The organism is Pinirhizobacter soli (assembly GCF_015905305.1).
Classification (GTDB): Bacteria; Pseudomonadota; Gammaproteobacteria; order Xanthomonadales; family Rhodanobacteraceae; genus Pinirhizobacter; species Pinirhizobacter soli.
This window is the reverse complement of record NZ_JADZLQ010000004.1, coordinates 57672-115342: the sequence shown is the minus strand read 5'-3', so window position 1 is coordinate 115342 and position 57671 is coordinate 57672. Positions and strand designations below refer to the sequence as shown.

The window sequence follows — 57671 nt, the reverse complement described above, 5'->3', positions numbered from 1 at the left end:
CAACGGCGATATCGAAACCGCCTTCGACGGCATCACCTACCAGAAGGGCGCCGCGGTACTGGGCATGTTCGAAGGCTACGTGGGCGAGCCGATCTTCCAGAAGGGCATGCGCGCATATATCCAGGACCACAAGTTTGGCAATGCCAGCGCCGACGACCTGGTGGAATCGATCCGCAAGGCCGCCGACAAGGGCGAGGACTTCCGCAAGGCGTTCAAGAGCTTCCTTGACCAGTCCGGCGTGCCATACGTGCAGACCAAGGTGTCCACCGAAGGCGGCAAGACGGTGCTGCACCTGACGCAAAGCCGCTACCTGCCCACCGGCAGCACCGGCGATCGCAACCGCGTGTGGGGCGTGCCGGTGTGCGTGCGCTATGGCACCGCATCGGGCAGCAAGGTGAGTTGCGAGCTGCTGGATAAGGCATCGGGCACGATTACGCTCGATGGCGCATCCTCGCCCACCTGGGTGCTGGCCAACGCCAACGCCAGCGGCTACTACCGCTTCAGCATCGACAAGGCGGACCTCCCGCCGCTGGCGAAGGTGGCTTCTTCCTTGAGCGATGGCGAGCAGTTGGTGTACGCCGATGCACTGGATGCCGGCTTCAACCAGGGTGACCTCGACGCCCATGACGTGCTGGTGGGCCTGAAGCCGCTGACGACGAGCAAGACGCGTGAAGTGGCCGCCGTGCCGACGATGATGCTCGATCAGTTCTACTACCGCCTGGCCAAGACCGACGCACAGCGCGCGGCGGTGGTGAAGTATGCGAAGGACGCCTACCTCCCGCGCATGGAAGAGCTCGGTTACAAGCGCAAGACGGGTGAACCGGACAGCGACTCATTGCAGCGTGCAGCGCTGGCCGAGTTCCTCGGCGGCGACATGCGCATTGCCGAAGTCCGCAAGGCACTGCTGGCGCAGGGTGATGCGGCGCTGAAGCCGAAGGCCGATGGCCGCCTGGACCTGGGCGCGGCCGATCCGGATCTGCTTGGCGTGGCGCTGGGTGTGGCCACGCAGGAGCACGGCAAGCCCGCGGTGGACGCCCTGATTGCCGAGCTGCCCAAGAACAGCGACCCGCAGCAGCGCAATGCGATCCTGGCGGGCCTTGCCGAGACCAGCGACACCGCGCAGCTCAACCGCGTGCGTGATTACGCCCTCACCAAGGACGTCAAGGTCGGCGAGATGGCGGCGCTTCTGCGTGGCAATCGCGAAACCCGTCCGCAGCGCGACGCCCTGTGGAACTGGGCCACCACCAACTACGACAAGATCGTGGCCCGTACCGGCAGCTTCGGCGGCGGTGCATTGCCGCGCCTGATGGGCGGTGGCGGTTGCTCGGACGAAGAGGCCGCGCGCCTGCAGGATTTCTTCGCCACCCGTGCGAAGAACGTCTCCGGCGCCGAGCGCGGCCTGGCACAGACCACCGAAGGCGCCAAGCTGTGCGCGGCGGGCATCGCCAAGCAGGACCCGACTGCGCTCACGCGTTAACGGCGAAGGCGGAGCCGGAATAAGACTCCGGCCCCGACAACGAATCAAAGGGCGCTTCGGCGCCCTTTTTTTCTTCCCATGGGACGCCTCGGTACAATGCATCCATGAATCGACCTGCTCCCACCGTCCGCGACACCCTGTTGGCGGCTACCGAGCAACTGGGCGACCGGGTCGACGCCGAGTTGCTGCTGCTCCATGCGTTGGGCAAACCGCGCAGCTGGCTGTTCGCCCATGGCGATGATCCGATGCCCGCCGATGCCGGCGTGGTGTTCGATCATGCGGTAGCCAGGCGACTGGGGGGCGAGCCGGTCGCCTACATCACCGGTCGCCAGGGTTTCTGGTCACTGGACCTGGAAGTCACTCCCGATACCCTCATCCCCCGGCCCGAAACCGAGCTGCTGGTGGAAGCGGCGCTTGCTTGCGTGCCTGGCGATGCGCCCTGGCGGATCGTAGATCTCGGTACCGGAAGCGGGGCGATAGCCCTCGCGCTGGCCCGCGAACGGCCCCATGCGGATGTCGTGGCGGTGGATGCCAGTGCGGCAGCGCTCGACGTCGCCCGGCGCAATGCCCGAATCCATGACCTGGGCATGAGCTTCGTCCACGGTCACTGGCTTGATGCGGTGGCAGGGGAGCGCTTCGACCTTATCGTCTCCAATCCTCCGTATATCCAGGCGGGCGATCCGCACCTGGCGGCGTTGTCCCATGAGCCGTCCACGGCGCTGGTGGCCGGCGTCGACGGTCTGGACGACATCCGGCTCATTGTCAGCGGCAGTCCCGACGCACTGCTTCCCGGCGGCTGGTTGCTTCTCGAGCACGGCTGGGACCAGGGGCAAGCCGTGCGCGCCCTGTTTGGCGAGGAATGGCAACAGGTCGAGACGCTTTACGATCTGGAAGGCCGCGAGCGGGTTACCCGCGCGCGCTACGGCGATCGATAGTCCCAGTACAGGGAAACGCTGTCAGAGGAAGCCGTGACGTTCGTCGGTCACGTGATCCCTGTCACGAATGGCAAGCTTCCCCGCTTGATCGGCGCACGGCCGTCGCGTGATGGTCAACGTGTCCAGGCATCCGGCACAGGGTCGGGTGCGGACACGACCTCGATAAAAGGAATTTATCCATGCGTATCGTCCTGCCCATGGTCGCCTCGTGCGCCATGCTGTTCAGTGGACTTGCCTGCGCCGCGGGCTCCGTCGACAAAGAATCCTCCACTGTAGCCGCCGGTCTGCGGAATATCGCCTACTTCACCCAATGGGGAATCTATGGCCGCAACTATCACGTGCGGGATATCGATCGCAGCGGTTCGGCGGCGAAGCTCACGCACATCAACTACGCCTTCGCCAACGTGCGCAATGGTGTCTGTGAGGTCGGGCGCACCCAGCCCACCAACCCGACCACCGGTGAAGGCGGCGACGCCTGGGCCGACTACCAGAAAGGTTACAGCGTCGCCGATAGCGTCGCCGGGGTTGCGGACAGCTGGGACCAGCCACTGAAGGGCAACTGGAACCAGCTGCTGCAGCTGAAGAATAAATATCCCCAGCTGAAAGTGCTGGTATCGCTGGGCGGATGGACTTGGTCGCGTGGCTTCTCGGATGCGGCGCGGCCTGAGAACCGGCAGCGCTTCGTCGCCTCGTGCATCGATGCCTACATCCGCGGCAACCTGCCCCGCATGGGCGACGCGGGAGGGCCGGGCGCCGCGGCCGGGGTTTTCGACGGCATCGATGTCGACTGGGAATACCCTGCTGCGCCAGGCATCGACAACACCTCGCATTCGCCCGCCGACACCGAGAACTTCACCGCGCTGATGGCGGAGTTCCGGCGTCAACTCGATGCCGTGCGGCCCGGGTTGCTGCTCACCGCCGCCGTGGGCGCGGGTGTCGACAAAATCCGCGTCACCCGTCCTGGCGATTACAGCCGGTACCTGGACTTCATCAACGTCATGACTTACGACTTCCATGGCGGCTGGGAGAGCAACACCAACTTCCACTCAGCGCTGTACGCTACGCCCGCCGATCCCTCCACGGGAGATGTCCGCCGCTACAACACGCACGATGCCATCCAGGCCATGAAAGCCGCCGGCGTTCCGGCCGCCAAACTCAATCTGGGCATCGGCTTCTATGGCCGCGGCTGGACGGGCGTATCGCCGGTAGCCAATGGTCTTTACCAGGCGGGGCGCTCGGCACAAGGCACGTACGAAGCAGGTATCGAAGACTACAAGAAGCTGGCGGTACTCGGTTATCCGAGCTATCGCGACAGCACGGCCGGCGCGCACTGGATCTACGCCAATGGCCAATTCTGGAGCTACGACGACCCAGATAACATCGCACTGAAGATGCGCTACGTACGCGACCAGGGACTGGGCGGCGCGTTCTCGTGGGAACTCAGCGGCGACGACACCCGCGGCAGCCTGGTGCACGCGATGAGCCAGGGCTTGGGCTCGCGATAAAGTTCGATCAGGCTGGGGTCAGAGTGAATACTCTGACCCCGTTCCCCTCTGCGACTTAGCCGGTGCTGGCGACATCCGCGGGCATCAGATGGCCAAAACGCGTGCGGATGGCATGGCGGATGCCGGGCAGGTCCAGGCCCGCCATGCTCAGCACTTCCTCACGCGAGCCATGTTCCAGATAGGCATCGGGCAGGCCAAGGTGCAGGATCGGCAGCGTGATGCCATGCGCGGCCAACAGTTCCGCCACACCGGTACCCGCGCCACCGGCAATCGCGTTGTCTTCGAGGGTCACGAACGCCTCATGCGTGCGCGCCAGTTCCAGCACCAACGCTTCGTCCAGCGGCTTGACGAAGCGCATGTTGGCAAGCGTCGCGTCCACTTCGGCGGCGATCACCGCCGCCGGTGCCAGCATGGTGCCGAAGGACAGCATGGCCAGCCCATGGTGCCCGCGGCGGCGGATCTCGCCCTTGCCGATGGGAAGCACGTCCAACTGCGGTTCGATCTTCGCGCCCGGGCCGGTACCGCGCGGGTAGCGCACGGCGGCGGGGCCTTGGTAGTGGAAGCCGGTGGACAGCATCTGCCGGCATTCGTTTTCATCCGAAGGCGCCATGATCACCATGTTCGGCAGGCAGCGCAGGAACGAAAGATCGAAGCTGCCGGCATGCGTGGCGCCGTCCGGGCCGACCACGCCGGCGCGGTCGATGGCAAAAGTCACGTCCAGGTTCTGCAGCGCCACATCGTGGATGGCCTGGTCGTAGGCGCGCTGCAGGAAGGTGGAATAGATCGCCACCACGGGCTTGGCGCCCTCGCAGGCCATGCCGGCGGCCAGGGTGACCGCGTGCTGCTCGGCAATCGCCACGTCGAAGTAACGCTGCGGATACTCACGCGAGAAGCGCACCAGTCCCGAACCTTCGCGCATCGCAGGCGTAATGCCGAACAGGCGGTCGTCGGTGGCCGCCATGTCGCACAGCCAGTCGCTGAAGATGTCGGTGTAGGTGGGCTTGGCAGGGCCGGCCTTCTTGGCCAGGCCCGCGGTGGGATCGAACGGGCCCACCGCGTGATACTCGATCTGGGCCTCTTCGGCGGGGGCGTAGCCCTTGCCCTTGGTGGTGATTACATGCAGCAGCTGCGGGCCGGGCAGTTCCTTCACCGTGCGTAGCGCCGTGAGCAGCTGCGGGATGTTATGGCCGTCGATCGGGCCTGTGTAGTGAAAGCCCAATTCCTCGAACAGGGTCGAGGGCACGAACATGCCCTTGGCATGTTCCTCCCATCGGGAGAAGAACCGGCCGAAGAACGACTTTTTCGGGATCGCCCGCTTGGCGCGCTCGCGCCATACGTTGAGGGTGTGGCTAGCCATGGCGCGGGCCATCATCTTGGTCAGCGCGCCGACGTTCTCGCTGATCGACATGCCGTTGTCGTTGAACACCACCAGCATGTTCGGTTCCACGTCGCCGCCGTGGTTCAAGGCCTCGAAGGCCATGCCCGCGGTCATCGCGCCGTCGCCGATCACCGCCACCACCTTGCGATGATCGCCCCGGCGCTGCGTGGCGATGGCCATGCCCAGCGCAGCCGAGATCGACGTGGAGGAATGGCCGACACCGAACGTGTCGTATTCGCTTTCTTCGCGGCGGGGAAACGGCGCCAGTCCGTCTTTCTTCTTGATCGAGGTGATGCGCTCGCGCCGGCCGGTGAGGATCTTGTGCGGGTAGCACTGGTGGCCCACGTCCCACACCAGGCGGTCGCGCGGCGTATCGAACACATGGTGCAGGGCCACGGTGAGTTCCACCACGCCCAACCCGGCGCCGAAATGGCCGCCAGAAGAGGCCACGGCCTCGATCAAGTAGCCGCGCAATTCATCGGCTATCGCCGGGAGATCGTCGTCGGCGAAGGTCCGCAAGTCGGCAGGCACCTGGATCTTGGCCAGATGCGGGTAACGGGAAAGGTCGGTCATCGGCATATTGTTGGCCCAAGCCCGGGGCTGGGCAAGGGCAACCGTGTGAAATTACCGTGGCTTAAGCGGCCGGGCGGCGATCCCGTGGCAGGTGGCTGACCAGGAATTCCATCTGGTCGGCCAGGATATTGCGGTTGGACAGGATCAGGTGCTCGACCCAACTGGGCCGGTAGGGCACGGCCAACAGCGGCATGTCGGCCTGCTGCGGGGTGCGGCTGCCCTTGCGCAGGTTGCAGGCAAGACAGGCGGAAACCACGTTTTCCCAAATGTCCTGGCCCTTCTTGGAGACCGGGAGCACGTGGTCGCGGGTGAGTTCGTGGCGGCTGAAATGATCGCCGCAGTACAGGCAGATGTGGCGGTCGCGAGCGAACAGTGCCGTGTTGGTAAGCGCTGGCGCCGGATCGATGGCGTGGTCGCGGCAGTGGCCTGTACTGGCAACGATCGGATGGAGCTTCAGGATGCTCTGGTCGCCGCGGAGGCGGTTGATGCCGCCATGGACCGTGATGCAGGGGTCGCCCAGGGTCCAGGCTACCGCCTCGCGAACGTACAGGCAGGCAGCGTCCTGCCAGCTGATCCAGTCCAGGATCCGGCCAGCGGCGTCCAGCGCCAGCACCCGGGTGGTGTTGAGCGCGGTGACGCGGGCGGCTTCCAGGGCCATATTTTCCGCGGGGTATAACGGGGCCAAACCAAGCATGCGATGCGTTCCTTCACGAAAAGCGAAAGATCGTCCAGCTACGCGGCCCCCGGTGGCCGAAAGGCCGCTGGGCCTGAGCATAGCCCAGTTCCGTGACAGATCGCACGCGCGGCGGTATGGATCGTGCTTGCCGTTCGCCACCTGCACCGACCCCCAAGCCGCTGATATAGTGGGCGTTCGATTGCTGACCCGACGCCGGGTCTGATTGGGGAGGCCGGGGTGGCTGCCCCGGCACGGCGGGGGCATTGAGGGTAGAAAACGTGGCTGAAGTGCTTTTTTATGAACGTCCGGTTCCGCTGAACCGCACCGCGCACAAAGATCTGCGGATGCGTCCGCTGCCGAACGTGAGTTTCGCCGCCAAGGTGCATTCCGTTCCGCTCACCGGCGTCGAGTTCGCTCCCGCCGCGCGCGATTTCCCCATCCTGTTCGCAGGTTCCTCTCTGGAAGAAGCAGGCCCCATGGCCCTGCTCGGCTTGCGCCAGGAAGAAAACCTCTTCATCGGCGAAGAAGGCTTCTGGGAGAACGGCGTTTACATCCCGGCGTTCGTGCGCCGCTATCCGTTCGTCCTGGCCGAGAAGCCGGCCGGCGCCGAGGGTGACGATTTCACCGTGTTCCTCGACGAATCCTTCGACGGCTTCAACAACGAGGAAGGCGAGCGCCTGTTCAACGAGGACGGCACCGATGCACCGGCCCTCACCAATGCGGTGAACTTCCTCGGCGAGTTCCAGGATCACGTGCGCCGCACCCAGTGGTTCATGGGCAAGCTGCGCGAGCACAACCTGCTGGAGCCGCGCACCATCAACCTGTCGAACCCGGCGGGCAAGCAGATCAACCTCAACGGCCTGTTCGTGGTGAACGAAGAAAAACTTCGCGCGCTCGACGACAAGGTCGCCGGTGAACTGCTGCGCGAAGGCGCCTTCGGCTGGATCTACGCCCACCTGGTGTCGCTGTCCAATATCGACCGCATGGCCGAACGTTTGGGCAAGCGCGAGCAGACGGCAGTCGCCGCGGCCTGATCCTGGTTGCACGCATGAAGTGAAAAAAAACCGGCCTCGCGCCGGTTTTTTTCTGCCTACTTCACCGCCTTGGCCATCCGGCAAAGGTCCAGGTCGTAACCGGCCGCTTCGTACGTCTTGCGTGCCCGCTCATTGCCGGGGAATACCGCAATGGTGACGTACTGGCATTTGTGCTCGCGTGCCCAGGTATAGGCATGGTCCAGCAGCGCCTTGCCCACGCCCGTGCCTTCGGCTTCTTCGGAGACGGCAAGATCCGACACATGGCAATTGGTACGGTGGTTGAAGAAGTCCTGCGTCTTTTGCAGGTGGATGAAACCCACCGCTTCGCCGTCTTCGTCTTCGGCAACGAAGATGAAGCTGTTGGGGGGTTGTTCGTCCAGGTGGCGGACCAGGTCCGCGCGGATGCCTTCGATGCATTCGTTTCGCCGTCGCCCGTTGGGCAGCGGGAAATCCACGAAGCGGGGGATCAGGCCGAGGATGAAATCGTCATCGTCTTCGGCGAGGCGAATCAGGTACGTCGTTTCGCTCATGGCGTAGGGAGGGCGCTATGGAGACTAGGACCGAGCCTGTGTTTCTACACCCTAGGCGGTACCCGTGCAAAGTGCCCGGCGCCAGGCCGGGCACTTTGGATCGATCAGGCTATCGCCGGGAGCGTGGCCACGCCCGCCTCGATGGCCTGGCGGTGCAACTGCGCACGGGGCAGGATACGCGCGAAATAAAATGTTGCGACATCGCGCTTGGCCTGCTTGAAGGCCGCCGGCCGGGACGAGCCTTCCGCCGCAGCGACGCTGCGGGCCCAGGCCCACGCCAGGGCCACATAGCCTGAAAAATAGAGGTAGTCCACCGCGGCCGCGCCGATTTCCTCGGGATTTTCCGAAGCCCGGGCCACGAGCGACTGGGTCAGTTCGCCCCAGGCCTTGGCCGCCTGCGACAGTGGACCGACGAAGGTGGCAAGGCCCGCATCTTGAGCGTGCTGCTTGCAGAACGCGCCGACTTCCGCCAGGAAATGCTTCAGGCCCGCGCCCTTCAGCTGCAGGATCTTCCGGCCGATCAGGTCCAGCGCCTGGATCTGCGTGGTGCCTTCGTACAAGGTGGTGATGCGCGCGTCGCGGACGAACTGCTCCACGCCGTTCTCCACGATGTAACCGTGGCCGCCATAAATCTGCAACGCTTCCTTGGTCGATTCCACCGACCATTCGGTCAGCATGCCCTTGACGATGGGGATCAGGAACGAGAGCAATTCCCCGGCCTGGGTACGCGATGATTCATCCGCGGCGCGGGCCTCGATGTCGCTCTGCAATGCCCCGTACACGGCCAGCACGCGGCCGCCTTCGACGAAGGCCTGCTGGGTCAGCAACATGCGGCGGACGTCTGGATGGACCACCAATGGATCGGCGGGCTTGTCTGGATAGGCGGGGCCCGTGAGCGCGCGCATCTGCACGCGTTCGCGGGCGTAATTCAGGCTGTTCTGCAGGGCACGCTCGCTGATCGCCAGGCCCTGGATGCCTACGGCCAGGCGCGCGGCATTCATCATGGTGAACATGGCCTGCAGGCCCTTGTGCGCGGGGCCTATCAACCAGCCTTCGGCACCGTCGAAATTCATCACGCAGGTGGCCGAACCGCGGATGCCCATCTTGTGCTCGATGGCGCCGGCAGCGAGCGTGTTGCGCTCGCCCATGGCGCCGTCCTTGCCCACGCGGAATTTCGGCACGGCCAGCATCGAGATGCCGCGGCTGCCGGCGGGCGCGTCGGGCAGGCGCGCCAGCACCAGGTGCACGATGTTCTCGGCGAAGTCGTGCTCGCCGGCGCTGATGAAGATCTTGGTGCCGCTCACCCGATAGCTGCCGTCGCCGTTGGGTTCGGCGCGGGTTTTCAGCAGGCCCAGGTCCGAGCCTGCCTGCGGTTCGGTCAGGCACATGCTGCCCGTCCAGCGGCCCTCGACCAGGGGTTTGAGGAACACCTCCTGCTGCCATGCATCGCCGTGGTGTTCCAGTGCGTCCACCGCGCCCTGCGAAAGCAGCGGATAGATGCCCCAGGCCAGGTTCGCCGAGTCGATCATTTCCTTGGTGAGGGCGCCCACCGCATGCGGCAGGGCCTGGCCACCGTGGACCTCCGGGGCGGTGAGGCCAGCCCAGCCGCCGTCGACGTACTGGCGGTAGGCCTCCTTGAAGCCCTTGGGCGTGGTGACCGTCGCCGTGGCCTTGTCGTAATGGCAGCCTTCTTCATCGCCGCTGGCGTTGAGCGGCGCCAGCACCTGCTCGTTGAAGCGTGCAGCTTCGTCCAGCACGGCGTCGATCAGGTCGCGGGTATGCGACTGGCCGCCGCCCAGGCTGCCAAGGATGGCCTCGGCACCGAGCACGTCGTAAAGCGCGAAGCGCATGTCGTCGAGCGGGGCTTTGTAGATCGTCATGGGAGTCTCAGCGGTAGGTATTGGGAATGCCAGGGACCGGCGAAAGCCAGCCGCGGGCCTGGAAATCGAAGGGGCGTTGTTTCTTTTCCTGCTCGGGCTTGGCCATCATCAGCCCGTCCACCCGGTAGGCCACCGAGCCGCTGCTGCCCTTGTCGGCGATCGCCGCGATGGCGGCCGCCATGGGCGCTGTGGGCGTGATCTCAAGCTCCACGACATCGGCGGCGAAGGCGGGGACATCCAGCTCGATGGCCTTGCCCATCGGCATCGGCGGGAGGTCCGCCACGTGCAGGCTGGCATCGAGCGCGCTGAAGTCCATTTCGCCGTAGCTGTTGTTCTGCACGCGCACGGTGAGCTTCCACGGCTTGCCGGGCACGGCCTGCAGTTGCTGGATGGTCACGGTGGGCGGGAACACGCTTTTGCGCGGCGGTCCGCAGGCAACCAGTGCGGCGCTGAGGCAGGCGAGGGCAAGCAGGCGGACCAGGTGTGTCATCGAAGTCGACCCAGAAGTCAAACGATTGTTCGATAATAGCCCAGCGCGGATCGTTTGGTCAGTACGCCGCGATGCGCGAATACGGCCCGGTTCCCAAGCCAGGGCTGACAAGGCATCATTCGCGGTCTCCCATTGATCAGGCATCCCATGAGCCGTCGCTACGCCGCCAGGCGCTCACCCATCCACGGCAATGGCGTCTTCGCCGTCAAGCCGATCAAGGCGGGTGAGCATGTCATCGAATACAAGGGCGACCGCATGACGCACGCCCAGGCCGACAAGAAATACGGCGACGGCGGCGAAACGGGGCATACCTTCCTCTTCACGCTCAACGACAAATACATCGTCGACGGCGGCACCAACGGCAACGACGCGCGCTGGATCAACTACAGCTGCGATCCGAACTGCCAGGCGATGATCGAGGAAGCCGACGGCCGCGACCGCAAGCTGGACCGCGTGCTGATCGAAGCCATCCGCGATATTGCCCCGGGCGAGGAATTGACCTACGACTACGGCATCACCCTGGACGTGCCGCACACCGCCCGGCTGAAGAAGGTGTGGGTGTGCTACTGCGGCTCGCCCAAGTGCATCGGCACGATGCTCAAGCCGAAGAGCCGTTCGGCCAAGTAGACATCCCCGCGACATCGCCCGCACACCCGCTGCATGGCAGGTGGGCGAGGCAACCCATAGCAAGCCATGGAGCGGCGAAGTGATCGAAATAAAGGAAGGTTCGGGGAACGTGCACGCTGATATGGGATGCGCCGATGCAGAGGACATACTCGCCAAAGCGCGCATGACCACGACGCTTGATGCGGCCATCAAAAGACGAGGCTGGAGCAGCCAGAGAGCCGCCGCCGCTCTCGGAGTGCGCAAGGCCAAACTCAGGAAAGTACTCGATGGACGCTTCCACAAAGTCAGCGCGCGCGAGTTGGCTTCCTGGGTGACGGCCATGACAACTGATCAGCCGTCATGGCTGGGTATTGGCGTCGACAACCGTCGGCGGTGATCAGGATGCCTCCGCCTGCGGCGTCCACGCTTCCATCAATCGTTTCTGCACCGTCGGCGGCACCACGTCGTAATGGCTGAACTCCAGCACGTAGTGACCCTGGCCGCCGGTGACGGATTTCAGTTGCACCGCGTAGTCGTCCAGTTCCGCCAATGGTACGTGGGCATGAATGGCCATCTCGCCACGGGGCAGGGTGTCGGTGCCCAGGATGTGGGCGCGGCGGGAAGCAAGGCCGCCGGTGACATCGCCGACGTTCTGTTCCGGCAGCGATACATCCAGGGCGACCACGGGCTCCAGTACCTGTGGATGGGCCTTGCTCACGGCATCGAGGAAGGCTTTGCGGCCCGCGCTGACGAACGCCACTTCCTTTGAATCCACCGGATGGTGCTTCCCGTCGGTCACCACCACGCGCACGTCCTGGATCGGGTAGCCGGCGATGGCGCCATGCTTCAGTGCCTGCCGCACGCCTTTCTCGATGGCAGGAATAAACTGGCCGGGTATCACGCCACCCTTGGTGGCGTCTTCGAAGCGGAAGCCTTCGCCGCGGGCCAGCGGTTCCACATGCAGGGTGACCTCGCCGAATTGCCCCGCGCCGCCGGTCTGTTTCTTGTGCCGGTGGTGGCCGTCGGCCGCGCCGTTGATGGTTTCGCGATAAGCCACGCGCGGCGTATGCGACACCACCTCCACGCCGTAACGTGAATGCATGCGCTCGAGCATCAGGCGTAGGTGCAAGTCGGACAGGCCATGGATCACCGTTTCGTTGAGCTCGTTGTGGTTCTCGACCTGGAAGCAGGGATCTTCCTCGGCCAGCCGGGCCAACGCCTGGGCCATTTTCTGCTCCTGCCCCTTGTGCGCCGGTTCAATCGCCAGGCCGAACATCGGGTTGGGGAAGGGCGCCGGCGCCAGGTGCAGCTGATCGTCCTCGTGGGCGTCGTGCAGCACCGCGTCGAAATGGAGTTCCTCGACACGGGAAATCGCGGCGATGTCGCCAGGGAGCGCTTCATCGATCTCGATGTGTTCCTTGCCCTGCAGGCGGAACAGGTGCGCCACGCGGAACGGTTTGCGGGCGTCGTCGACGTAAAGCTGCATGTCACGGCGGATCGTGCCCTGGTATACGCGGAACACGCCCAGCTTGCCCACGAAGGGATCGTTGACCACCTTGAACACATCGGCGATCACGTGCCGGGAGGGATCGGGCACGGCCTCCACCGGCTCGCCACCAAGATGCTGGAACGGCGGCGGATTGCGTTCTGCGGGGCTGGGCATCAGCCGCACGATGAGGTCGAGCAGGGGCTCGATGCCTACATTGTCCCGCGCGGAGGTGAAGCAGATGGGCACCAGGTGGCCTTCGCGCAACGCGCGTTCGAAGGCGTCGTGCAATTCCCGTGGGGTAAGCGATTCCTCGCCTTCTTCCAGGTAGTGCTCCATGGTGGCCTCGTCGGTCTCCATGATCTGGTCCAGCATCTGCTGGTGTGCGTGCACGGGCGCTGAAAAATCGCTTTCGCCGCCCGTCTGGAAGAAACAGTCGGCGACCGTGCGGCCCTTGGCGCAGGGAAGGTTCACCGGCAGGCATTGGCTGCCGAATTCATTGCGCAGGGATTGCACCAGGGCGGGAAGGTCAACGTGCTCGGCGTCGATGCGGTTCACCACCAGGATGCAGGCCAGGCCACGCTCGCGCGCCCGCTCCATCACCCATCGGGTGCCGTGCTCGATGCCGTGGGCGGCATTGACCACGACCGCGATGGTTTCCACCGCGTCCATCGCCGCCAGGGCTGGTCCACGGAACTCTGCGTAGCCTGGAGTGTCAATCAGGGTGATGCGGTGGCCGTCGCGCTCGATCGAAGCGATGGCCGTGTCGATCGAGTGCCCTCGCGCTCGCTCGGCAGGGTCGAAATCGGAAACGGTATTGCCGCGTTCGATTTCGCCCCGGGTGGCCAGGGCGCCACCGGCATGCAGCAGGGCTTCGAGCAGGGTGGTCTTGCCCGCGCCGGCATGGCCGGCGAGGGCTAGGTTGCGGATGTGTTCCGTGGTGTACGACACGATGCGACCCTCCGAGGTTAACGGTACGGGCGGGCGGCATGGGGGCGGCGTCGATTCAGGCGTCGCGACCGTACGCCGCGAGCGGCATGACGATGGCGTGGTGTCCCCATAGCCTTCTCCCATCCGCAAGGCGCGTCAAGCGGCTTAGGCCGCATTTAGGGCCCGGCCGCTAAGCTTGGCGACTCATTCATCGAAAGTCGGCGCGGGAACGGAGATCATCGGCCAGTGCAGCAACAGGGACTCCCCGTACCCGATCAGGTAGAACACCACCGCCTCGTGCTCGAGCAGCGCCACGGCGCGGGCCTGGCCGTGATCGATGCACCCACCCGGGCCCTTCTGCACCAGATGCGCTGGCGCCAGGCACCCCGTGAGCGCCTTCCCGTGGTGCTGGGCGTCGCGCTGGTGGTGTTCCTGCACCTGGTGATCTTCATCGCCGCCCGCCTCGGCATGCAGCCGCATGCGCCCGAGGCGCTGCAAAATCCGCGTGATTCCGCCCTGCAGGTGCGCCTGATCGACCGGCCACCACCCCTGACGGCCGAGGTCGAGCCGCCGCCGCCGCCGGAAATTCCCGTGCCGAGGAACACGCCGCCGAGGACGGCCGCCGAACACCGCGCCCCGCCGCCGCCGCAGCCTGCCCCGCCGCGCGAAGCGCCTGCGCCAGGGGCCATGCAGGCCACGCTTGGACCACCCGCGCCCCGGCTTTTCGATAACGGCCAGGTGAAGCTGGCCCCGGCGCCGGCAAGTACCGCCCGCACGCCCGACTTCGTCGCCCAGCGCCCGCAAGGTGACGACAAGGTGATGAAGCACGACCAGCCGCTGAAATACACCGAAACACGTTTCGACGCCGACTGGACTCCGGTTCGCGAGAACATTCTGCAAGAGGGTCTTCGCAAGACGCTCGAAGCGGTGACCGTGAAGAAGACCTTCGACCTGGGTAACGGCGCACGCGTCAACTGCGGTTTCGCCATCATCTTCCTGAGCTGCGGCGGCGACCCACCCCCGCCCCCACCGAAGAAGGACGGCGACAAGCGCCTGAACATGCCGCCGGCCAACCCCCTGGTGCCGGGGATGAACCCGCCGCCGCCGATGGACATCAAGGAGTGCATCGAGGTCTATCGCAAGGGCCAGCCGTTGCCGCAGGCCTGTCCCACCGATACGCCGCTGCGTTCGATGGATGCGGAGAAAAAGCGTCTCCAAGGAAACGACACGCCAAGCTAGACTACCGGTCATGTCCACGCCCGCAGGACCCGGCAGCGCCGATCGACCACCGACCCCGCTGCTCGCTCCCCGCGACGCGACGCGAGTCGCCATGGTCTACCGTCGGCGACTGCGCGAGCCTGAGCGTCCCAGCGCCCGGCGCATCGCCGCCCTGGTCGGCACGCTGCTGGTGCACCTGCTGGTGATCGTCTTCATCATCCTGGGGCCCGCCTACGAACCGCTGGAGTTCCCGCCTCCACCCGAACCCACGGGCGATGCCATCCAGCTTCGCCTGATCGAACGCAATCCTCCGCCCAAGCCGCCGGCCAGGCCTACGCCCCGTGGTGAAGCAGCGCGCGCGGCCCCGCGCAAGGCGAAATCCGCGGCGGCAGGACAGGTTGCCGCCGCACGCAGCCGCCGCAGCGCGCCGATGCCGCCCATTGCCACGCCCGATGCGCCGAGTGTGGCGGTGACGCCCGATACCCATGTGCGTTCGCCGGTGCCGAACCACCAAACCACGCCGCAGGCCCCTCGCAAGCCGCCCACCGCGCCGCCGAAGCAGGAAGAGCTGCCGCCGGTGCCCCAGCCTGAGTTGCCGCCACCGGAATTTGCCGCCACACCGCCGACGCCGGTGGTGGTGCCACCGAAGTTCCAGCCGGAGCCTGTGAGGCCGCCGCGCGAAGAAGGCAATCAGCCACCGCCACCACCGCCGTCGATCGAGATGCCTCCGGTACCGGTGGCGCAGTCGCAGGTGCGCCCGGAACCGCCGACATTGGCGGCCTCCACGCAAGTGGACAAGCCCACGACCACGGTGGAACCGGCCAGCGTGCCGCGACCGGAAGTAACGCTGAGCGCGGCACCGCCCAGCGAGGCCCTGGCGCCGGTGCCCGATGTCGCCGAACGTCCGGCAGCGCCGACGATAACCGTTACCACGCCGCGGCCCACGGCAACCATCCAGGTGGCGCCCGCATCCATTCCGCAGCCTGCACCCGCCGAGGAACCAGACCTTGCCCCGGTGGATGTCTCGGCGGATACGCGCCCGTCAGTGCAGGCCCCGTCGACCCGCGTGAACGCGCAGGTTGCGTCCGTTACAGGCGTCGCCCGTCCGGAGATCGGGCGTATCGCCGCCGTGTCGGCAGCGGCTATCGAAGCCGGCGCCAGCGAAGCGAAGGGCGAAACAACCACGCCTGAGCCACCGGCCGGCACGGGCGATCGGTCAGCGGCGCGTGACACCACGCCCACGCCAGGCTCGCCCACCGGACAGGCCAACACGCCCATCCCGGAAGCCACCGCCGGCACCGGCAAGGCCGAATCGCCTTCCAACGCCAATGCCAACGGCAGCGCCGAAGGCAAGACGGGCCTGGGTGGTCAGGAGGCTGGCGCCCCCACCGGAAGCGTCCTGGGCAAGCCCGGCCCAGGTGGCGCCGAGGGCGCGCTTAATGGCAACCCCGCCGGCAACCCGGGCCAGTTCATCCAGCTCAAGCCACGCGGTGACACGCAGATCATGTCGCACGACACCAATCCGGTGAAGTACAGGGCCACGCGCTTCGCCAAGGATTGGACACCGGAGGGCGAAAGCTCGATCGACACCGCCTTGCGCCACGCGGTGGAGAAAACCACCTTGTCGCATACCTTCCATCTGCCGCGCGGCGTGCGCGTGGAGTGCAAGGTAATGCCGCTGCTGCCGATGGCGCTGTTCGGTTGTGGCAACCCGGATCCGCCGGCTGCCGCCCTGAGCGAGAAAGTCTACGAACGGATGAAGCTGGCGCCGTCCAATCCGCTGGTGGCGGACCTGGGTGCGCCTGTCTGGGCTAGCAGCGCGCCAGAGCCGCCCAAGCCGCTGGACAACAGCACGCTGTGCGCGACCGCGCGCGTGGCGGGTGGCCCGCCGCCGCCAGGTTGCACCTTCGATACGCCGAACAGGCCGACGTCACCCCCGCCGGGATCGTGGGTACCGGCCAGCGACCAGTTCCACTGACCCGAGCGGCACGCCTTCGTTACGACAGGCGTGCAACCTCACGCAGCAGCGGAAGACGGCGCACGCGCACCGCAGTGGCACGGAACACTGCGTTGGCCAACGCCGGCGCGGCAGTGGGCATGGCCAGCACGCTGGCACCCGCGGGCGCAGCGTTCGACGGCACGATGATCACTTCCACGTCGTTGGGCATCTGCGCGGCATTGGCGATGGGATAGTCGTGGAAATTCTTCTGCTGCACCTGGCCGTCACGGAAAGTGATCGACAGGTTCATCGCCGTGGACAGGGCGTCGAACGTCCCGCCCATCACCTGGGCTTCGAGCCCTAGTGGATTGACTGGCTGGCCCACGTCCACAGCGCAGACCGCACGTATGACGTCGATCTGGCCGTTGCCCTTGTTTACCACCTCGATGGCGTGGGCCACATAACCGCCGTTGACGTAATAACAGGCCAGGCCAAGCCCGGTTTCGCTGTGCAGCCAGCGTTGCCAGCCGATGCGGTCGGCCACCTGGCGCAAGACATTCACCAACCGTCCGGTGTCGACGGTGGGACCACCCGGTCCACGATAAGGTAGTTGCCGCGGCTCGCCCAACAGGCGCAGGCGTACGTCCAGCGGGTTGGCCTTCAACGCGTTGGCGATTTCGTCGATGAAGCTTTCGCTGGCAAACGCATGCGACAAATGCGGCGTGCCGCGCCACTCGCCGCGCGGTACCGGCGTATCGAGCGCATACCAGTTGCTGCGGAAGTTGCTGACCAGGCCCGCGGGCAGGGCGTCCTGCACGAGCTCGGACATCCACGGCCGCGCCGGCGCCGGAAGGTCGCGGTTGGGGCTGGCCATGTTCTGCACCCAGCCGGTGATGCCCTTGCGCTGGTCGATGGTGGCGCTCATACGGTGGATCGTCGGCGCACGCCATGCATCGTGGGCGAGGTCTTCGTCGCGGGTCCACATCACCTTGATCGTGCGGTTGCGCAGCGGCTCGGGTTTCTCGGCCATGGCGATGATCATCGCTTCGGCCAGGTGGTCGTGCAGCAGCCGGCGGCCGAAGGCGCCACCACCGCGCGGTACGTCGATGCGGATCTGCGAGGCGCGCAGGCCCGTCATGCGCTGCACGATGGTGTAGGCATCGCGCGGTGCCTGCGAGGCGGTGGTGACCACGGCACTGGTATCGGGATCCACGCGCACCGTGCAGGACAACGGTTCGGCTACGGCGTGGGCGATCCACGGCTGCACGTAGGTAGCATCGATACGGCGCGCGCCCTTCTTCTTCAGAAGGCCCACGGCGTCGCCATCGTCACGCAGCACGGTGACCAGCGCATCAGGGCTGTCGAACGACACCTGCGCCTGTTTTTCCAGGTCAGACAGGGTCGGGATGGGATGGGAGCCAGGCTTCCAGGAGAGCTTGAGTTTCTTCCGGCCCTCCAGCGCCGACCAGGTGTCCTCGGCCAGCACCGCCACGGCTGGTGCCAGCGCGGTCATGCCCAAACCCTGGCCGGCTTCCGGCTGGAGCTGGATCACTTGCAGCACGCCCTTGACCTTCAGCGTATCGCCGGTATCCACCGTATCGAGCGTGCCGCCCGGGTAGGGGCAGCGCGAAAGCACCGCGACCATGGTGTCGCCGTCTGCCGCGTCGATGGCGTAGATGAGTTTGCCGGTGACCACGGCGTGGGCGTCGACGTCGCCCACGGGCTGGCCAATCAGGTGGAAGCGGTCGGGCGTCTTCACCCTTGGCACGGTATCGGGTACGGGCAGTTGCGACGCGGCTTCGGCAAGCTGGCCATAGGTCACCCGGCGGCCATCGGGCGCGATCACGGTGCCGTTCTCGACGCGCAGTTGCCCTGCGGCCACGCCCAGGCGCTGCGCAGCAGCCTGCAGCAACATCGAACGGGCCAGTGCGCCGGCCTGGCGCATGTCGGTCCACGCGGTGGGGATGCTGTCGCCCTGGCCGCTGCGCTGGCGGCCATAGAGCCAGCGCGGCTCGCCATTGCCGTCTTCCACGCCCAGGCCCAGGGGCATCACCACCACGCGCGTCCAGTCGGCGTCGAGTTCCTCGGCAATCAACCGCGGCAACGACGTGGCGGTGCCTTCGCCGTTGTCTGGATCACGCGCGCCGATGAAGATGCGACCATCGGCGTCGACCCGAAGATACGGCCCCACCTGGCTCCAGGTATCGCCCAGCAGCACCAGCGGCACGGGAGGCGCATCGGCGCGGGCGCTACCTATACCCACCACCAATGCGCCGGCGGTACCGGCCATCACTTTCAAAAAACGTCGGCGCGAAAGCCACAGCGTGTCCGTCATCAGCCGGCGTCCCGCATGGCTTTGGCGGCGCGCTTGATCGCCTTGCGCACCCGCGGGTAGCTGCCGCACCGGCACAGCGTGCCGATGCGGTCGATGTCGGCGTCGGAAGGATCGGGTTTGCGGGCAAGCAGATCCGCCGCCGCCATCAGCTGGCCGGGCTGGCAGTAGCCGCACAGCACGGCGTCTTCATCGATCCATGCCTGTTGCAGGGGATGCAGGCTGCCATCGGGCTTGCTCAAGCCCTCGACGGTGGTCACGTGCTTGTTGGCAAGCTTGCCAACGGTGAGCCGGCAGGCCTGAGCGGCCTTGCCATCCACCAGTACGGTGCAGAAACCGCACTCGCCTTCGTCGCAGCCGTATTTCGCGCCGGTCAGCCGCAGTACGTCACGCAGGTACCACAGCAACGGCAAGGCCTCGTCGCCGGTATGGCGGAAGCGTTTGCCGTTGACCACCAGTTCCATGCCCTCGCGGACGGGCTCGGGCTTGATTTCACTGGTGGGTGGCGTTTGCAGGACTTGCGACTGCTGCATGAGTTCTCCCGGTTATTTCCCTATTCTCACATTGTCTGCCGTGTTTTAGACGTGGCTTTTACTGAACAGCCGTCGCCAGACCAGGTAAACCGGGATACCGGCAAGCACGATCAGTACGCCGATGCCGGCATTCGTCGGGTTGTCCAGCATAGTCACCACCACCACGGCGGCCACCGCGCCGATGAAGAGCAGCGGCAGCCAGGGATGCCATGGCGCGCGGAACGAGGGGTTGGCTGCATCCCGCTTGCGGTACCAGAACAAGGTGGTGACGGTGACCGCGCAGGCGAGCCAGTCGGCAAAGGTGGCGTAGTCGAGCAACTGGCCGTAGCTGCCGCTGGCAGCCAGCACGATCGACCATGCGGCCAGCAGCATCAGGGCCACATTGGGCGTGCGCCAGCGCGGATGCAGGCGCGCCACGCTGCGGAAGAAAAGGCCGTCCTCGCCCATGGCCTGCAGCACGCGCGCGCCGGAAACCAGCGTGATGTTGCAAAAGCCCAGCGTGGATACCGCGATGCCCAATGCGATGGCCTTGGCACCGGCGTCGCCGAAGACGCGGCGCATGACGTCCGCCGCCGGTGCCTCGCTGCTGGCCAGACCCCCATGGCCCAACACGGAAAGATAGGCGTAGTTGGCCAGGGCATAGGCCCCGATCACCACCAGCATGCCCAGCCCCAGGGCCCGCGGCAGGGTACGTTGCGGGTCGCGCACTTCGCCACCGAGGTTGTTGAGGTAGGTGAAGCCGCTGTAGGCGAAGAGCACCGGCAGGAAGGCGCCGGCAAAACCCACACCGTGCATGCTGGCGTCGGCCGACAGCGCCTGCGTGCTGCCGGCGCCGGCGAAGGCGAGGCCGGTGACCACCAGTGCCGCCACCGCCACGAGCTTGAGGATGGTGAAGACGTTCTGGATGCGCGCGCCGGTGCGGATGCCGAAAAGGTTGATGCCGGTGACGAACACCAGCGCGCCGATGGTCAGTGGCAGGGCCAGGCCCGCCGGAAGGCCGAAGGCAGCCAGGGCGTAGCCGGAAAACACCGTGGCGACGGCGGCGGTGCTGCCCGAATAGATCACCAGAAGCATGGTCCAGCCGAACAGGAACCCCGCCATGGGGCCGTAGGCTTCGCGCAGGTACACATAGCTGCCACCGGCGCGGGGCCGGCGTGCGCCCAGTTCCGCGTAGCAGAGCGCGCCAACCAGGGTGAGCAAGCCCGCAGCCACCCAGATCGTCAACAGCGACAAGCCCGATTCGGTACGCTGGGCGGCGATGTTCGGGCTGCGGAAGATGCCGCCACCGATGATGCCGCCGACCACGATCAGCGCCGCGTCGCGCAGGCCCAGGCTGCGGACGTAGCCCTCCGGCGGGTTCGGTGATGACATCGAGCTTTCCCCTGGGTCGTAAAAGGCCAGAGAATGGCGGGCTTGGGCGCATCGGGCAAGCGTCGTCAGGCAGACTTGAGCCAGTTCCGAGACATATGCCTTGCTGCCGTTGCCTTTTCCCTGACGCAGCGCAACACTCACAGGATTTGGCAAACCCCCCGGAAGATTCCCGTGAGCCTTGTGTTTCCGGCCCCGCTCCCCGCGGACGCCCCCTGGATTGTGATGAAGTTCGGTGGCACCAGTGTCGCCACCGCCCCCCGCTGGCGGAATATCCTGGAACTGGCCGCCAGCCGCCGCGCCGAAGGTGCCCGCGTGTTGATCGTGGTATCGGCCCTATCGGGGGTGACCGACACGCTCAAACATATCGCGTCCCAGAGCGATGTCGGCGATCGTGCGGCGCAGGCGAAGGCCTTGCGCGAACGCCACCATGCCCTGTGCGACGACATGCAACTGGACGTGCCGGCGAACCTGCATGCGCGCCTGGACGACCTGGCCACACTCGCGGCCGACGGCTACGCCGAGCTGGGTGAGTTGCCCTGGTCGGCCCAGGTGCAGGCGCATGGCGAGCTGTTGTCCAGCACGCTGGGCGCGGCCTTCCTGACCGCGCAGGGCCTGCCCACCGCCTGGCTCGATGCGCGCGAGTGCCTGCACGCGGTGGCGCTGCCCAACCAGAACGAACGCACGCGCGTGCTCTCGGCGATGGTCGAGGCCCGCCATGACCGCACCTTGTGTGCGCGGCTGGCTGAGCTTGGCGAGGTGTTTATCACCCAGGGCTTCATTGCCCGTGATGAGGAAGGCCGCACGGTACTGCTGGGCCGGGGCGGCTCCGATACCTCGGCTGCGTATTTTGGCGCCTTGCTGCACGCAGCACGGGTGGAGATCTGGACCGACGTCGCCGGCATGTTCAGCGCCAATCCTCGCCAGGTGGCCGGCGCGCGCCTGTTGCAGAAGCTCGATTACGAAGAAGCCCAGGAAATCGCTTCCACCGGCGCCAAGGTGCTGCACCCCCGCTGCCTGTCGCCGCTGCGCGAACCGCGCGTGCCGTTGTTGATCAAGGACACCAATCGCCCCGAACTCGACGGCACCGTGATCGGCCCTGAGGTACGGGAACAGGCACCCAGCATCAAGGCGATCAGCGCACGCAAGAACATCACCCTGGTGGCGATGGAATCGGTGGGCATGTGGCAGCAGGTCGGCTTCCTGGCGGATGTGTTCGCCAATTTCAAGAAGCATGGGTTGTCGGTGGACCTGATCAGTTCGGCCGAGACCAACGTCACGGTGTCGCTGGATCCCACCGAGAACCTCCTCGATTCCGACGCGGTAGCCGCGCTCGCCGCCGACCTTGCCAAGGTCTGCCGGGTGAAGGTGATCGCACCGTGCGCCGCCATCACCCTGGTCGGCCGCGGCATGCGCTCGATGCTGCACAAGCTCTCAGCAGTGCTTGCTGAGTTCGGGCAGCTGCGCGTGCATTTGATTTCGCAGTCGTCGAACAACCTCAATATCACCTTCGTGGTCGACGAAGACGTGGTCGACGATATCCTGCCGCGCCTGCACGACATGCTGATCGGCGCCGGTGCATTGCGCACCGACGACAGCCTGCTGTTCGGGCCGGCCTGGCAAACGCTGTATGGCACGGTGGCCGAGGTGAAGCCCGTGCGTGCCTGGTGGCGCGACGAGCGTGACACCTTGCTAAAACTCGCCGCCGAGCGCTCGCCGCGCTACGTGTACCACTTGCCCACCGTGCGCGGGCAGGCGCGCAAACTTAAGGCGCTTGCCAGCGTGGACCGTCTGCACTATGCGGTGAAGGCCAATACGCATCCCTCCATATTGAAGGCGCTGGTTGAGGAAGGCTTCGCCCTGGAATGCGTATCGCCCGGTGAACTGGCGGTGGTGATGGCCACGGTGCCCCAAACCACGCCCGTTCTCTACACGCCGAATTTCGCCTCGCGCGCGGACTTCGCCGCGGGCCTGGCCACGCGGGCCACGATCACCATCGACGCGGTGTTCCCGCTCGAGCACTACGCAGCGATGTTCGCTGGCCGCGAATTGATGCTTCGCATCGACCTTGGCCGGGGCCTCGGGCATCACGAGAAGGTCAAGACCGGCGGCATCGGCAGCAAGTTCGGCATCCCCATCGAACAGCTCGATGGCGCCTTGCGCCTGGCCCGCGAGGCTGGTGCGAGGGTGATCGGCCTGCATGCCCATCTGGGCTCGGGCATCCTCGATGCCGCGCACTGGGGCGAGGTGTACGGGCAGCTGGCGGCGCTCGCCGAGCGTGTGGGTAGCATCACCGTGCTCAACATCGGCGGAGGCCTGGGTGTGCCCTCCCATCCGGGCGAGCCTTCGCTGGACGTCGACGCGCTGGCACAGGTGCTGGCGCAGGTACGCGCGTCCTACCCGCAGTTCTCGCTGTGGATGGAGCCGGGCCGCTACATGGTGGCCGACGCGGGCGTATTGCTGGCCCGCGTGAACCAGGACAAGGGCAAGGGTACGGTGCGTTACCTGGGCGTGGACACCGGCATGAACAGCCTGATCCGTCCTGCGCTGTACGATGCCTGGCATGACATTGCCAACCTCACGCGCCTGGAGGAACCCGCCACGGCGATGTACCAGATCGTCGGCCCGATATGCGAGTCGGGTGACATCCTGGGCGAAGATCGCCGCCTGCCCGAATCCAAAGAGGGCGACGTGATCCTGGTCGCCCAGGCCGGCGCCTATGGCGCGGTGATGAGTTCCCGTTACAACCTGCGCGACGACGCCGACGAAGTGGTGCTGCCATGAGCCTTGACCCGCGCAAGGCGCAGAGCTTCCATTTCGTCCGGCACACCTATGCCGACGGCGTCGCCGAACTCGTCTATCGCTTCGACGATGGCGAAGAACTGATCGAGCGCGTGCGGTTTCCCGACGCTCCCTTAGTGCCTGCCGAACGCGCCGGCGCGCTGGCAGCGGTGTTGCGCTTGCTGCACCTGATGGCCGGTGTCAGCTACTACAAGGCCGCCGTGCCCGAAACGATCGTGGTGCACGGCGAGCAGCCCGACGACGCCACGGCGGATCTGCTCGACGCGCTGTACCTGCATGGCCTGGCCGAGTTCGCCTATCGCAACGGACTAGACCTGCGTGGCCGCGTGCGTTTTCCCCGTGGCGGGAACCTGCCGTCGGCAGGCGTGCTGGATCTTCCCCGCCGCGCTCTGCTTCCCATCGGCGGTGGCAAGGATTCGGTGGTGGTGGTGGAGGCGGTGAAATCCATCGGCGCCGACGCCACGGCCACCTGGGTGGGCAATTCGCCGTTGATCGCCGCCTGTGCCGCGCGCACGGGCCTGCCGACGTTGAACATCGGCAGGGAATTGAGCCCAGGCCTGTTCGAGCTCAATCGCCTTGGTGCCTGGAACGGGCATATCCCGGTGACGGCCGTGAATTCGGCGATCCTGGCCATGGCCGCGGTGATCTATGGCTATAGCGCGGTGGTGTTCGCCAACGAGCGTTCCGCATCGGTCGCCACGCTCGAGTACGAAGGCCAGGAAGTGAACCACCAGTGGAGCAAGGGCTTCATGTTCGAGCAGGCTTTGCAGGGCTACCTGCACAGTCACGTCGCCCAGGACCTCGATTACTGCTCGCTGCTCCGCCCGCATTCGGAGCTGGCAGTTACCCGCGCCTTTGCAAGGCTTGGCGCGCCGTATTTCGAAGTGTTCTCCAGCTGCAACCGCAACTTCCGCATCCTGGGCCCCAAGCCCGCCGACCGTTGGTGCGGCCAGTGCCCGAAATGCCACTTCGTGTTCCTGGCGCTGGCGCCGTTCATGCCCAAGCCCCGGTTGCTCACCATCTTCGGCCGCAACCTGCTCGATGACGAATCGCAGGCGGCGGGCTTCGACGCGCTGCTGGAGTTCCGCGACCACAAGCCGTTCGAGTGCGTGGGCGAGGGCGCCGAGGCGCGCGCCGCCATGTACACGCTGTCGCAACGCGCCGAGTGGAAGGAAGACGCGCTTATAGCGCGTTTCCGCCGCGAGATCCTGCCGCAACTGGATGTGTCGTTATTAGCCGTGGAACCGTGGCTGCAGCCAGCTTCCGCGCACCTGGTTCCGGCGTGGTTGCACGGGGCGCTGGATGCACTGGACTAAGCTCGAAGGACGGCGCATCGCGGCCTGGGGCTTCGGCCGCGAAGGCCGAGCCACCCTGGCGTGGCTGCGCAAGCGCTTGCCCGCTGCGCCGCTGACGCTGTTCTGCTTGCCCTCGGAAGAAGAAGAGGCGCGTGCTTTCGGCAAGGCGCTGGGTTCGCTTGATGTCCGCACGGCCGTTCCTGATGACGGCCTGCTGGCCGCCTTCGACATCGTGGTGAAGTCGCCGGGGATTTCCGCTTACCGGAGCGAGATTCTCGCCGCCAGGAAACGTGGCACGGCATTCACGTCCGGCACGGCGCTATGGTTCGCCGCGCATCCGGAGGCTCGCACCATCGCCGTGACCGGCACCAAAGGGAAAAGCACCACCACTGCGATGATCGCGCACCTGGCACGCTCGCTGGGTGTACGCACCGCGCTTGCAGGGAATATCGGCTTACCGTTGCTGGAGCTGGACGGTGAGCAGGCGGACCTTTGGGCGATCGAGCTTTCAAGCTTTCAGACCGCCGAAGCCACCAACGTGGACCTGGGTGTTGTCACCAGCCTCTACGAAGAACACCTGGACTGGCACGGCAGCGTCGAGCAGTACGTGCAGGACAAGTTGCGCCTGGCAGATGCCTCGAAGGCGCTCCTCATCAACGGCCAGCAGGGCACGTTGATCGAGCGCACGCAGGGCCATGCCGGGCGTTTCTTTTTTGGCCGTCCCGAGGGCTGGCATGTCGATGGCGGCTGGATCCATCGCGGCGGCGACCGCGTCGTGCAGGCCTCGATCATCCCGGCGCCGGGTGCGCACAACGCCCTGAACGCGTGCGCTGCCTTGGCAGCGGTCGAACACATGGGCCTGGACGCCGTAGCCGCTGCACCATCGCTAGCTACGTTCCACGCGCTTCCCCATCGACTGCAGCCCCTGGGCGAACGCGACGGCATCACCTACATCAACGATTCCATCAGCACCACGCCGATGGCGACGCTGGCGGCGCTTGAAACGCTTCTGGGTAAGCGTGTCGCGGTGATCGTTGGCGGCCATGATCGTGGGCTGGATTGGCACGGCTTTGTTGATGCAGTGAAAGACAACCCTCCTGCAGCGATCGTCTGCCAAGGCAAGAACGGCTCGCGTATCCACCATCTCCTGGAGGAGGCTGGCGTGGCGAACGCGTCGCTTCATACAGACGTCGCACATGCCTTCGAGTTCGCCAGGGCGGCTGTTGGCACGGGGGGCACCGTGCTGTTGTCCCCCGGCGCCCCCAGCTTCGACCAGTTCAAGGACTACGCCGACCGCGGGCGAGCCTTTGCTGCCATGGCTGGCCTCGAAGTCGAGGCAAACAGCATCGTCGGCATGGGTATCGCCTGACAGGCACAACCCGCCTGACCGGCCGAGCGTTCCCCTTCACACTCGCGCGCCCTATGATGCGCGGAACCTCAGCTGACCGAAGCCAAGCCCATGCAGCAGCCGCGCCGCGTGTTTTCCATGATCCGGGAATTTCACCTGGCGGACTGGTTCACGCTAGGCAATGCCGTGAGCGGGGTGAGTGCCCTGTTCTCGACCATGAGCTACCTGCAGTATGGCGAGCGCTGGCACCTGTACCTGGCCTGCGCCCTGGTGGTGCTGGCGCTCATCTTCGACGTGCTCGATGGCCGCGTGGCGCGGTGGCGCCAGAAGAGTTCGGCCATGGGCCGGGAGCTTGATTCGCTCGCCGACGTGATCTCCTTCGGCGTGGTACCGGCGGTGATCGGCTACGGCTGCGGCATGCAGGGCTCGCTCGACCGCGTGGTGCTGGCGTTCTTCGTCGCCTGCGGCGTATCGCGCCTGGCGCGCTACAACGTTACCGCCGAAGCGAACTCGCAGGACGGCAAGGTGAAGTTCTTCGAGGGCACGCCGATCCCGACCTCGCTCGTGCTGGTGGCGGTGCTTGCGTGGGCGGCTTGGGCTGGCGCTCTTGGCGATGCCCTGTGGTTCGGCTCTGTCGCCTTCGGGCCTTTGGAGCTGCACCCGTTGGTACTGATGTTCGCGGTATCCGGATCCTTCATGATCTCCAGAATCCGGATACCCAAGCTCTAGCCGATCAAGCCGCGAGCGCAGCCTCGATCGCCTTGGTGAGCTTCGGATCGTCCGGGGTCACGTCCGGATCGAAGCGGCCCACCACGTTGCCCTTGCGGTCGACCAGGAATTTCTCGAAGTTCCAGGTGATGTCCGTCTTGCCGGGCGGCAGCAGGTTTTTCGCACCCAGGCGCTCGCGCAGCTGGCCGCCGTCCTTGGGCGTGGCCTGGGGGCCATTGGCGATCAGCGCGCTATAGAGCGGATGGCGGTCGGGGCCGTTGGCGTGCACTTTTCCGAACAGCGGGAATTGCACGTTGAAGTTGGTCTCGCAAAAGCTCTTGATCTCCTCCTCGCTGCCCGGTTCCTGGCCCGCGAAGTCGTTGCTGGGGAATCCCATCACCACCAGGCCCTGGTCGCGGTACTTCTCGTACACCGATTCGAGCGCTTCGTACTGAGGGGTGAGGCCGCACTTGGAAGCCACGTTGACCACCAGCAGCACCTTGCCGGCCCAGGGGGTGAGGGTGGTCTGCTTGCCATCGATGTCGTCGACGGCGATGTCGTACAGGGGCGATGCCATGGTTATTTCTCCAGTCGGTAATTGAAGCTGGCACGGGAGAACTCGGTGGCGTTCTGTGCCTCGAAGTTCCAGCGCCGGCTGAGCAGGTAGCGCAACGTGATCACCTGGCCCGGTTCGAACAGGCCCACCCCATAGCTTAGGTAAAGTTTCGGCGAAAGATATTTGCCTACCGTGAAGGCGCTGCTGCCGCTGAGCGCATCGCTGTTCTGCACGCCGATGTCGTCCACGCCGATGCGGCTGCCGATTTTCTTGGCCAGCAGGTCGCCCGCGGCCGAACCCAGCGCCTGCGCCGCGCCGCCGACCAGGTTGCCCTCGCCACCCTTCACCTGGCTCAAGGGCTTGCCGGTGATCAGGTAGGAAAGCGCATCGGACTGCTCCATCACCGGCTCCGAGAACACCGTGAGCACGGGCCGGCGCGCGGTACCGGAGACATAAAGGCCCACTTTCTGGCCATCGTCCACGGTTGAGTTGGGGTTGATCTTGCGCGAGGCCCGGATGTTCAACCCCGGGTTGTCGATAGGTGTGGAAGCGAACAGCAGCTGGCCGCGTTCGATGTTGAGGTTCTGGCCATAGGCGCGGTATACGCCATCCACCCGGATCTGGCCCTGGGCACTGGTGACGCGGCCCGGACGCTCGCGCACGGCGAGCACGCCCGATACCTTGCCGTCCATGCCGAAGCCCACCAGATGGGTCTTCTCGCCGAGATCCACCGAGATATCGGCGCTGATCGGCGTGGCCTCTTCTTCCTGCTGCTGGTTTTTTTCGTCCACCACCACGACATCCGGCGAGGCTTTGGTGGCGCCGGCGCCGGGAAGGCGCGAGACATCGACGTCGGCCAGGTCCAGCGTGACCTTGCCGTTGACGTCGATGCCTTGCTTGCTTTGCTTGATGGTGAGCGCCGGCGAGATCACCACCTGTGCCGCGGGGATGTCCATCGCGGTGAACTGGCTGCCGGTGATCGCAAGCGTGGTTCCCGCGCCAGTGCCGATGCCGGCGGAACCTGCGATGGTGAGCTGCCCCTTGCCCGAGTGCACGCCGCCATCGATCTGGAAAACCTGCGCATCGGTGGTGGAAAGAGTCAAGCGCCCTTGCGAGAGCTTCAGGCCTGCGGTGGGCACTTCGCCGGAGAAATTTTCAAGCGCCGCCTGGCCGGTGACGGCGGGCTTGGCCACCGTGCCGCCCAGCTGGAAATTCCCGTGCAAGCGGCCCTTGGCGTCGGCAAGCTCGGAGGTAAAGAGCTCGATCACGCCAAGGTCGGTGAGGTCGATGCCCAGCTGGCCCGACAGCGCCTGTTGCGCACCGCTGACCGTGACATTGCCTTGCAGCTTGCCACCCTTGTCCAGCGTGGCGGCCAGGACCAGATGCTGCGTTGCTGGCGAAAGCTGCGCCGATGCAGTGAGGCCGTCGTAGGTCACCAGCGGCTGGTCCGGGTGGTCGCTATAGGCCACCGAACCATGCGCCGAACGGATATCGGCCTCTCCGCTCAGGGCGCCGGCGGCGCTGCGCCGGATGGCGCCATCGCCTTCGAGCATGCCCTCGGCGCGGATCGGCATGTTGGCATTGCCAGCCAGGCTCATCAGCAGGGTCAGCGGTACCTGGCGAAGCTTGTAGCTTGCATCGAGGTTGCCGGGCTTGTCCTGTTTGGCGGCAACGCACAGGGACGGATCGCCTGCGGTGAGGCAGGCTTCGCCAAGGCTTGCCGCGCCGTCGTTCCAGTCCAGTGCAGCCGGTCGTGCCAGGCGCCAGCGCGGCATGCCGGCGAAATCCAGATCCAGCGTGGCAAGGCTGCCGCTCCAGTGCCTGCCCTGCAGCGAACCATTCAACGCCACCTCAGTGGAGAGGGGCTGCCCATGCGCCACCACGTGAAGGTCGTGGCGTTGCGCATTGCCACCGGCGTCCACGCGCACGCTGTCGAAGGCCAACCCTGAGGCGGACACGCCGTTGGCCACCACGTTGAGCTTGCCACCGGGGATGGTGACATCGGGCACGTGGGCTTCAACCATCAGTCGCTGGATCTTCTGCCCGGCGTAGACCACGGCCTGGCCGTTGAGCGTACCGTCGACACTGAGCTTCGGCCACAGGCCTTTGACGTTGAAGCGGCCATCGATTTTGCCGCCGGCGTCGGGGATCCAGTCACCGAGCGAGGCGATGGCCAGGCGCACGTCGGCATCGTTGGCCATGTCGCCCCGCGCATCGATGCCGACGGTGCTGTTGCCGGAGTTGAGCTGCAGCTTGCCGTTGACCACGCGGTTGGGTTTTAGCGTGAGTTCACCGCTGCCGCCCACCTCGCGCTTGCGCACGTTGCCGATGAGCTTGCGAAGGTCGAGTGTGCCGCGCGGACCAGCCTTGGCCAGCACGCCCTCGGTGCCCAGGTCGAAGTCGAGCGAGCCGTCGTATCCCGCGGCCAGCTGGCCGGGGTCGAAATGCTCCGCCTTGGCTTCGAGCTTCCACGCCAGTTCCGGTTGCAGGGTAAACGTGCCAGTGGCATCGAGCTTGCCCTTTGCTTGCAGCAGTGTGAGCGTGTTAAGCGCGATGCGCTGGGGCGTGCCATCGATGTTGAGCGCGAGCTTGGCAAGCTTGCCGGGCGGACCGATATCCACGGCGCCTTCCACGTGGAAGGCGTCGGCGCTGCCACGCGCGATGACCTTGCCTTGCGAGGCCAGTTCCTGGCCGGCGAGATCGGCCGGGAGCAGGAGGTCGGTCCAGGCCAACGCAAGATTGGCGGACACCGGGCTCGCACCGAGATCCACCGTGCCCGACGCCTGCAGCGCGCCTTTGAAGCGGTCGGTGGCGAGGTTCAGTTGCTCGAGGGTGAGCGTTTTGTAGTTCTTGTCGAAGTGCGCGCGCAGGGGTGTAAGGCGCAGGTGGTACTCGTTGACGTCAGCATCGCCGGTGAGGTTCGCGCCGTAGCGATTGCCGCTGCCCTGCACGTGTAATCCCAGCGCGGTGAGAGAACTTTCACCCAGCAACGGTTTGGGGTCGAACCGCGGCGCATCGATCTTCGCCGTCCACGCATAGTCGCCCGATTGCACAAGATCCATGTCCACCTGGGCAAGGGTCGGCTCGGTGACGCTGATGGAAAGCTTCGCCTTCGCGCCGTCGCTGTGCGCCACCACCTTGCCGGCGTAGCGCGTATCGCCGACCTGCCAGGTCACCTGCGCCTGTCCATCGCCGCGATAGCCCTTGCCAACGGCGAGGGTGCCGGCAAGGTCGGCGTGGCCGTCGGGCGCGCGAAGGACGAGCTGGTGTACTTCGATGCCTTTCTTCGTCCATGACGCGGCCAGATCGAGCGTGTTGGAAGCGAAGAGCGGCTTGCCCTCCTGGATGATGGTGACCTTACCCACGTGGGCCTGGTCCACCTGCATCACCACGGGCGGTTCCAGCGAGAACGGCGCCGGGGCTTCGGTGTCTGGTTGCGGCGCTGGCAACGATACCGATACGTCTTCCACGTCGAGCTGGCGCACGTGCACCGTTCGGCCGAGCAGGGCGCGGACGGCGTAGTCGACACGGATGCTGCCCACGGTGGCTCGCGTGCCCTTGCCATCGTCGTAGCGGACGTTGGTGAGCGTCAGTGGACCGATCAGGCGGCCATCGGCCTGGCCCACCTGCAGTGCGCCAGCAGTGAAGCCCTGCGCCCGTGCCAGCGCGAAGGAAAGGCCGGACGCCGTGCCCAGCAGCCACCAGGCGAAGGCAACCACCAACACCAGCAGGGCGCCCACCGCGAACAAGGTGAAGCGCCACCAGCGACGGCGGCGTGGCAATGGGGCGCGGGCAGTGGTATCGGTCATAGGTCGGGCCCAATCACCACGTGCAGCTGGATGCCGTGCTCGCGGTCATTGTGGATGGGCGTGCCCACGTCCACGCGGATCATGCCAACCGGTGAAAGCCATCGCACACCAAGGCCTGCGCCGATCGCCGGGCGGATGTCGGTGCCTGAGAATGCGTTACCGGCGTCGACGAAAGCGGCCATGCCCCAGTTCTTGGTGAAGTAGTGTTCCACTTCGTTGCTGCCCACCAACAGGTTCTTGCCGCCGATGACGCGGTCGAAATCGTTACGGGGGCCTAAGGCCTCGAACCCGTAGCCGCGCACCGAGCGGTCGCCGCCGGCGAAGAAGCGAAGCTGCGGGGGCAGGGCGCTGAAATCGCTGGTGGTGGTGTAGCCGGCAGTGCCGCGGAGGATCCAGCGGTTGTTGCCGGCGAAGCTGCGGATCCACTTTCCGTCGGCCAGGAACTGGGTGAAGCTGGCGCTGGAGAGCGCGGTGCCCACGGTGCTACGCGCGGTGAGCGTTAGCGACCAGCCACGCCGTACAAAAATGGGGTTGTCGCCGGATTTTCGCGACAGCGAGATTTCCGGGTAAAGCAATGTGCTGCGGCCATGTTCAATGCCGATGGTGTTATCCGTCTCGCCACCCTTCTTGCCCACGGTAAAGGTGCCCGTGAGCGCGTGCAGGCCGATCACCCGCGTCCAGCCATGCCAGAGCTTGGTTTCATTGGCCACCAGTTCGAGCGTGTGCGCGGTGGAAGTGGTGGTATCGGCGTCGCGGAAGGTGGCGCCGAAGTTGAAGCTGCGCTGGTCAGGGCCGGGCATCGGGATGGTATAGAGCGAGGTAAGTGTTTTCAGGCGCTGCGCCGCCACGATCTCGTTCTTCCACTTGTGGCCGCGGTCGTTCACCCAGCGCCTCTCGATGCCCCCGCGAAGGCCCACGCCCGTATCGGTGCCGATGAAGGGGCCGCCGGTATAGATGGTGCGCAGAGCCGGCGCCAGTTCGACGTTGACGTTGACCACGCCGTTCTTCGCATTGTCGATATCGGGCATCACGTTCACCACGGAGAAATAGTCCGCGCCGTTCAGGGCCTGCTGCAGCTGCAGAAGTTGATCCTGCGAGAAGTAGTCGCCCTCGTGGAAGGGCAGGTAGCGGTCGAGGAAACCATCGCGGAACTGCGAGCCCTTGAAGGCGATGTGGCCGATGCGATAGCGCTGTCCGGTTTCCCAGGCGAGGGTCACCACGGCTGCGTGCTCGGCGCGGGTCACTTCCACCGTGTGCCTGGTGAGCCGGGCATCCAGGTAACCGCTGGAGGTCAGCATGGCGCCGACGCGGTCGCGGGCGCCTTCATAGACGCCATCGTCCATCACCTGGCCCTTCAGGTTCTTCACGCCCGTGACGGCGCCGCGAATGCGTGGCAGCTTCGCGACCGTGTCGTCGATGCTTACATTCACCTCGGTAATTTTTACCGGGGTATTAGCCTTCACATGCAGCGTGACGCGCCAGTTGTTGCCCTGTTGCGCGATGTCACCGGTGACTTCCGCCTCGTAATAACCGTAGGGCTTCAACCCTTCACGGACCTGGTCGGGCGCCTGTTCATAAAGTCGCCGCACCTGGGCGGCGGTGACGTCGCGGTTGGCGTATTGGCTTAGTGCCACCGCGTTGACGACGGCGGGCTTGAGCGCATCATCAACGCCGTCTACCACCAGTTGCACGGCCGCGTGGGCCCAGGCGGGCAACAGCAGCAGCGCTGCGGCGAGGCAAAAGGGGCGGATCGTGCGGCGCATGTTGCTAGGTCTTTCTCCCTGCGCCGACCTGGGGCGGGCATCGTCAACGGTACCGTGCCCGCCTGCCTTATTCCATGCAATAAATCTCACATGCCATAAATCTCAGCCTGCAGCATCGCCCGACTTGTGCGCGATCCATGCACCAACGGTGGCTGAAACATAAGGGATGGAAGATGCAGAGAGGATGAACATCCACAGGATGCTCTCAAGGTATGACGTGCCGAAGGCCTTGGCCATGCCGGTCACGGCCAGGGCCAGGCCGAACACCATGAGCATTTCCTCGCGCACGGGAGTGAACGCGGCGAAGCTGGATTCGCCCAGGCGGCGGCTCTTCGCGGTAACGATGAACGCGGTCTTCTTGCGTGTCAGGCCGTGGATGATGCCGCGGGCGATGGCATGGGAAAGGCTCATGCTGGCCAGCGACGCCATCAGGGTGTCGCGCCAGCCGCAGGGCACGCGCGCGCGGTAAAGCGCGAAGCCGAAAATTGCCTTGGCGAAGAAGAAACCGATCACCGGGATCAGGAACAACTGCATCGGCAGGTTGAAATACTGCGGGAAGGCGACCATGCCTGCCGTCCAGAAAATGGCCATCAGGGTGAACACCAGGTGCAGCGCATCGGCGAACCAGCTGAACCATCCGGTGAGGAAATGGAAACGCTGGCCGGCCGAGAGTGGTCCACGACGGGTCATCCAGTGCCAGCGCCCCTTGAGGATCTGCATGGCGCCGAAAGCCCAGCGGTAGCGCTGGCTCTTATAGGCCTTGAAGTCGGCAGGGGTAAGGCCCTTGCCCATCAGTTCGTCCACATAGACCAGCTCGTAGCCGGCATGCATCAAACGCAGGCCAAGCTCGGCATCCTCGCAGATCGTCCATTCCGACCAGCCGCCGGTGCCTTCGAGCGCCGAGCGCCGCACCATGGTCATGGTGCCGTGCTGGATGATGGCGTTGCGCTCGTTGCGGTGGTGCATGCCGATGCGGAAGAAGCCGTCGTATTCCCATGCGGTCATGCGGCGGAACGTGTTGTTCTCGAACTCGCGGTGGGCCTGCGGGCACTGCACCACGGCCACCTTCGGATCGTGGAAGTAGCCGGTAAGGCTGGACAGCCAGTCGGCGCGAACCGCGTAGTCGGCGTCGATCACGGCTACTACATCGGCGCGCGGGTCGGTTTCGGTCAGGCCGAAGTTCAGCGCGCCGGCCTTGTAGCCGGGCCAAGGTTCCAGATGGAAGAAGCGGAACCGCTCGCCGAGCTTCTCGCAGTATTCCTGCACCGGCTTCCAGACATCCGGGTTCTTGGTGTTGTTGTCGATCACCAGCACTTCGAAATTGGCGTAATCAAGCGCCACCAGGGAATCGAGGGTGAGCATCACCATTTCCGGCGGCTCGTTGTAGCAGGCCAGGTGGATGGAGACGAAGGGTTGCCGCTCGGGCGGATCGGGCGTGAGCATGCCGGCCTCGCGCTGCCACTTGCGCCGCCAAAGCACTTCGGTGAACTCGAAGCCGTTGATCAGCAGGATGGCAAGAATCGCCACCTGCGCCGGGAACAGCAGCACCAGCATCGACCAATCGAAGGGGCTCAGGTAGAAATTGAAGGGTAGGGTGGCCGACCAGACGATCAGGCCACAGGCCATCTGCATCAGCAGCAGGAAGAACAGCCGGCCCATCAGCTTGAAGCGAGCGAAGCGGCGGGCGAACGCCGCCATCGGGAGGAATGCCAGCAGCGAGGAGGCCAGTGCCTTCCAGGGCCAGGAGGTGTCTTCCGTGATCGGTCCGGTGAAGGGGAATTTCTGTTGGCGGTCGGCGTTGAACAGGCCCCAGTACGCACCCGTGCGGCCTTCGCCCAAGTTTTCCTTCCACGGCTGGTCGAAGGCTTCGAGCATGTAGTAGTCGATATGCTGCGCGCGGGCCGTGTTCAACCACTCGCGCAGGAAGATCGCCTGGTTGGATACGCTGGGCTTGGCATACTTGAAGCGGTCGCCGTTGGACGGCCAGCCGATTTCGCCCACCACGATGGGCTTGTTCGGGTAAAGCCGCTTCAACTCGTTGTAGCGGTCGAGCGTGTCCTTCAGCGCCAGGCCGCGGTCGATCGGCTGGCCTTCCCAGAATGGGAAGAGATGCACGGTGATGAAATCCACGTGCTTGACCAGCTCCGGGTAGCGCTCCCAGATATGCCAAGGCTCGGCGGTGGACACCGGTTGATGCAGCGCGGCCCGGGCCCGGTCGAGGTAGGCCATCAGCTGCTCGGGCTTGAGCTGGCTCGTCAGCAGCACTTCGTTGCCCACGATGGCCCGGGTGATGGTCTTGGGGTAGCGCTGGGCCTGGGCGATCAGCGCGGCAAGTTCGCGCTCGTTGTTGTTGAGGCGGCGGTCGATCAGCGCGCCGGCCAGCACGTCCATGCCGTTGGCCTGGGCCAGGCGGAATGTCTGGGGATTCTCCAGCATCGAGTAGGTGCGGATGCGCGGTGAATACTTCTTGACCAGTTTCAGGTCGGCGTCGACGTCGGCGTCGGTGGCGACATCCCCGCGGATGGGATTTTGATAACGCTGGTAGGCGGTAAAGCCGAAACCACTGATCTGGCCGTGCCAGTCTTCCGGACCGTGCGGCATGTTGCCCAGGAACCACAGGCCGAAGTTTACCCCGGCCACCAGCAGGGCCAGGAAGAGTGCCACTACCAGGGAAGGGCGTCGTTCGGTCGGTGCAGGTGCGCTCAAAACATTCCCCGGACCGTCTGGCCCCCAGATGGACGTGAATAATCTAGCGAGCTTAACCAAGCCCGCCGGATGGCTCAACGTATGGAGCGTAGGCCAGTCAGCGGAGCCTTAAGTGTGACATCTTCAGGCTTTGGCGGCGGCCCGCATCCAACGTCCGCTAGACTTTGCATAAATTTTACTTGGAGCCGGGCATGCGTCGCCTTGTCTTGCGGTTCGTCGTGGCCGCCTTCGTGCTTCTCACCTTAAGCCGCCTGGGGCTGTCCCTCTGGCAGTTCAGCCGCGTCCATGACGCTGGCGGCCTGTGGCCGGTGATGTTCGGCGGCCTGCGCATCGATGTGAGCTTCCTGGCCATGATCGTGGCCGTTCCGGCGGTGCTGTCGCCCTGGCTGGGCCATCGGCCGTGGCCCACCCGCATCACCGCGTGGTGGTTGCGGCTGGCCTGGCTGCTATTGGTGCTGCTGGAAGTGGCTACGCCGCAATTCATCGTCGAGTACGACACCCGGCCCAACCGCCTGTTCGTGGAATACCTGGTGAACCCGGTGGAAGTGGGCTCGATGCTGTGGCACGGCTATAAAATGGTCGTGGCCTGCTCGCTGCTGGTGCTGATCCTGCTGGGCTGGTTCGGTTTCGGCCTGCTGGCCACGCGGCCGGCCGACCGCCGCCTGGGTTGGGTGGCGCGGCCGATTGCGTGCCTGGTGATCTTCGCCGTCTGTTTCCTTGCCGCCCGCGGCACCCTGGAACACCGGCCGATCAACGAGGCCACGGTGGCCTTCAGCAGCGACAGCATGGTCAATACGCTGCCGCTGAGCTCGCTCTACAACGTGGCCAACGCCATCGATGCCTTGCGCAGCGAGCGGTCGTCGGCGGAGCTGTACCCGCACATGGCGCTCGATGCCATGAACGAGGAATTTCGCCGTAGCATCGGGCTCGCCGGGCCGCCGCAGGACCCGCGCTATCCGAGCCTGCACCGGCAGGTGGCCAGCGTGCAGCGCGCCCACCCGCTGAACCTGGTGATCATCATGCAGGAGAGCCTGGGCGCGCAGTTCGTCGGCAGCCTGGGTGGCCGCGACCTCACGCCCCACCTCGATGCACTGGGCAGCCAGGGCTGGATGTTCGACCGGGCCTACGCCACCGGCACGCGATCGGTACGGGGCCTGGAGGCGATCACCACCGGCTTCCTGCCCACCCCCGCCGAGGCCGTGCTCAAGCAGCCGCGGTCGCAGCGGGATTTCTTCACCATCGCCGCGCTGCTGGGCCAGCAGGGCTACCACTCGCGCTTCATCTACGGCGGCGAGGCCCATTTCGACAATATGCGCGGGTTCTTCCTCGGCAACGGCTTCAATGAAGTGGTGGATCGCGCGTCATTCAACAATCCGGTGTTCGTGGGTTCGTGGGGTGCGTCCGACGAAGACATGTTCAACGAACTGCACAAGCGCTTGATGGCCGACGGCGACAGCCGGAACTTCACGCTGGCCTTCAGCGTGTCCAACCATACGCCGTGGCAATACCCTTCCGGCCGCATCACCCCGGTGGGCGAGCCTGCCAGCGTGGACAACACCGTTCGCTATGCCGACTACGCCATCGGCAAATTCTTCGAGCAGGCAAAGCAGTCGCCGTACTGGAAGAACACCGTCTTCCTGATCGTGGCCGACCATGATGCCCGCGTGTTCGGGGCGAGCCTGGTGCCGGTGGAACATTTCCACATCCCGGCGTTGATCCTGGGCGGGCAGGTGCCGGTGAAGCACGATCAGCGCATCGTCAGCCAGGTGGACATGGCGCCCACCCTGCTGTCGCTGATGGGCATCACCAGCGACCATCCGATGCCCGGCGCCGACCTCACCGTTCGCGATCCCGACCGGGCGATCATGCAGTACGGCGACAACTTCGGTTACCTGAAGGGCAACCAGCTCATCGTGTACGAACCGCGCAAGGCCGCCCAGGCTTTTACCTACGACGGGAAATCCACCCTTACGCCAGCACCGGTCGATCCGGCACTGGCGAAGGAGGCGCTGGCCACTGCGTTGTGGCCGAGCTGGGCTTACAAGGAACTGCGGTACACATTGCCTGCGAAGGCCGCGACTGGCCCCTGAACCTACTTCAGCAGCGAGCGGAGCATCCAGGCAGTCTTCTCGTGTTCCTTCAGGCGGCCGGTCACCATGTCCGCGGTGCCCTCGTCGCCGCCGGCATCGGCGGCCTTGATGGAGTCCCGCGCGGTGGCGGCGGCAATCTCATGCCCTTCCACCAGCTGGGCCACCATGTCTTTCCATTCGGGCACGTCGGGCTCTTCCTTGATCGAGGTGAGCTTGGCGAACTTGCTGTAGGAGCCCGGGGCGACCACATCCAGGGTGCGGATGCGTTCGGCCACTTCGTCGGCGGCCAGCCACAGTTCGTTGTACTGCACCTCGAACATGGCGTGCAGCGAATTGAACTGGGGACCGGTGACATTCCAGTGGAAGCTGTGGGTTTTCAGGTAGAGCGAGTAGGTATCGGCCAGCAGCTTGGAAAGATGCTTGGCGATGTCCTCGCGGTTTTTCTTGGGGATGCCGATGTCGATGGCCATCTTCAATGCCTTTCGTGGGTTTGCCAGGCTTTCGAGGATAGCCAACCCGTATGTCGCTTGGAAATGAATGCTTCCGATCCCACTGATAGCGACCGGCTATCATTGGCGGTCTCATGCCTTCCCGACCTTCGCGCCCCCCCTCACCGGAACCGGCCCGCCTGCGCGAGCTGCGTGCCGCCGTGTCCGGCGCCAGCAGCCGCGATGTCGGCCGCCTGCTCGGCCGCATCGCCAGCCTGAAACAAAAAGGCGCGGACGATGCGCGCCTGGACGCCCTTGCCCGGGAAATCGAGGCCTCCACAGCCCGGCGGGCCACGCGAGCGGCGTCCAAACCGGTCATCCGCCTGGACGAAACCCTTCCGATCACGGCGCGGGCGGAGGAAATCACCCGGCTCATCCGCGAGCACCAGGTGGTGGTGATCGCCGGCGAAACAGGTTCGGGCAAGACCACGCAGCTGCCCAAGCTGTGCCTGGCCGCTGGCCGTGGCGAGGCCGGCCTGATCGGCTGCACCCAGCCCCGCCGGCTGGCTGCCCGCTCGGTAGCCCGGCGCGTGGCCGAGGAACTGGGCACGCAAGTGGGCGACAAGGTCGGTTTCCAGGTGCGCTTCAACGAGCAGGTGGGTGAGCACACGCTGGTGAAGTTCATGACCGACGGCATCCTGCTGGCTGAGACACAGTCGGACCGGTTCCTGTCGGCCTACGACACGATCATCATCGATGAAGCCCACGAGCGCAGCCTCAATATCGATTTCCTGCTGGGGTACCTGAAGCGCCTGGCCGTGCGGCGGCCGGAGCTGAAGATCATCGTCACCTCCGCCACCATCGATACCGCACGCTTCGCCGAGCATTTCGACGGCGCGCCGGTGATCGCGGTGGAAGGCCGGGCCTACCCCGTGGAAGTGCACTATCGCCCGCCACCGGACCGCGGCGAGACCACCCAGGCCGGGCAGATCGCCGACGCGGTGGACGAAATCACCCGCACCGATCCGCGCGGCGACGTGCTGGTGTTCCTGCCCGGTGAACGCGAGATCCGCGATGCCCACCTGCTGTTGTCGCGGCGCCAGTACCGGGAAACCGAAGTGGTGCCGCTGTATGCCCGACTGTCTGCCGCCGACCAGGACGCGGTGTTCCGTCCAGGCAACCGCCGGCGCATCGTGCTTGCGACCAACGTGGCCGAAACCTCGCTTACCGTGCCGCGCATCCGCTATGTGGTGGATTCCGGTACCGCGCGCGTCAAGCGCTACAGCCAGCGCAGCCAGATCGAGCGGCTGCACGTGGAGCCGATTTCGCAAGCCGCGGCCAACCAGCGCAAGGGCCGCTGCGGCCGCCTGGGACCGGGCATCTGTTATCGCCTGTACGACGAGGCAGATTTCGAATCCCGGGCACCCTACACGGACCCCGAGCTGCTCCGCTCGTCGCTGGCCAACGTGATCCTGCGCATGCTGTCGCTGGAACTGGGCGATGTAGAGGCGTTCCCATTCCTGGAGGCGCCCGACCCGCGCGTGGTCTCCGACGGTTATCGCCGCCTGGCGGAAATCGGTGCCATCGACGACGACCGCAAGCTCAGCGCGATCGGCCGCACCCTGGCGCGCCTGCCCATCGACGTGCAGCTGGCGCGCATGCTGGTGGAAGCCAACACGCTCGGCGCCCTGCGCGACGTGCTGGCGATCGTGTCGTTCCTGTCCATCCAGGATCCGCGTGAGCGTCCTGCCGATGCGCGTGGCCAGGCCGATGCCGCCCACGCGCAGTTCGCAGATCCGCGTTCGGACTTCACCACGGTGCTGAAGCTCTGGACGGCGTACCAAACCGCCCACCAGGACCTGACGCAAAGCAAGTTGCGGGACTGGTGTTCGCGGAACTTCCTTTCCTTCATGCGCATGCGCGAGTGGCGCGAACTGCACCGGCAACTGTTGCTGGTGGTGCAGGAGTTGAAGTGGAGCCTCGACACGGCGCCGGCCAAGGCAACGAACCAGGGCGACGACGCCGATGCCTACGCCGCGGTGCACGGCAGCCTGTTGTCGGGCCTGCCCACCCAGGTGGGCCATAAGGATGAAAAGGGCCAGTACCGCGGCACGCGCGAGCGCCGTTTCACCCTGTTTCCCGGCTCCACGGTAGCCAAGGCGCCGCCGGCGTGGGTGTTCGCCGCGCAGGTATTGGATCTGGGCGGCCGCGTCTGGGGCATGAACAACGCGCGCATCGAGCCGTCTTGGATCGAAAAACACGCAGCCCATCTGTTGCGGTTGAGCTGGCGCGACGCGCACTGGTTGCGCAAGCGCGGCCACGTGGTGGCCTACGAGCAGGTGAGCCTGTTCGGCCTGGTGCTGGTGGAAAAACGCCCCGTGACGTTCCGCCTGCAGGATCCGGCGCTGGCGCATGCGATCTTCGTCCGCGAGGCACTGGCGCGCTGCGACATCGACAGCCGCAGCGATTTCGTCCGCGCCAATGCGCGCGTGCTCGAGCAGGCGCATGAGATCGAGGCCAAGCAGCGGCGCGCTGGCCTGCTGCGTAGCGAGGACGACCTGGTCGCTTTCTTCGATGGCAAGCTGCCGGTGGATATCACTGATGTCCGCGCGCTCGATGCCTGGTTCCGCAAGGCGCCCCCAGCCGTGCAGGCGTCGTTGCGTTGGTCCCTCGACGACATCATGGTCGGCGGCGCGGGGCTGGATGCAAAAGCCTTCCCCACCTCCATGGCGGTAGGCCCGCATGCTTGTCGGCTGGAATACCGCTTCGTTCCTGGCGACCCTGCTGACGGCGTGACCCTGCAATTGCCCCTGGCGTTCCTCAACGCCGTGTCCGAGGCGCGTTGCGAATGGCTGGTGCCAGGGTTGCTTACCGACAAAGTGGCCGAACTGATCCGGGGCCTGCCGAAGGCGCTCCGTCGCAACTTCGTGCCCGCGCCGGATTTCGCACGGGCATTCGTCGAGGCCGAGGCGCCGCGCGACGAATCCCTGCCGCGTGTGCTGGCATCGTTCCTGAAGCGCACGACGGGCGTGGATATCGACGCGGCGGCATTCGACGGCATCGACTTGCCCGCGCACCTGAAGATGCGCTTCCGCCTGCTCGACGATCACAGCAAGATGCTGGCCGAAGGGCGTGACCTTGCGGGCCTGCGCGCCCAGTGGGAAGGCCGTGCCCGCGAAGCATTCTCACGCAAGACCGACCTTGAACTGACCCGCGAAGACGTCTCCGCGTGGGACTTCGACGAAATTCCCGATCGCGTGAAGTCCGATGCGGGCCTGATGGCCTTCCCGGCCCTGGTGGACCTGGGCGAAGCCGTGGCACTACGCGTGTTCGAACGCGGCGACGAGGCGCGCGCAGCACACGTCGGCGGCGTCGAGCGGTTGTTGCGCGAGGCGGTGTCCAACGAGATCAAGCGGGCACGCCGGCAAATGCCGGTAGGCAATGCGCTGGGCCTGAAATACGCCACACTCGGCAGCGTGGAGTCGCTTCGCGAGGACCTGGTCGAGGGCGGATTCACCGACCTCGTCGAGGCATCGGACCTCAATGCGCGCACCCGCGAGGCCTTCGAGGCACTGCACACAGCCTTCGCGCGGGACATCTTCAAGGCCGCCATGGACCGGCAAAAACTTGCCGAGCCGGTGATCGAGGCCCAGGCGGACCTGCGGCCCTGGCTGCAACCACCGCTGATGGGCTTTGCGCGCGCCAGCTACGACGACCTTCGCGAGCAGCTCGACGCGATGTTGCCGCCGGGCTTCCTGCGCGAATGGAGCGCCCATCGCCTGGCCCAGCTGCCACGCTACCTGAAGGCCATGCGCCTGCGCGCCGAACGCCTGCGCCAGGACCCCACCAAAGACCAGCAGCGCATGCTGCAGGTCCTTCCTTACTGGCGCGCGCTGCTCAATGCCGGCGCCGGCGCGGATACCCCGGCATGGCAGGAACTGCGCTGGCTGATCGAGGAATGGCGCGTGTCGCTGTTCGCCCAGGAAGTACGCACGGCCGAGCCCGTTTCCGCCAAGCGGTTGGCCCGTGCGCTGGAAGCCGCGCAGGGCAGGGCATGATCGTGGCAAGCTCAAGCCCATGGCCGGCACGATAAAAAAAGGCGATGCATTGCTCGAGGCGGCAAGGGCTGCGCTCGCGCCGCTGCCCGGGCCGTTGCGCGGGGAATGCGAAGCCGTCTGCGAACTGCTGCTTCAACTGGGCTGCGACGAGGAAACCTGCGCCGCCGCCTGCTGGTTCGCCGTGGCCGTGCACGACCGCGCCGCCTGGGATGCCGCCTCCGCGGCGCTGCCGCCCACCTTGCGCCGCCTGGTCGAAGGCCAGCTGGCGGCGGAGACGGTCTGGGTGCTGCACGCCCAGCGTCCCGGCGCAGCCACCGAAGGCCTGCGCCGCCTGCTGCTGGCGATCATCCGCGACCTGCGCGTGGTGTTCGTGCTGTTGGCCCGGCAGCTGGCCCGCATGCGCGCCGCCATGGCCATGGACGAAGACGAGCGCCACGCGCTGGCCCAGCTCACCCGCGATATCCATGCGCCGCTGGCCAACCGACTGGGCATCTGGCAGCTGAAGTGGGAACTGGAAGACCTCTCGTTCCGCTACCTGGAACCTGAAACCTATCGCCGCATCGCCAAGCTGCTGGACGAGCGCCGTGGCGACCGCGAGACGTTCATCGCGCAAAGCTTGTCGGAACTGGGTACGGCGCTCAACAAGGCCGGCATCCATGCCGAGCTTGCCGGGCGCCCGAAGCACATCTTCTCGATCTGGAAGAAGATGCACCGCAAGCACCTGGAGTTCTCCGACCTCTACGACATCCGCGCCGTCCGTGTGCTGGTGGACGACGTGGCCGACTGCTACGCGGCGCTGGGCATCGTCCATTCGCTGTGGCCGCATCTGCCCGGGGAATTCGACGACTACGTGGCGCGTCCGAAGGGCAACGGTTACCGCTCCCTGCACACGGCGGTAATCGGCCCGCAGGGAAAAACGCTCGAAGTACAGATCCGCACCCACGACATGCACCGCGCCAACGAGTTGGGCGTGGCCGCGCATTGGCGCTACAAGGAAGGCGGCGGCGCCGACGCCGAGTTCGAGGCGAAGATCGCCTGGATGCGCAAACTGATCGAGCCACGCGGCGAAGACGACGCGGAACTGGCTGCCGGCTTCCAGACCGAGCTGATGGAAGACCGGGTGTACGCGCTTACGCCGAAGGGCGAAGTGATCGACATGCCGCACGGCGCCACCGTGCTCGATTTCGCGTACCACATCCACACGGAAGTCGGGCACCGTTGCCGTGGCGCGAAGGTCAACGGGCGCATCGTGCCGTTGACCTTCCAGCCCCGCAGCGGCGACCGTATCGAGATCCTCACGGCGAAGGTGTCCGAGCCGAGCCGCGACTGGCTGTCCGTCCACCACGGTTACCTGCATACCTCCCGCGGCCGTGAAAAAGCGCGCGCGTGGTTCCGCCGCAGCGCCCATGACGCGAACCTCGTGGCCGGCCGCGCGATGCTGGAACGGGAATTGCGCCGGCTTGCACTGCCTGATGCCGACATCGGCAAACTGCCGTCGCACTTCAACTTCAAGACCCACGAAGAATTTCTGGTGGCGCTGGCGCTGGGCGAAGTCACCACCGGCCAGGTGGCGCGTGCCCTGCAGGAACGCGCGCCGGAGCCAGACGTTACCCAATCGACCGCGCCGGTAGCATCGCGCCCCGCCCAGCACGACCGCGGCGCGCTCAGCATCGACGGCGTGGGCAACTTACTCACCACCCTGGCGCGCTGCTGCCAGCCGCTGCCCGGCGACCCGGTGAAGGGCTTCATCACCCGCGGACGCGGCGTGTCGGTGCACCGCGCCGATTGCGCCAGCCTGGCGACACTCGCCCGCAAGCAACCGGAACGGGTGATCGAGGTGAACTGGGGCAAGGTGGACGTCCAGGCCTACGTGGTGGACATCGAACTGCGCGGCTACGACCGCAAGGGCCTGCAGAAGGACGTCACCAACACCATCAGCAACACCGGGCCGCATATCGTGGCCTCGTCCAGCCGGGTGCACACGCGCACCGCCGAGGTGGAGATGCGCTTCACCCTCCGGGTGCGGGACTACGAGCAACTCTCGACCTTGCTCGGCCGATTGGGCGCGCTTGCCAACGTGACGGACGCGCGCCGGTTGGGGTAAATACCCAGGCTTGCCTCCCTATCCGCCCGTTAAATGGCCCCTCGGCGCCCCAGAGCTGCCATGGGCCCGGGTGTTAAGCTTTCCGGAATGAACGAGACCCCCCAGCGATGAGCGGCCGCGACTCCAAAGATGGCCGGCGTGGCCGCACCGACCCCGTCCTGGGCAGCCTGGACAACCTCGACAGCCCGGGTCCGGCCCCGGCGCCCGACGATGGATTGCCGCATTTCCGCGTGGAAGCGCCCGAGCGCCGGCCATATGCGGGCGGCCCGCCGCCGCGCCGGCGCAAGCGAGGGTGGCTACTGCCGCTCGTGCTGCTGCTGGTGATCGGCGCTGGGACCCTGGTTTACCTGCAGCAGGACCGCCTGCGCGGCATGCTTCCCGCCACTGAGCTCAACGACACCCTCACCCTGGCCGACCAGGCCCTGGCCGCCGGCAAGCTCGACGGCAGCAATGGCGACAGTGCCCGTGAGTTGTACGAAAAGGTGCAGTCCGCCGAACCCGATAACGATCGTGCCCGGGATGGCCTGCGCAAGGTCGGTCAGGCCGAGGTCGCCCGCGCCGACGCCGCCCTGACCGCCGGCAACGTGGACGAAGCCGATGCGGCCACCAATGCTGCCAACGAGCTCCTGGGCGGTGGCAGTGACATCGAGCGCCTTCGCCAGCAGATCAGCCGCGCGCGCAACCCCAGTGCCCAGCAGGGGTCGCTGGTGGACCAGGCCCAGGCGGCGCTCGACGCCGGCAAGTTTGACGGCCCCGATGGCGCCGGTGCGCTGTACCGCAAGGTGCTCGACGGCGACCCGAACAACGCCGTGGCCGCGCGCGGCCTGGACAAGGTTGGCGACGCGCTGGCGGCCCAGGCCCGCCAGGCCATCGCCGCCAACGATCGCACAACGGCCAGCGGCATCGTCGAGCGCCTCGCCGCCGTCGTGCCTAACTACGGCGACCTTCCTTCCCTGCGTGCCTCGCTGGCCGAAACACGCAAGCAGGACGACCAGGCCACCTCCGGATTGCTCAGCCAGGCCGCCGATAACCTGCGCTCGGGCAAGGTAGCCGGTGACGGCGACGACAACGCCCTTGCACGCTATAAGGCCGTGCTTGCGGTTGATCCGGACAACGCACAGGCGAAGGCCGGCCTTGGCCAGGTGGCCCAGGCGCTTATCGTGCAGGCCAGCGCGTCGCAGGATGCCGGCGACACCGAGCAGGCGCGGAAGCTGCTGGACCAGGCAGCGACGTTGGCTCCCAAATCCGCGGACCTCGCCGCAGCGCGCGGCCGCCTGGGCGGTGGCCATGCGGCCGCTGCCGCCGTCGCCAACGATGCTGCCAGCAGCGACGATACCGCGCAGGCCCAGCTGTCCGTTACGCCTGAGCAAAAGGCCCAGGTGGTCGACCTCGTGCGCCGGGCGCGTGCCGCCACGGCCAGGGGCGACATCATGACGCCGCCGGCCGACTGCGCTTACGACCTTTACCGCAATGCCCTGGCCATCGATGGCAACGATGCGGACGCCCGCAGCGGCCTGCAATCTTTGCCGGGCGTGGTGCAGAAGCAGTTCGAGACGGCCATGTCCAACGGCAATCTGCGACATGCCAATGAATTGCTCGACACCATGGCCGATCTCGCCCCGGGCGAGCCTGGGCAGGCAGGCCTGCGGCAGCGCCTGGCCAGTGCCCTGGTGGACCAGGCGCAACAGCGTGGCAACGCAGGCGACCGTGAGGGTGCCCGGCAATCGCTCGACGCCGCCCGTCGGCTCAATCCCGACGACGCACGCCTTCCCGATGCCTATGCCCGGTTGCAGTCCGGCCGCTGAGCATGAAGATCCTTGTCCTGGGTGCGTCCAGCCAGATTGGACGGTTCTTGTTGCCGCGCCTTCGTGCGCGCGGCGATGAGGTGGTGGCCGTGAGTCGCGCGCAACACGCCGATGCCGACGGCCTGACGTGGCAGCGCGGAGCGTTGCCCGATCACATGCCCGATGCCGCGAACGCGGATGCCGTGGTCTGCTACGGCCCCATCGTTGCGTTGGCGCCGTGGCTTGCCAGCGGCGCCGCTCCCGGTGTCACCCGCGTGGTCTGCACCAGCTCGATGAGTGCGGAGAGCAAGATCGAATCCCTGGATGCTGCCGAGCGCGAGATGGCCCGCAGCCTGCGTGATGGCGAGGCGGCGCTGGCGGCCACTTGCGAGGCGCGTAGGATTGCCTGGACGGTTCTTCGTCCCACGCTGGTGTATGGCGCGGGCATCGACAGAAGCCTGTCGCCCATCGCGCGTGGTGCCATGCGCGCCCATGTGTTCCCGTTGCCGTCCGGACGCGGCCTGCGCCAGCCGGTGCACGCCGACGACATAGCCTGCGCCACCACCGCGGCCCTGGATACACCGATGGCCGCGGGCCAGGTGATTCCGATCGGTGGTGGTGAGCGGCTGTCCAGTGGCGAGATGTTCGCGCGCGTGCGCCGCAGTCTTGCCGTGGCCACCTTGCCCTTGCCCGTGCCGCGATGGCTGCTGGGGCTTGCCGCTGCCGCCATCCCGCGCGCGCGCGGTCCGATTTCCCGGCTGGATGTCGACCTGATCGCCGACAACGAGCCATTGCTGCGCCTGCTGGGTGTCCGACCACGGTCGTTCCTGGCCGACGGCGCCTGTTGGATGCCTTCGTGAGCGGTCGCCGTGTCTGCGCCATCGTCGTTACCTGGCATCCGGACGCCGACATGCTGCAACGCCTGGTCAATGCGGTGGTGCCGCAGGTGGCGCACCTGGTAGTGGTGGACAACGGCGGCACGCGATTGGCCGCGCGCGAAGGTGTCACTCTGCTCCCGCAGCCTGTGAATGCCGGACTTGCCGCGGGCTTCAATACGGGCATCGCATTTGCGCGCGCGGGTGGATTCGACACCGTGCTGCTGCTCGACCAGGACAGCGAACCCAAACCCGGCATGGTGCAGTCGCTGATCCACGTGCTTGACGAAGGAAGCGCCGAAGCCCCCATCGCAGCGGTGGGCCCGGTGTTCCAGGATGCCCGCGAAAAACATGTCGCGCCCTTCGTCCGGTTCGGATTTCCACTGAACCAGAAGATCACCGCGGAACACGGCGCGCCGGTGCCTTGCGACTTTCTTATCAGCTCCGGGTCGTTGATACCGCTGGCCGTGCTCGACACTGTGGGCGAGATGGACACCACGCTATTCATCGACAATGTCGACCTGGAATGGTCATGCCGTGCGCGTGCCGCCGGCTACGTTCTGCTGGGGGTGCCCGGTGCGCGCATGGGCCATCACCTGGGCGACGGGCGCAGCAGCGTGATGGGCCTGGGCCGCGTGGTGGTGCATGGTCCCACAAGGCTGTACTACATCATGCGCAATCGCGTGTTGTTGTACCGGATGCCCCACGTGCCCCGCACGTGGGTGGCGCAGGACCTCCTGCGACTGCCGGTGAAATTCCTGATTTTCGCGCTGTTGGTGGGGCCGCGCTGGCGCAACATGCGCGCCATGCTCAAGGGTCTGGCCGATGGCATCCATGGGCGCACCGCGGCGTGTCCGCCCGGGTGAAATACCCGCGCACGCCACCGGGCAGCCATCATTCGTTCAGATCCCTGCCGGCATGTCACCCCTATGATCGGCCGGTGTATTGAAAGAGGAACATCCTCCCTTGGCTTTCTTTTCCCGACTTGGCGCCCTGTTTCGCGCGATCTGGCCCTGGATCCGCATTCCTGTCTACATCGTGCTGGGCCTGATCTTCGGCTTCCTGCTGCCCTACACGCTAGTGCTCAATTCCCGCGTGCAGGAGCAATTCAACGACCTGGTGTTCGCCGTGCCCACGCGCGTGTACGCGCGGCCGCTTCCGCTGGCCCGGGACACCGCGATGAAGCCGGCGGCGCTGGAGCTGGAACTTACCTTCGCCGGGTACTCCAACGACGGCAAGGGCCAGGTGCCGGGCACGTTCGCCCGCAACGGTTCGACCTATGTCATCGCCTCGCGCGGCTACGCGGGACCTGATGGCGGCGAGATCGCCCACCGCATCCGCCTGGTGCTGTCGCAAGGCCAGGTGGATTCGATCACCGACATGGGCACCGGCAAGCCGCTGGACGGCACCCATCTGGATCCTGCACGTATCGCCACCCTGTACGGCGCACAGGCCGAGGAGCGCCGCATCGTGCGCCTGGGCGATGTGCCGCCGCTCTTGATCGGCGGCTTGCAGGCGGTGGAAGACCGCGACTTCAAGCATCACTTTGGCCTGGATTTCTCCGCCATCCTGCGCGCCTCGTTTGCCAACTTGCGCGCCGGCCATACGGTGCAGGGTGGTTCCACGCTGACCCAGCAGCTGGTGCGCAACCTGTTTCTGGACCGCAGCCAGAACATGATGCGCAAGCTCAACGAAGCGATCCTGTCGGTGCTGATCGAAATGCACTACGACAAGAGCCGCATCCTCGAGGCTTACATCAACGAAGTGTTCCTGGGCCAGCAGGGCGACCAGGCGGTGCATGGATTTGCCGCGGGCGCGGAGTTCTATTTTGGCCGCCGCATGGAAGACCTCCGCCCGCAGGAGATCGCTCTTCTGGTGGGCCTGGTAAAAGGGCCGAGCTATTACGACCCGCGTCGGTTCCCCGATCGCGCCATCGCCCGCCGCAACCTGGTGTTGCAGCAGTTCCGCGATACGGGTTTGCTTAACGATGCCGCCTTCCTTGCCGCGCAATCCGCGCCGTTGGGGCTGGCCACCAATGCACAGTTGCCGCACAACCGTTTCCCGGCGTTCATGCAGCTGGTGCGCACGCAGATCACCGCCGACTTCGACGAGAGCGCCCTGCGCGAGGGCAGCCTGTCGATCTTCACCACGCTCGATCCCGCCGCCCAGCTCTATACCGAGCAGTCGCTGCTCTCCACCTTGAACAGCCTGGGCAAGCGTGGCGCGGCGGCGCAGGGTGCCGCGGTAGTGACGGACGTGTCCACCGGCAGCGTGCTGGCCGTGGTCGGCAGCCGCGATCCGGGCGACCAGGGCTTCAACCGTGCGCTGGATGCACGCCGGCCGATCGGTTCGCTGGTGAAGCCCTTCGTGTACCTGGTGGCGTTGTCCGACCCGCAGCGCTGGTCGTTGGGCAGCACGCTGGACGACACGCCGGTGAACATCCGCCAGCCCGATGGCACGATGTGGACGCCGAAGAACGACGACCACGAAATCCACGGTCAGGTGCCGATGGTCGATGCGCTGGCCAATTCATGGAACCTGGCCACGGTGCACATGGGGCTCGAAGTGGGCGTGCCGCGCATCAAGGCGTTCTTAGAATCGTTTGGCCTTGAGAATGTCAATCCCAGTCCGTCGCTGCTGCTGGGCGCGGTGGATCTTTCGCCCTTCCAGGTGGCCCAGCTGTACCAGTACATTGCCGCCGATGGCCACGCCCTGCCGCTGATCGCCGTGCGCGGGGTGCTGGACGCCCAGGGAAAGACGATCAAGCGGTATGAGGTGAAACCCGGCAACGGTGAATACCAGTCGGCCGCGCGCCTGGTGACGTGGGCCATGCAGCAGGTGGTCACCCGCGGCACCGCGCGTGCTATCGGCGAGTCGAGCCTGAGCTGGCTTCACGCAGCCGGCAAAACCGGCACTTCCGATAGCCAGCGTGACAGCTGGTTCGCAGGCTTCACCGGCGAGCACCTGGCCGTGGTGTGGATGGGCCGCGACGACAACAAGCCGACAGGCCTGTACGGCGCCACCGGCAGCCTGAAGGTGTGGAGCGAACTCTTCCGCAAATTACCCACCCGCCCACTGACGACCAACCTGGCCGAAGGCCTGGAACTGGGCTGGATCGACCCGGCCACTGGCAAGCGTACCGACCCCAGTTGCCAGGGTGCCCGCCAGCTCCCGTTTGCCGCTGGCTACCAACCTGAACAGGAAGAGGGATGCTTCTGGCAGCAGTTCAGAGGTATGTTTGGCAGCGGCGACGGCAATACGCCCGCCCCATCCTCTACTGCCCCCATTACGGATTGACCATGTTTCGAGCTTTTGCCGTACGTTTGCCCCGCGTTGGGGCCACGATCGCCGTACTTGCGCTCGCTGCCTGTACCCAGCCCAGCCCCCCGTCCAACCAGTCGACCAAGGCTCCGCCGCCGACTTACGACATCGTGGCGCAGATCCGCGCTGCCGGTGAGCGCGACAAGTCGGCCATCGAAGTGGCCCCGCTGCGCGATCCCGGCGTGACCGGCCTGCAGGATGGCGCTTCCGCCGATGAGCGAGCGCAGCAGTACGACGCCGCTGGCGCCAAGCTCGATTCAGCCCTGAAAATCGCCGGTGACGCTCCCGACCTGCTGCAGGATCGTGCCGAGATCTATGTCCGCCAGCGCGACTACAAGGACGCGGAGAAACTCGCCCGCCATTCGTTCGACATCGGCCCGAAGCTCGGCAGCCTGTGTGCACGAAACTGGCAGACGGTGGTGGAGATGCGGCTGCAGGCACAGGATGAAGCTGGCGCCGTCAATGCGCGCCAGGAGCTGGCCAAATGTCACCAGTCGGGTCCTGTCCGGATGTAAATACCTGCCGGGTTCACCGCGCGGCATCGCGTGGGCATAATTCCCCCTAACAGGGGAGTAACCATGAGCCAGGCCAATGACGCACCGCGCGCCGACATCGGTGCGCGGACAAGCTACCCAGCGACGTTTCCCATCAGCGCGGCGTCGCGCATCGTTTCCTGGCTCTTCGGCACGCTTGTGCTGATCGCTTCCTTGTTCATCGCGGGCATGGCTGCGAGGAGCCACGTGCCGGTTATTGTCGTGGGCTTTATGGTTGTGTTTTTCTTGATCGCGGCAGCTGTCACCGTGCGCTCGGCGACGATGAAGTTGATCCTGGGCGAGCGGGAAGCAACGTTGTCCACGGTGTTCGGAGCGCGCAATGTGCGACGCCAGGACATCACCGGCCGCTCTGCGATCAAAAGCTACGTGCGGTTCGATGTGCGCGACGGCCGTCCTTTCTCGGTGCCGCTGGAGCTGTTCAAGCGTGCCCGGGTCGGGACGTGGCTCGGAGACATTCCCGACCAGGCGGAAATAGCCCAGGCTGCTTTCCTCGAGAAGGTCAAAGCCGATACCAGCCTGGGTGTCGACGCGGAGAGCCGGCTAGCGGCCCTCAAACGCAGCCGCGCGCTAGCTACGGGACTGCAGATCGGTGCGGTGATGGTCTACTTCGTATCGCGCTTCAACAGTGAATACCAGGGGTGGTGCGTGGCGATCCTTGCCGCGTTTCCCTGGATAGCGCTTGCGGCGGTGGCGATGAATCCCAAGCTGCTTCGGCTGGGGGTGGGTAAGGACGATCCGCGTCCCACGGTTGCCACTGCGCTGCTGTTTCCGGTGATCGCGTTGTTCATCATTGGCCTCGACCTGGATGTACTCGAGAAAGTCGGTGTGTGGCCGTGGGCGACGATTCCAGCTGTATTGCTCGCGATGGCAACCATGGCCGCAAGCCGGCAGGAAAACGGCAGCGCCGGCTTGCGGTTGGCCTGCGCGTTGGTCCTTGGCTGCGGCTATGGATTTTCGGCAGCTCTGGTGGCCGACGTGATGCTGGATACGGCGCCGTCCACGCGGTATGAAACCGCAGTGATCAACCATTCGATCACGCGCGGCAAGTACACGCATTACTACCTCGACCTTGCGCCGTGGGGGCCGCGTACCAACGGCGAGCATCTCTCGGTATCCAGGGTTACCTACGATGCCAACCAAGTTGGGGCGAGCGTGTGCATGCAGTTGCATCCCGGTGCCTTGAAGCTACCATGGGCTGGCCTCGGGTCATGTCGGACTTAAGTCCCATGTCACCATCCATCCGCCTGGCTTTTGAGATCGTCGCCCCGGTCTTCGGTATTGCGTTGGCGTTAGTGTTGATGCTTTATCTCGACCGGGTGCGAGAGCGCCACGCGCACGAGATGGCGTGGACGTTCATCTGGGTGAGTGTCTGCCTTGTCGGCGCGTTGGTGTTCGGCGGATTCGCGGCATACGTGGCTTGGCAGGGACTGTACGACGCCGATGGCAGGATCCTCGACGGCGGTGTCATTGTGGCGTTGCTCGCCGTTGCAGGCTGCCTTGTTTACTTCTCGCGCCATCGTCGTGTTATTCGAGGCGCTCGCACGAATGCTCTTGACCCGGCACCGGCCATGTTCGAGCGCAGGCAAAGGGCGCAGTCCCATCCGGTACCGGCGCAGATCGACAGTCTCGCCGTGGTCACTGGGCGATACGAAAGTGTGAGGGAACGTGCGGCCCACGATGCCCAGGCGCGCAAGGAACTGGTGGATTACCTCGGCCGGCAAATCGCGCGCAGGGAATTCGGCGACCCGGAAGCCCAGGTCATCGACAGTTATATCCTGGCGGTGTTCGAGAGCCGGACCGGGGTTGGCGGTTAGCGTTGAGCCCTGGTCTCGCGATAGTCGCCGCAACCCGGCTCGAAGGTCGTCTCACCCTCTACCGTGATGTAGACGTCCCACTGGTGGGACTGGCCGGCGACGAAGCAACCGTGGCGCACCACCCGGATGTCGATCGGTTTCTCGCGACCGCTGATCTTCAGCGAGCCGTGAAGACTAAGGCCGTCATCGCCCCGCTGCACGCTGCCTCGGGCGTTGTACGATCCGCTGCCCCATTTCAGCAGGACGGGCATCGTGCTGCCCTCGTCGCGCACCACCACCGACCAGTGGATCGCCGAGGCCTGTAGCACGATGCCTTCTGCGTGGGCGGCGGTGGCGGTGATCAGGCAGGTGGCGAGGACCAACAGCAATCGACGCATGGTGCGCATCCATTGGGATATGGCCTGAATCTACTCCCGCCCGGATGAACCGGGCAGTCTGCCGAATGGTGTAATCCTCGCTGTTCAGCCGTGGTGGCTGGCGAGGGAGAGGAACTGCTCGTGAAGGTTCTTCACGGCATCGTCCAGGGCGTCTTCGGGGCCATCGTTATGGATGACGTCGGTTGCGATGGAGAGACGTTCTTCACGCGTGGACTGGTTGGCCACCATGCGGCGGGCGAGGGCGTTGTCGATGCCGTCACGCTGAGTGAGCCGCGCCAGTTGGGTGTCCACCGAGGCGTCCACCACCAGGATGCGGTCGAGCCACGCGTAGTGCTCGAGGTTCTCCACCAGCAGGGGCACGGCCACGATGCAATAGGGACCGTTATCGGCGCGCACGTGGGTCATCGTCCACTGGCGTACGCGGGGATGCACGATGGCTTCCAGGCGCTTGCGGGCCGAAGGGTCTTCGAAGATGCGCCGGCGCATGGCGGCGCGGTTCAGGGCGCCGCTAGTGTCGAGTACGTCGGGGCCGAAGGCCGAGGCAATTTCGGCAAGACCCTCCGTGCCGGGTTCCACCACCGCGCGCGCCGCGCGGTCGGCATCGTGCACGCCGATGCCCAAGGTCGTGAAGCGGCGCTCCACGGCACTCTTGCCGGCGGCGACGCCACCGGTCAATCCCACCACGTAATGGCCTTCCAGCATGGCTAGTGCAGCCCGGCGAAACTCATGTAACCGGCAAGGAGTTTATCCCCGGCCACCAGCCAAACCCAGCCGGCGATGGCGATATAGGGACCGAACGGCATGGGCACCTCGCGGCCGCGGCGGGCCAGCAGGATCAAACCGCCGCCGATGATGGCCCCCACCACCGAGGACAGCAGCACGATGGGCAGCAGGGCCACCGGCCCCATCCATGCACCCAGGGCGGCCAGCAGCTTGAAGTCGCCGTGGCCCATGCCTTCCTTGCCGGTGGTGAGCTTGAACAGCCAGTAGATGGACCACAGGCTCAAGTACCCGATCAGGGCGCCGACGATGGCGCTGGCGGGCGACACGGCCACCGGTTGCCAGGCAGGCACCAGGGTGAGGGCCAGGCCCAGCCAGAGCAGCGGATAGTTCATCTGGTCGGGCAGGAGCTGCGTGCGGGCATCGATGCCCGACATCGCCACCAGGAACCAGGTGAGTACCAGCGCCGAAACGGCCGCCATGGTGGGTCCGAAATGCCACACCACCACCGCTGAGGTGATGCTGGTAATGGCCTCCACCAGTGGGTACTGGATGGAAATGGACACCTTGCAATAGCGGCAGCGCCCGCGCAGGGCCAGCCAGCCCAACAGCGGGATGTTGTCGTCCCAGGCCAGCGGATGCTTGCAGTGCGGGCAGTGCGACGGCTCGCGCACGATGCCCGGGGGCGCGGGCTCGTCGACGGCGGGAAGCTCCAGGATCTCCCGCGCCTCCATGCGCCACGACGCGGCCATGCGCTCGGGAATGCGCAGGATCACCACATTGAGGAAGCTGCCGACCAGGAGGCCGAGCACGCCGGCAATGGCGATCCAGAGGGTGAGCGGGAGTTCGGTCACGCAGGGCAGCCGTGAATTGAAACGGGAAGGGTAGCCGCAGCACGGGCCAACCGGGAACCGGCTGGCCCGTGCATGGCGATCAGATGGTGCCGGCCAGTTTGAAGATGGGCAGGTAGAGCGAAATCACCATGCCGCCGACCAGTACGCCGAGGATCACCATGATCATGGGCTCGAGGAGGCTAGCCAGGGTGTCTACCGCGTTGCTCACTTCTTCTTCGTAGAACTCGGCGACCTTGAATAGCATGTTGTCGAGCGAGCCGGATTCTTCGCCGATGGCGGTCATCTGAACCACCATGGAGGGGAAGAGGCCCGTCTGATTCATTGCCATCTGAAGCTGATGGCCGACGGCGATGTCGTCGCGCATGAGTTTGACGGCTGCTCCGTAGACGACGCTACCGGTGGCGCCCGAGACAGCATCGAGTGCTTCGACCAGGGGTACGCCGGCGCGGAAGGTGACGCCCAGGGTGCGGGCGAAACGGGCGATGGCGGACTGGCGAAGGATGTTGCCGATGACGGGGATCTTCAGCGACATGCGATCCAACGCATGTGCGAATTTCACTGAGCGTTTCTTTGCTTGCACGAGAAAGACGACGCCACCGACGATGAAGGCTATGATTATCCACCAATAGCTCTGCATGAATTTCGATGCGGAAACGACGATCTGCGTCGGAGCTGGCAGTTCGGCGCCAGCGTTCTTGAAGGTGTCTTCGAATACGGGAACGACGAACAGCAAGAGGATCATCGATACAATCAATGCCACGCACAAGATCATGATTGGATAGAAGAGGGCCTTCTTGATTTTTGACTTAATGCTCTCCGTGCGCTCCTTATACGTTGCCACCGTATCAAGCACCGTATCGAGCACACCGGCAGATTCGCCCGCCTGCACCAGGTTGCGATAAAGCTCATCGAACTGCACCGGATGAAGGGCCAGGGCTTCGTTAAGTGACGAGCCGCCCTCGATAGCCTGCTTCACGTCGATCAGGATGTTCTTCATCCTGGGGTTCTTCTGGCCGTTGGCGATAATGTCGAACGATTGCACCATCGGGATGCCGGCGGCCATCATGGTGGCGATCTGGCGGCTGAAGATGGCAACTTCGCGGGGCTTGACGGCCTTGCCGGCGGCGCCGAAGAGGGGCTTGGACTTCTCGCGCACCGTCTGCGGGTTCATGCCCTGGCGGCGGAGCTCGGCCTTGACCAGCGCCGCGTTCTTGGACTGCATTTCGCCCTTCATGCGCTTGCCGCGCTTGTCCAGGGCTGTCCAGTCGTACATGATCAGGGCGCCGACGCTGGCGCGCGCAGTGCCGATGGCCCGCGCATTCTTATTGATGGCAGTTACAGTAGCCATGGCCCAACTCCCCCTGGAAACATCATTGTTTCAACCCCTTCCCCTCGTGGGAGGGCAAGCTGGGCCATTGTACGTAAGTTTACGGCGCCAAGTGTAAGCCAGCGCACACTTTTTAGGTCGGCTGGCGGCCGTCAATCTTTAGTCACGCGGTCGATCTCGGCCAGACTGGTCATGCCGTCCTTGACCTTCTTCAGGGCCGAAGCGCGCAGGTCGTTGATGCCGGTGCGTTTGGCCACTTCGGCGATCTGCATGGCGTTGCCGCCGTTGAGCACGATGGCCTGGATCTCCTCGGTCATCGGCATCACCTGATAGATGCCTACGCGCCCCTTGTAGCCATCGTTGCAGCGGTCACAGCCCACGGGCTCGTAGATTTCCAGGCCGGCGTCGATATCCGCCTGGGTGAAGCCAGCGTCCAGCAGTGTTTTCGGGGGCAGGGCCTGGGGCTTCTTGCAATCGTGCAGGCGCCGCGCCAGGCGCTGGGCGATGATCAGGGTGACCGATGAGGTGATGTTGTAGGGCGCGATGCCCATGTTCATCAGTCGGGCGATGGTCTGCGGGGCATCATTGGTGTGCAGGGTGGAAAGCACCATGTGGCCCGTCTGCGCCGCCTTGATGGCAATCTCGGCGGTTTCCAGGTCGCGGATTTCGCCGACCATGATCACGTCCGGATCCTGTCGCAGGAACGAGCGAAGGGCCACGGCGAAGGTCATGCCGCGCTTGACGTTCTGCTGTACCTGGTTGATGCCCTCGACGCGGATTTCGACCGGGTCTTCCGCGGTGGAGATGTTGCGGCCGTCGATATTGAGGATGTTCAGTGCGGTGTACAGCGATACCGTTTTACCGGAGCCCGTGGGGCCGGTGACCAGCACCATGCCGTAAGGCTTTTCGATAGCGTCGAGGTAAAGCTTCTTCTGGTCTTCCTCGTAGCCCAGCTTGTCGATGCCCAGCTTCGCGGAGGACCCATCCAGCACGCGCAGCACGATCTTCTCGCCGAACAGGGTGGGTAGGGTGCTGACGCGGAAATCGATCGCCCGGGTCTTGGACAGGTTCAGCTTGATACGGCCGTCCTGTGGCACACGGCGCTCGGCGATGTCCAGGCCGCTCATCACCTTCAGGCGCGAGGCGATGCGGTTGCCCAGCTTCACCGGAGGGGCGGCCACTGGACGCAGGATGCCGTCCATACGCAGGCGCACGCGATAGTTGGCTTCGTAAGGCTCGAAATGGATGTCCGACGCGCCACGCTTGATGGCATCCACCAGGATCTTGTTGACGAACTTCACCACCGGACCGTCGTCGGTAGCCGTGGCGTCGACACCGGTCATTTCCTCGTCGCCCTCGCCACCTTCCAGGGCAAGTTCGTCCAGGCCCGCATCGTCGAAGGCGGGGACGGTGGCGTTCAGGGCGTTCAGGGCGCTTTCGATCACCCGGCGCAGCTGGCCGCGTTCCACCAGTACCGGCTCCACCATG

41 protein-coding genes (2 of these 41 cut by a window edge) are annotated in these 57671 nt (G+C 65.6%); 22 read left to right on the top strand and 19 right to left on the bottom strand.

The window, feature by feature from the left end:
• The 3 genes from NDK18_RS17230 to NDK18_RS17220 form a co-directional block, all read left to right on the top strand.
• Positions 1-1477, top strand: the 3' portion of a protein-coding gene (locus NDK18_RS17230; protein WP_250628490.1) for a M1 family metallopeptidase. The gene continues 1205 nt to the left of window position 1, outside the view; the window shows 1477 of its 2682 coding nt (coding positions 1206-2682); its start codon lies off the left edge, out of view; the stop codon is at positions 1475-1477.
• Positions 1478-1581: 104 nt separating this feature from the next.
• On the top strand, positions 1582-2412 hold the full coding sequence (prmC, locus tag NDK18_RS17225) for a peptide chain release factor N(5)-glutamine methyltransferase (protein WP_250624111.1): 831 nt from the start codon (positions 1582-1584) through the stop codon (positions 2410-2412).
• A gap of 215 nt (positions 2413-2627) precedes the next feature.
• Positions 2628-3917: a glycoside hydrolase family 18 protein gene (locus NDK18_RS17220; protein WP_345777090.1), complete on the top strand. Its 1290-nt coding sequence runs from the start codon at positions 2628-2630 to the stop codon at positions 3915-3917.
• A gap of 55 nt (positions 3918-3972) precedes the next feature.
• Here NDK18_RS17220 and dxs read toward each other — a convergent pair whose 3' ends face one another.
• Together dxs and NDK18_RS17210 are read right to left on the bottom strand one after the other, a co-directional pair.
• The gene (gene dxs, locus NDK18_RS17215; RefSeq protein WP_250628489.1) at positions 3973-5868 is read right to left on the bottom strand and encodes a 1-deoxy-D-xylulose-5-phosphate synthase; all 1896 of its coding nucleotides are present in this window, start codon (positions 5866-5868) and stop codon (positions 3973-3975) included.
• A gap of 61 nt (positions 5869-5929) precedes the next feature.
• Positions 5930-6526 carry an HNH endonuclease gene (locus NDK18_RS17210; RefSeq protein ID WP_250624451.1) on the bottom strand — a complete coding sequence of 199 codons (597 nt, stop codon included), beginning with the start codon at positions 6524-6526 and terminating at the stop codon, positions 5930-5932.
• 296 nt (positions 6527-6822) lie between these two features.
• On the opposite strand from NDK18_RS17210, the gene NDK18_RS17205 reads away from it, so the two are divergent.
• Positions 6823-7578 carry a SapC family protein gene (locus tag NDK18_RS17205; protein WP_250624109.1) on the top strand — a complete coding sequence of 252 codons (756 nt, stop codon included), beginning with the start codon at positions 6823-6825 and terminating at the stop codon, positions 7576-7578.
• Positions 7579-7634: 56 nt separating this feature from the next.
• Here NDK18_RS17205 and NDK18_RS17200 read toward each other — a convergent pair whose 3' ends face one another.
• From NDK18_RS17200 to NDK18_RS17190, 3 genes are all read right to left on the bottom strand, one after another.
• Complete coding sequence (locus NDK18_RS17200; RefSeq protein ID WP_250624108.1) at positions 7635-8108, bottom strand: GNAT family N-acetyltransferase; 474 nt, start codon at positions 8106-8108, stop codon at positions 7635-7637.
• A 104-nt stretch (positions 8109-8212) separates the two neighbouring features.
• Positions 8213-9988, bottom strand: a complete 1776-nt coding sequence (locus NDK18_RS17195) for an acyl-CoA dehydrogenase C-terminal domain-containing protein (protein ID WP_250628488.1) — start codon at positions 9986-9988, stop codon at positions 8213-8215.
• Positions 9989-9995: 7 nt separating this feature from the next.
• Positions 9996-10478, bottom strand: a complete 483-nt coding sequence (locus NDK18_RS17190; RefSeq protein ID WP_250628487.1) for a hypothetical protein — start codon at positions 10476-10478, stop codon at positions 9996-9998.
• Positions 10479-10625: 147 nt separating this feature from the next.
• Here NDK18_RS17190 and NDK18_RS17185 point away from each other — a divergent pair, with 147 nt between their 5' ends.
• A complete protein-coding gene (locus NDK18_RS17185) occupies positions 10626-11105 on the top strand; it encodes an SET domain-containing protein (RefSeq protein ID WP_250628486.1) in 480 nt (159 codons plus the stop codon).
• Positions 11106-11184: 79 nt separating this feature from the next.
• Entirely contained in the window at positions 11185-11481 is a 297-nt protein-coding gene (locus NDK18_RS17180) for an XRE family transcriptional regulator (RefSeq protein WP_250624104.1), read from the top strand.
• On the opposite strand, the gene fusA is transcribed toward NDK18_RS17180, so the two are convergent.
• The gene (gene fusA / locus NDK18_RS17175; RefSeq protein WP_250624103.1) at positions 11482-13521 is read right to left on the bottom strand and encodes an elongation factor G; all 2040 of its coding nucleotides are present in this window, start codon (positions 13519-13521) and stop codon (positions 11482-11484) included.
• Positions 13522-13746: 225 nt separating this feature from the next.
• On the opposite strand from fusA, the gene NDK18_RS17170 reads away from it, so the two are divergent.
• A complete protein-coding gene (locus tag NDK18_RS17170; protein WP_250628485.1) occupies positions 13747-14739 on the top strand; it encodes a hypothetical protein in 993 nt (330 codons plus the stop codon).
• Between the two features lie 10 nt (positions 14740-14749).
• Complete coding sequence (locus tag NDK18_RS17165; protein ID WP_250628484.1) at positions 14750-16696, top strand: hypothetical protein; 1947 nt, start codon at positions 14750-14752, stop codon at positions 16694-16696.
• A 19-nt stretch (positions 16697-16715) separates the two neighbouring features.
• On the opposite strand, the gene NDK18_RS17160 is transcribed toward NDK18_RS17165, so the two are convergent.
• From NDK18_RS17160 to NDK18_RS17150, 3 genes are read right to left on the bottom strand one after another with little or no spacing between them, the layout of a single operon-like run.
• On the bottom strand, positions 16716-18992 hold the full coding sequence (locus NDK18_RS17160; RefSeq protein WP_250628483.1) for a xanthine dehydrogenase family protein molybdopterin-binding subunit: 2277 nt from the start codon (positions 18990-18992) through the stop codon (positions 16716-16718).
• Complete coding sequence (locus NDK18_RS17155) at positions 18992-19522, bottom strand: (2Fe-2S)-binding protein (protein WP_250624099.1); 531 nt, start codon at positions 19520-19522, stop codon at positions 18992-18994. Before NDK18_RS17155 ends, NDK18_RS17160 begins: the two co-directional genes overlap by 1 nt.
• 45 nt (positions 19523-19567) lie before the next feature.
• Positions 19568-20893: an APC family permease gene (locus tag NDK18_RS17150; protein WP_250624098.1), complete on the bottom strand. Its 1326-nt coding sequence runs from the start codon at positions 20891-20893 to the stop codon at positions 19568-19570.
• 222 nt (positions 20894-21115) lie between these two features.
• Here NDK18_RS17150 and NDK18_RS17145 point away from each other — a divergent pair, with 222 nt between their 5' ends.
• The 4 genes from NDK18_RS17145 to pssA all read left to right on the top strand — a co-directional run bounded on the left by NDK18_RS17145 (position 21116) and on the right by pssA (position 27064).
• On the top strand, positions 21116-23674 hold the full coding sequence (locus tag NDK18_RS17145) for a bifunctional aspartate kinase/diaminopimelate decarboxylase (RefSeq protein WP_250628662.1): 2559 nt from the start codon (positions 21116-21118) through the stop codon (positions 23672-23674).
• Entirely contained in the window at positions 23671-25008 is a 1338-nt protein-coding gene (gene murL, locus NDK18_RS17140) for a UDP-N-acetyl-alpha-D-muramoyl-L-alanyl-L-glutamate epimerase (RefSeq protein ID WP_250624097.1), read from the top strand. Before NDK18_RS17145 ends, murL begins: the two co-directional genes overlap by 4 nt.
• Entirely contained in the window at positions 24995-26356 is a 1362-nt protein-coding gene (gene murD, locus NDK18_RS17135) for a UDP-N-acetylmuramoyl-L-alanine--D-glutamate ligase (RefSeq protein ID WP_250628482.1), read from the top strand. Before murL ends, murD begins: the two co-directional genes overlap by 14 nt.
• 90 nt (positions 26357-26446) lie before the next feature.
• Positions 26447-27064: a CDP-diacylglycerol--serine O-phosphatidyltransferase gene (pssA, locus tag NDK18_RS17130; protein WP_250624095.1), complete on the top strand. Its 618-nt coding sequence runs from the start codon at positions 26447-26449 to the stop codon at positions 27062-27064.
• 4 nt (positions 27065-27068) lie between these two features.
• On the opposite strand, the gene NDK18_RS17125 is transcribed toward pssA, so the two are convergent.
• The 4 genes from NDK18_RS17125 to NDK18_RS17110 all read right to left on the bottom strand — a co-directional run bounded on the left by NDK18_RS17125 (position 27069) and on the right by NDK18_RS17110 (position 35877).
• Complete coding sequence (locus tag NDK18_RS17125) at positions 27069-27620, bottom strand: glutathione peroxidase (protein WP_250624094.1); 552 nt, start codon at positions 27618-27620, stop codon at positions 27069-27071.
• Positions 27621-27622: 2 nt separating this feature from the next.
• A complete protein-coding gene (locus NDK18_RS17120; RefSeq protein WP_250628481.1) occupies positions 27623-31408 on the bottom strand; it encodes a translocation/assembly module TamB domain-containing protein in 3786 nt (1261 codons plus the stop codon).
• Positions 31405-33171: an autotransporter assembly complex protein TamA gene (locus NDK18_RS17115; protein ID WP_250624092.1), complete on the bottom strand. Its 1767-nt coding sequence runs from the start codon at positions 33169-33171 to the stop codon at positions 31405-31407. The genes NDK18_RS17120 and NDK18_RS17115 overlap by 4 nt, the downstream gene beginning before the upstream one ends.
• 102 nt (positions 33172-33273) lie before the next feature.
• Positions 33274-35877: a glycosyltransferase family 2 protein gene (locus tag NDK18_RS17110; protein ID WP_250624091.1), complete on the bottom strand. Its 2604-nt coding sequence runs from the start codon at positions 35875-35877 to the stop codon at positions 33274-33276.
• 191 nt (positions 35878-36068) lie between these two features.
• Here NDK18_RS17110 and NDK18_RS17105 point away from each other — a divergent pair, with 191 nt between their 5' ends.
• Positions 36069-37967, top strand: a complete 1899-nt coding sequence (locus NDK18_RS17105) for an LTA synthase family protein (RefSeq protein ID WP_250624090.1) — start codon at positions 36069-36071, stop codon at positions 37965-37967.
• 2 nt (positions 37968-37969) lie between these two features.
• Here the strand turns inward: NDK18_RS17105 and NDK18_RS17100 are convergent, their stop codons facing one another.
• Positions 37970-38437: a Dps family protein gene (locus tag NDK18_RS17100; protein ID WP_250624089.1), complete on the bottom strand. Its 468-nt coding sequence runs from the start codon at positions 38435-38437 to the stop codon at positions 37970-37972.
• A 113-nt stretch (positions 38438-38550) separates the two neighbouring features.
• Between NDK18_RS17100 and hrpA the strand changes: the two genes are divergently transcribed.
• From hrpA to NDK18_RS17055, 9 genes are all read left to right on the top strand, one after another.
• Positions 38551-42453, top strand: a complete 3903-nt coding sequence (gene hrpA / locus NDK18_RS17095; protein WP_250628480.1) for an ATP-dependent RNA helicase HrpA — start codon at positions 38551-38553, stop codon at positions 42451-42453.
• A gap of 19 nt (positions 42454-42472) precedes the next feature.
• A complete protein-coding gene (locus NDK18_RS17090; protein ID WP_250624087.1) occupies positions 42473-44557 on the top strand; it encodes a bifunctional (p)ppGpp synthetase/guanosine-3',5'-bis(diphosphate) 3'-pyrophosphohydrolase in 2085 nt (694 codons plus the stop codon).
• A gap of 107 nt (positions 44558-44664) precedes the next feature.
• Positions 44665-46362 carry a tetratricopeptide repeat protein gene (locus NDK18_RS17085; protein WP_250628479.1) on the top strand — a complete coding sequence of 566 codons (1698 nt, stop codon included), beginning with the start codon at positions 44665-44667 and terminating at the stop codon, positions 46360-46362.
• Positions 46363-46364: 2 nt separating this feature from the next.
• Positions 46365-47201 carry an SDR family oxidoreductase gene (locus tag NDK18_RS17080; RefSeq protein ID WP_250628478.1) on the top strand — a complete coding sequence of 279 codons (837 nt, stop codon included), beginning with the start codon at positions 46365-46367 and terminating at the stop codon, positions 47199-47201.
• Positions 47198-48082: a glycosyltransferase family 2 protein gene (locus NDK18_RS17075; RefSeq protein WP_250624084.1), complete on the top strand. Its 885-nt coding sequence runs from the start codon at positions 47198-47200 to the stop codon at positions 48080-48082. Before NDK18_RS17080 ends, NDK18_RS17075 begins: the two co-directional genes overlap by 4 nt.
• 100 nt (positions 48083-48182) lie before the next feature.
• Positions 48183-50513, top strand: a complete 2331-nt coding sequence (gene mrcB / locus NDK18_RS17070; protein WP_250628477.1) for a penicillin-binding protein 1B — start codon at positions 48183-48185, stop codon at positions 50511-50513.
• A 2-nt stretch (positions 50514-50515) separates the two neighbouring features.
• Positions 50516-51052 carry a tetratricopeptide repeat protein gene (locus NDK18_RS17065; RefSeq protein WP_250628476.1) on the top strand — a complete coding sequence of 179 codons (537 nt, stop codon included), beginning with the start codon at positions 50516-50518 and terminating at the stop codon, positions 51050-51052.
• 63 nt (positions 51053-51115) lie between these two features.
• Positions 51116-52312 carry a hypothetical protein gene (locus tag NDK18_RS17060; protein WP_250628475.1) on the top strand — a complete coding sequence of 399 codons (1197 nt, stop codon included), beginning with the start codon at positions 51116-51118 and terminating at the stop codon, positions 52310-52312.
• A 5-nt stretch (positions 52313-52317) separates the two neighbouring features.
• Positions 52318-52905: a hypothetical protein gene (locus NDK18_RS17055; protein WP_250628474.1), complete on the top strand. Its 588-nt coding sequence runs from the start codon at positions 52318-52320 to the stop codon at positions 52903-52905.
• Here NDK18_RS17055 and NDK18_RS17050 read toward each other — a convergent pair.
• From NDK18_RS17050 to pilB, 5 genes are all read right to left on the bottom strand, one after another.
• The gene (locus NDK18_RS17050) at positions 52902-53282 is read right to left on the bottom strand and encodes a hypothetical protein (RefSeq protein WP_250624080.1); all 381 of its coding nucleotides are present in this window, start codon (positions 53280-53282) and stop codon (positions 52902-52904) included. The two genes, NDK18_RS17055 and NDK18_RS17050, sit on opposite strands and share 4 nt — an antisense overlap.
• A gap of 84 nt (positions 53283-53366) precedes the next feature.
• Entirely contained in the window at positions 53367-53984 is a 618-nt protein-coding gene (gene coaE / locus NDK18_RS17045) for a dephospho-CoA kinase (RefSeq protein WP_250628473.1), read from the bottom strand.
• A gap of 2 nt (positions 53985-53986) precedes the next feature.
• Positions 53987-54856: a prepilin peptidase gene (locus tag NDK18_RS17040; RefSeq protein WP_250628472.1), complete on the bottom strand. Its 870-nt coding sequence runs from the start codon at positions 54854-54856 to the stop codon at positions 53987-53989.
• 79 nt (positions 54857-54935) lie between these two features.
• Positions 54936-56204: a type II secretion system F family protein gene (locus NDK18_RS17035; RefSeq protein ID WP_284692175.1), complete on the bottom strand. Its 1269-nt coding sequence runs from the start codon at positions 56202-56204 to the stop codon at positions 54936-54938.
• A gap of 131 nt (positions 56205-56335) precedes the next feature.
• On the bottom strand, positions 56336-57671 hold the 3' portion of the coding sequence (gene pilB, locus NDK18_RS17030) for a type IV-A pilus assembly ATPase PilB (protein WP_284692174.1). The gene runs 392 nt beyond the window's last position; the window shows 1336 of its 1728 coding nt (coding positions 393-1728); the start codon falls outside the window, past its right edge; the stop codon is at positions 56336-56338.

Excerpts from the sequence above, each read along its gene's own strand:
- prmC (WP_250624111.1), top strand. The coding sequence starts at position 1,582 with ATGAATCGACCTGCTCCCACCGTCCGCGACACCCTGTTGGCGGCTACC.
- NDK18_RS17220 (WP_345777090.1), top strand. The coding sequence starts at position 2,628 with ATGCTGTTCAGTGGACTTGCCTGCGCCGCGGGCTCCGTCGACAAAGAA.
- dxs (WP_250628489.1), bottom strand. The coding sequence starts at position 5,868 with ATGACCGACCTTTCCCGTTACCCGCATCTGGCCAAGATCCAGGTGCCT.
- NDK18_RS17210 (WP_250624451.1), bottom strand. The coding sequence starts at position 6,526 with ATGGCCCTGGAAGCCGCCCGCGTCACCGCGCTCAACACCACCCGGGTG.
- NDK18_RS17200 (WP_250624108.1), bottom strand. The coding sequence starts at position 8,108 with ATGAGCGAAACGACGTACCTGATTCGCCTCGCCGAAGACGATGACGAT.
- NDK18_RS17195 (WP_250628488.1), bottom strand. The coding sequence starts at position 9,988 with ATGACGATCTACAAAGCCCCGCTCGACGACATGCGCTTCGCGCTTTAC.
- NDK18_RS17190 (WP_250628487.1), bottom strand. The coding sequence starts at position 10,478 with ATGACACACCTGGTCCGCCTGCTTGCCCTCGCCTGCCTCAGCGCCGCA.
- NDK18_RS17185 (WP_250628486.1), top strand. The coding sequence starts at position 10,626 with ATGAGCCGTCGCTACGCCGCCAGGCGCTCACCCATCCACGGCAATGGC.
- NDK18_RS17165 (WP_250628484.1), top strand. The coding sequence starts at position 14,750 with ATGTCCACGCCCGCAGGACCCGGCAGCGCCGATCGACCACCGACCCCG.
- NDK18_RS17160 (WP_250628483.1), bottom strand. The coding sequence starts at position 18,992 with ATGACGGACACGCTGTGGCTTTCGCGCCGACGTTTTTTGAAAGTGATG.
- NDK18_RS17155 (WP_250624099.1), bottom strand. The coding sequence starts at position 19,522 with ATGCAGCAGTCGCAAGTCCTGCAAACGCCACCCACCAGTGAAATCAAG.
- NDK18_RS17150 (WP_250624098.1), bottom strand. The coding sequence starts at position 20,893 with ATGTCATCACCGAACCCGCCGGAGGGCTACGTCCGCAGCCTGGGCCTG.
- NDK18_RS17145 (WP_250628662.1), top strand. The coding sequence starts at position 21,116 with ATGAAGTTCGGTGGCACCAGTGTCGCCACCGCCCCCCGCTGGCGGAAT.
- murL (WP_250624097.1), top strand. The coding sequence starts at position 23,671 with ATGAGCCTTGACCCGCGCAAGGCGCAGAGCTTCCATTTCGTCCGGCAC.
- murD (WP_250628482.1), top strand. The coding sequence starts at position 24,995 with ATGCACTGGACTAAGCTCGAAGGACGGCGCATCGCGGCCTGGGGCTTC.
- pssA (WP_250624095.1), top strand. The coding sequence starts at position 26,447 with ATGCAGCAGCCGCGCCGCGTGTTTTCCATGATCCGGGAATTTCACCTG.
- NDK18_RS17125 (WP_250624094.1), bottom strand. The coding sequence starts at position 27,620 with ATGGCATCGCCCCTGTACGACATCGCCGTCGACGACATCGATGGCAAG.
- NDK18_RS17120 (WP_250628481.1), bottom strand. The coding sequence starts at position 31,408 with ATGACCGATACCACTGCCCGCGCCCCATTGCCACGCCGCCGTCGCTGG.
- NDK18_RS17115 (WP_250624092.1), bottom strand. The coding sequence starts at position 33,171 with ATGCGCCGCACGATCCGCCCCTTTTGCCTCGCCGCAGCGCTGCTGCTG.
- NDK18_RS17105 (WP_250624090.1), top strand. The coding sequence starts at position 36,069 with ATGCGTCGCCTTGTCTTGCGGTTCGTCGTGGCCGCCTTCGTGCTTCTC.
- NDK18_RS17100 (WP_250624089.1), bottom strand. The coding sequence starts at position 38,437 with ATGGCCATCGACATCGGCATCCCCAAGAAAAACCGCGAGGACATCGCC.
- hrpA (WP_250628480.1), top strand. The coding sequence starts at position 38,551 with ATGCCTTCCCGACCTTCGCGCCCCCCCTCACCGGAACCGGCCCGCCTG.
- NDK18_RS17090 (WP_250624087.1), top strand. The coding sequence starts at position 42,473 with ATGGCCGGCACGATAAAAAAAGGCGATGCATTGCTCGAGGCGGCAAGG.
- NDK18_RS17085 (WP_250628479.1), top strand. The coding sequence starts at position 44,665 with ATGAGCGGCCGCGACTCCAAAGATGGCCGGCGTGGCCGCACCGACCCC.
- NDK18_RS17080 (WP_250628478.1), top strand. The coding sequence starts at position 46,365 with ATGAAGATCCTTGTCCTGGGTGCGTCCAGCCAGATTGGACGGTTCTTG.
- NDK18_RS17065 (WP_250628476.1), top strand. The coding sequence starts at position 50,516 with ATGTTTCGAGCTTTTGCCGTACGTTTGCCCCGCGTTGGGGCCACGATC.
- NDK18_RS17060 (WP_250628475.1), top strand. The coding sequence starts at position 51,116 with ATGAGCCAGGCCAATGACGCACCGCGCGCCGACATCGGTGCGCGGACA.
- NDK18_RS17055 (WP_250628474.1), top strand. The coding sequence starts at position 52,318 with ATGTCACCATCCATCCGCCTGGCTTTTGAGATCGTCGCCCCGGTCTTC.
- NDK18_RS17050 (WP_250624080.1), bottom strand. The coding sequence starts at position 53,282 with ATGCGTCGATTGCTGTTGGTCCTCGCCACCTGCCTGATCACCGCCACC.
- coaE (WP_250628473.1), bottom strand. The coding sequence starts at position 53,984 with ATGCTGGAAGGCCATTACGTGGTGGGATTGACCGGTGGCGTCGCCGCC.
- NDK18_RS17035 (WP_284692175.1), bottom strand. The coding sequence starts at position 56,204 with ATGGCTACTGTAACTGCCATCAATAAGAATGCGCGGGCCATCGGCACT.